The sequence below is a fragment of the Pseudomonas sp. S34 genome (assembly GCF_009866745.1).
Classification (GTDB): Bacteria; Pseudomonadota; Gammaproteobacteria; order Pseudomonadales; family Pseudomonadaceae; genus Aquipseudomonas; species Aquipseudomonas jessenii.
In genome coordinates this window covers 4,790,140-4,846,196 of sequence record NZ_CP019398.1, presented here as the reverse complement: position 1 = coordinate 4,846,196, position 56,057 = coordinate 4,790,140, and the positions used below count along the sequence as shown (strand labels likewise).

Sequence of the window (56,057 nt, the reverse complement as noted above, 5' to 3'; positions counted from 1 at the left end):
GATGAGACCCCTAGGAAACCGCGTTAGCCCGGACGCTGTGCGGTACATATTTACCGCACTCGGGCCATTGCCATGAGTTACAACGCAGCAAGCCTGCCGCAAACGTCCGCCGCCAGTTAAACTGCGCCTTTGCGACCCTATATGTCGCATTGCCGTAAACCCGGGAAAATCCGGGGTTTGCGCTATAAGAAGTTGTCGCTTGGCGGCAAGGCCGGGCCGAAAACTGTCCTTACAATCCTCACCAAGCTCGCCAGTTTCAGGCGAGTGTTTTCTCTTCAGGAGACTCCGATGTCCGTTGAGCACGCTGCGGTACAACGCGCCGATTTCGATCAGGTAATGGTTCCCAACTATGCGCCTGCCGCATTCATTCCTGTGCGTGGCGCCGGTTCCCGCGTTTGGGACCAGTCCGGTCGCGAGCTGATCGACTTCGCCGGCGGGATCGCCGTCAACGTATTGGGTCACGCGCATCCGGCGCTGGTCGGTGCCTTGACCGAGCAGGCGAACAAGCTGTGGCACGTGTCCAACGTGTTCACCAATGAGCCGGCCCTGCGCCTGGCACACAAGCTGGTCGACGCCACTTTTGCCGAGCGCGCCTTCTTCTGCAACTCCGGCGCCGAAGCCAACGAGGCCGCCTTCAAGCTGGCCCGTCGTGTCGCGTTCGACCGTTATGGCAGCGAGAAGTACGAGATCATCGCCGCGCTCAACAGCTTCCACGGCCGTACCCTGTTCACCGTGAACGTTGGTGGCCAGTCGAAGTATTCCGATGGCTTCGGTCCGAAGATCACCGGCATCACCCACGTGCCGTACAACGATCTGGCTGCGTTGAAAGCTGCCGTTTCCGACAAGACCTGCGCCGTGGTCCTGGAGCCTATTCAAGGTGAGGGCGGCGTACTGCCGGCCGAACTGGCCTACCTGCAAGGCGCCCGCGAACTGTGCAACGAGCACAACGCGCTGCTGGTGTTCGACGAAGTGCAAACCGGCATGGGCCGTACCGGCCACCTGTTCGCCTACCAGCATTACGGCGTGATCCCGGACATCCTGACCAGCGCCAAGAGCCTGGGCGGTGGTTTCCCGATCGCCGCCATGCTGACCACCGAAGACCTGGCCAAGCACCTGGTCGTCGGCACCCACGGCACCACTTACGGCGGCAACCCGCTGGCGTGTGCTGTCGCAGGCGCGGTGATCGACGTGATCAACACCCCAGAGGTGCTGGCTGGCGTCAATGCCAAGCACGACAAGTTCAAGGCACGTCTTGAGCAGATCGGCGAGAAATACGGCCTGTTCACCCAGGTCCGTGGCCTGGGTCTGTTGATCGGCTGTGTGCTGAGCGATGCCTGGAAAGGCAAGGCCAAGGACATCTTCAATGCCGCTGAACAAGAAGGCCTGATGATTCTGCAAGCCGGCCCGGACGTGGTGCGTTTCGCCCCGAGCCTGGTGGTGGAAGACGCGGATATCGATGCCGGTCTGGACCGCTTCGAACGTGCCGCGGCAAAACTGACGCAAGCCTGATAGACCCTTCGACGCCTGACCTTTCAGGCGTCGAACCCAATTTTTGTTCCGGGCCGGATCAAATGTGGGAGCGGGCTTGCTCGCGAAAGCGGTGTATCAGTCAACATTTTTGCTGTCTGACCCACCGCTTTCGCGAGCAAGCCCGCTCCCACAGTCTCCTGCGGAGATGGCCCGGGATTTTTTTCTGTAAGTTCTGAGATTAAGGAGTGACACCATGCTGGTGATGCGCCCCGCGCAAATGGCTGATCTGGGCGAGGTACAGCGTCTGGCTGCGGACAGTCCGATTGGTGTCACTTCCTTGCCGGATGACGTTGAGCGCCTGAGCGACAAGATCGCGGCAAGCGAAGCCTCGTTCGCCGCCGAAGTGAGCTTCAACGGTGAGGAAAGCTATTTCTTCGTCCTCGAAGACTCCACCACCGGCAAGCTGGTCGGTTGCTCGGCCATCGTGGCGTCGGCCGGTTACTCCGAGCCGTTCTACAGCTTCCGCAACGAAACCTTCGTGCACGCTTCCCGCGAGTTGAAGATTCACAACAAGATCCACGTGCTCTCCCAGTGCCACGACCTGACCGGCAACAGCTTGCTGACCAGCTTCTATGTGCAGCGCGAGCTGGTGGGGTCGCCTTGGTCGGAGCTCAACTCCCGTGGCCGTTTGCTGTTCGTGGCCAGCCATCCGGAGCGTTTTGCCGATTCCGTGGTGACCGAAATCGTCGGTTACAGCGATGAAAACGGCGACTCGCCGTTCTGGGATGCCATCGGTCGCAACTTTTTCGATCTCAACTACGCCGAAGCCGAGCGTCTGTGCGGGCTGAAAAGCCGTACGTTCCTTGCCGAACTGATGCCGCATTACCCGATCTACGTGCCACTGCTGCCGGACTCCGCTCAAGAAGCCATGGGCCAGGTGCACCCGCGCGCGCAGATCACCTTCGACATTCTGATGCGTGAAGGTTTCGAGACCGATCACTACATCGACATCTTCGACGGTGGCCCGACCCTGCATGCCCGTGTCTCGGGGATCCGTTCGATCGCCCAGAGCCGTGTGGTGCCGGTGAAGATCGGTGAGCCGGTCAAAGGCGTCGGTCGCCAGTACCTGGTTGCCAATGCCCAGTTGCAGGATTACCGCGCGGTCATGCTCGAGCTCGATTACGCGCCGGGAAAACCGGTGACCCTGGACCTGGAGGCGGCCGAAGCCCTGGGTGTCGGCGAGGGTGCCAGCGTGCGCCTGGTCGCGGTTTAACAGCGACCTGGCCTGATTGCTCGTTTAGAAAGCAGCGAAGTTTCACGGGTGGCGCAAGCGGCCCGTTTGAGGAGATAGCATGATCGTTCGTCCCGTACGCAGCAGCGATTTACCCGCTCTGATCGACCTGGCCCGCAGCACCGGCACCGGCCTGACCACCTTGCCGGCCAACGAAGAGCGGCTGGCCCATCGGGTCGGCTGGGCCGAGAAGACCTTTCGCGGCGAAGCCGGGCGGGGCGACGCGGACTACCTGTTCGTGCTCGAAGATGACGACGGGCGCGTGGTGGGTATTTCCGCCATTGCCGGCGCCGTTGGCCTGCGTGAGCCTTGGTACAACTTCCGGGTCGGTCTGACGGTCAGCGCCTCGCAAGAGTTGAACATCTATCGTGAAATCCCGACGCTGTTCCTGGCCAACGACCTGACCGGCAACTCCGAGCTGTGCTCGCTGTTCCTGCACGCCGATTTCCGCAGTGGCCTCAACGGTCGCATGCTGTCCAAGGCGCGGATGCTGTTCATCGCCGAATTCCCGCAACTGTTCGGCAACAAGATCATTGCCGAAATGCGCGGTGTTTCCGACGAGGCCGGGCGTTCGCCGTTCTGGGAAAGCCTGGGCCGGCACTTCTTCAAGATGGAATTCAGCCAGGCTGACTACCTGACCGGCGTGGGCAACAAGGCGTTCATCGCCGAACTGATGCCGAAATTCCCGCTGTACACCTGCTTCCTGTCGCCGGATGCGCGCAATGTGATCGGTCAGGTTCATCCGGACACCGAGCCGGCGCTGGCCATGCTCAAGAGCGAAGGTTTCAGCTACCAGGGCTACGTCGATATCTTCGACGCAGGCCCGGCGATCGAGTGCGAAACGGGCAAGATCCGCGCCGTGCGCGACAGCCAGGCGCTGGTGCTGGCCGTCGGCACACCGGGTGACGATGCCACGCCATTCATCATTCACAACCGCAAGCGCGAGGACTGCCGGATCACTGCCGCGCCTGCACGTCTGGCCGCCGGCACCCTGGTGGTCGACCCGTTGACCGCCAAACGTCTTCAACTCAACGCGGGCGATCAAGTGCGCGCCGTGGCGTTGTCCGCAGCTCGGGAGTCGAAATAATGAAGTCGCTTTACATCGCAGGTGAATGGCTGGCAGGTGGGGGCGAAGCCTTCGAGTCGCTGAACCCGGTGACGCAGCAGGTGCTGTGGTCCGGCGTCGGAGCCACCGCCGGTCAGGTCGAGTCGGCTGTGCAAGCGGCGCGTCAGGCGTTCCCGGACTGGGCGCGGCGCACCCTGGAAGAGCGTATCTCGGTGCTGGAGGCCTTTGCCGCCGCGCTGAAGAATCACGCTGACGAATTGGCTCATACCATCGGCGAAGAAACCGGCAAACCCCTGTGGGAAGCGGCGACCGAAGTCACCAGCATGGTCAACAAGATTGCCATCTCGGTGCAGAGCTACCGCGAACGTACCGGCGAGAAGAGCGGGCCGCTGGGCGATGCCACCGCTGTGCTGCGCCACAAACCCCACGGCGTGGTGGCAGTGTTCGGTCCTTACAACTTCCCGGGTCACCTGCCGAACGGCCATATCGTGCCGGCACTGTTGGCCGGTAACAGCGTGCTGTTCAAGCCTAGCGAACTGACACCGAAAGTCGCTGAGCTGACGGTCAAGTGCTGGATCGAGGCTGGCCTGCCAGCTGGCGTCTTGAACCTGCTGCAAGGCGCTCGCGAAACCGGCATCGCCCTGGCCGCGAACCCGGGCATCGACGGGCTGTTCTTCACCGGTTCCAGCCGCACCGGCAATCACCTGCACCAGCAATTCGCCGGTCGTCCGGACAAGATCCTGGCGCTGGAAATGGGCGGTAACAACCCGCTGGTGGTCGATCAGGTCGCCGACCTCGATGCCGCGGTGTACACCATCATTCAGTCGGCGTTCATTTCCGCCGGCCAGCGTTGCACCTGTGCCCGTCGCTTGCTGGTGCCGCAAGGTGCCTGGGGCGACTCGTTGCTGGCGCGCCTGGTGGCGGTCAGCTCGACCCTCTCAGTCGGAGCCTTCGATCAGCAGCCGGCGCCGTTCATGGGCTCGGTGGTTTCCCTTGGCGCTGCGAAAGCGTTGATGGATGCGCAAGAGCATCTGCTGGCCAATGGCGCCGTGGCGCTGCTGGAAATGACTCAGCCTCAGGCTCAATCGGCCTTGCTGACCCCGGGCATCCTGGACGTGAGCGCCGTTGCCGATCGTCCTGACGAAGAGCTGTTCGGCCCGTTGCTGCAGGTGATCCGCTACGCTGATTTTGAAGCGGCGATCGCTGAAGCCAACGACACCGCCTACGGTCTGGCCGCCGGCCTGCTGTCGGACTCCGAAGCACGCTACCAGCAGTTCTGGCTGGAAAGCCGCGCCGGTATCGTCAACTGGAACAAGCAACTGACCGGTGCCGCGAGCAGCGCGCCATTCGGCGGCGTAGGGGCCTCGGGTAACCACCGCGCCAGCGCTTACTACGCGGCGGATTACTGCGCGTACCCGGTGGCCTCGCTGGAAACGCCGAGCCTGGTGTTGCCAGCGGCCCTTACGCCTGGCGTGAAGATGGCGTGATGCCCATCGCGGGCAAGCCCGCTCCCACAGGTTCGGTGGCGTTCACATATCTTGTGTACGACGCAATCACTGTGGGATGAGCTTGCTCGCGATGGCCGCGACCCGGTCTAAAAGAACAGTTACTGAAGCCTATAACAACAGATTCTCGTGGAGCCTCGCTGATGAAATCCTATGAAGTCAATTTTGACGGTCTAGTGGGGCCGACCCATAACTACGGCGGCCTGTCCTACGGCAACGTCGCGTCCCAGAGCAACAGCCAGCAGTCGTCCAACCCCAAGGAAGCGGCGCTGCAAGGCCTGGCAAAGATGAAAGCGCTGATGGAAATGGGTTTCCAGCAAGGCGTACTGGCACCGCAAGAGCGCCCGGATGTGGCTGCACTGCGTCGCCTGGGCTTTGGCGGCACCGACGCTCAAGTGATCGAGCGCGCTGCCAAAGAGGCGATGCCGCTGCTGGTGGCCAGTTGCTCGGCGTCGAGCATGTGGGTGGCCAACGCCGCGACCGTCAGCCCGAGCGCCGACACCGCTGATGGCCGCGTGCATTTCACCGCCGCCAACCTCAACTGCAAATACCACCGCAGCATCGAACACCCGACCACCAGCCGCGTGCTGGGGGCGATGTTCGCTGACCAGAAACACTTCGCCCACCACGCCGCCTTGCCGGCCGTGGCGCAATTCGGTGACGAAGGCGCGGCCAACCACACGCGTTTCTGCCGTGAATACGGCGAAGCCGGTGTCGAGTTCTTCGTGTTCGGCCGCAGTGCGTTCGACACCCGCTACCCGGCACCGCAGAAGTACCCGGCGCGCCAGACCCTCGAAGCGTCCCAGGCCGTTGTCCGTTTGCATGGCTTGAGCGATGACGGCGTGGTCTACGCCCAGCAGAACCCGTCGGTGATCGATCAGGGCGTGTTCCACAACGACGTGATCGCCGTGGGTAATGGTGAAGTGTTGTTCTATCACGAGGACGCGTTCCTCGAGACCGAGAAGATGCTCGCTGAATTGCAGAGCAAACTCGCCAAAGTCGGTGGGAAATTTCAGTCTGTGTGTGTGCCACGTTCCGCCGTCAGCGTGGAAGACGCGGTTCGTTCCTACCTGTTCAACAGCCAACTGCTGTCGCGTCCTGACGGCTCCATGCTGTTGATCGTGCCGGAAGAATGCCGTGGCAACGAGCGTGTCTGGCAGTACTTGCAGGGTTTGACCAGCTCCGGTGGCCTGATCCGCGAAGTGAAAGTCTTCGATCTCAAGCAGAGCATGCAGAACGGCGGTGGCCCTGCTTGCCTTCGACTGCGTGTCGCGCTCAACGAAACCGAACTGGCGGCCGTCAACCCAGGGGTTATCATGACGGCACCGTTGTACGGCACACTGACCGAATGGGTCGAGAAGCACTACCGCGACCGCATGACCGAAAACGATCTGGCGGACCCGCAATTGCTGCTTGAGTGCCGGACGGCACTGGATGAACTGACGCAAATCCTTAAACTGGGCGCGGTTTATCCATTCCAGATCAATTGATCGACGGCGCGCCGCTTTCTATGGCAGCGCGCTGATTCATCTCAAACGAGAGCGTAAAGACATGAGCGATACCCTGCAGCTGATCCTTGAAGACACCGACGGCACGCAACTGGAAACGTCCTGCACCCGCGTCGCGGTCCTGTGGCAAGGTAAAGAGCTGTGGATCCAGCAGGACGGCCGTGGTCAGTTGCTGATCGGCGTGGACGTCGAGGAAGGCGATGCCGAATACGCCAACCTGCTGTTGCGCCCATTGGCGACTAATCTGGTAAGTCTGCAACTGGAGATGGAACCGGCTGAACTCGGCGACGACGAGGATCACGTTCACGGCCCGGATTGCAACCACGACCATTAAGGAAACCGCTCTATGCTCGCCCTCGGCAAACTGCTTGAACTGACCCTCGCCGGCCGCGAACCGGCGGAGAAGACTCAACTGACTGTCGAAGGCGTGCGCATGCGCTGGTTGAGCGAAGGTGCGCTGGAAGTCCGGCCACCTGAAGCGCGTGACAATGGCCTGGACCTGCTGCTGTCGGCGGGTATCCACGGCAACGAAACAGCGCCGATCGAATTGCTCGATCGCCTGTTGCACGACATTGCCCGCGGCGACTTGAAGCCGCGCGCACGTATTCTGTTCCTGTTCGGCAACCCGGAAGCGATTCGCAAGGGCGAGCGTTTCGTCGAGCAGGACGTCAATCGGCTGTTCAATGGCCGTCACGAACAAAGCAGCGGTTGCGAAGCCCTGCGCGCCTGTGAGCTGGAGCGTTTGGCTGCCAGCTTCTTCAGCCTGCCGGATCGCCAGCGCCTGCACTACGACCTGCACACGGCGATTCGTGGCTCGAAAATCGAGCAGTTCGCCTTGTACCCGTGGAAGGAAGACCGCCAGCATTCGCGTCAGCAACTGGCGCGCCTGCGTGCTGCCGGCATGGAAGCGGTGTTGCTGCAGAACAAGCCGTCCATTGTGTTCAGCTCCTATACCTACGACAAGCTGGGTGCCGAGGCCTTTACCCTGGAGTTGGGCAAGGCGCGGCCGTTCGGTCAGAACGACGGTGTCAACGTGTCGCTGCTGGAGAAGCGCCTCAAGCAGATCATCGAGGGCACCGAACCAGAACTGACTGAGGACGCGCTGGACGGTTTGCAGCTGTACAGCGTGGCGCGAGAAATCATCAAGCACAGCGACAGCTTCCGCCTGAACCTGCCGGCAGACATCGAGAACTTTTCGGAACTGGAAGTGGGTTACCTGCTGGCGGAAGATATCGCCAACACCCGCTGGATCATCGAGGAAGAGGGCGCCCGAATCATCTTCCCGAACCCCAGGGTGAAGAATGGTTTGCGTGCCGGCATCCTGGTTGTGCCGACTACCGACGAAAACCTGGCTTGAATTCAGCATAGAACCAATGTGGGAGCGGGCTTGCTCGCGAAAGCGGTGTAACAGTCACATCGATTCTGGATGTGCCACCGTTTTCGCGAGCAAGTCGAATCGTCGCACCGCCACTCCCACATTTGGTTTTGAGTGAGGCCATAGACCTCACTTAGCCTTTAGACAGCTACCGCACGCGGCTCACTGCGACGCAGCGAGCGGATCTTCATCAGCGTATCCGCGCAAGTCTTCGCCGCTTCCTGACCTTTATGCAGGAAATGCTCGAAGAAGAACTTCTGGTGTTCTTCACCGGCATGGAAGTGGTGCGGGGTCAGGGACACCGAGAACACCGGCACTTCGGTTTCCAGTTGAACCTGCATCAGGCCGCTGACCACCGACTGGGCGACGAACTCGTGACGGTAGATCCCGCCGTCCACCACCAGGGCTGCGGCGACGATGCCGGCATAACGACCGGTCTTGGCCAGCAACTTGGCGTGCAGGGGCATTTCAAAGGCGCCGCCGACTTCGAAGAAATCGATGTCGGATTCCTGATAACCCTGGGTAATCATTTCGGCGACGAAGCCTTTACGGCTCTGGTCGACAATGTCCTTGTGCCAGCAGGCCTGGATGAACGCTACGCGCTCGCCCTGATGGTGTTTGCTTTTGCTGTCGATTGCGGTGGGTTGCATGTTCTGACTCCTGTTTGTGTGAAAAACAGGGCGTTATGAATCGAAGGGGATCTGAGGGTACGCACGCTCGCACGAATGCCGGCGGACGGCCCTTTGTTGTCAATCCCGTTCTCTCTTCATCCGGACTATGACCGTCGGCCCCGGGATCACACCGGGTCTGCTGACCTTGCTGTCAGGCACCGCCGAAGCCGTGCTGTCACCAAGCGCTCGCGGGCTATGCGCATTGCGCGCAATTACCGCCGGTGGGGAGTTGCACCCCGCCCTGAGAACGTTTTTGCCGCCCAAATGTTTGGCGGCGCAGCGTTTTTATCACATATTTGCGGTATGCGCATGACCCCTTTTGGATGATTGTCATCGACTTTTCCGTTGGTTTAATCGGCCTTTTCCTACGCAAGGGTTGATTAATCGTCGCCATGCCCGCAGTAATTCTTTCCTGAAAGGGATTTCCCCCTGCTTACCGAGGCCAGATTCATGAGTGTTATCGATCTTCGCAGCGACACCGTCACCCAACCTTGCGCCGGCATGCTCGAGGCAATGACCAAGGCCGCCACCGGCGATGACGTGTATGGCGAAGATCCGACGGTCAATCACCTGGAAGCCGAACTGGCCAGACGCCTGGGTTTCGCCGCGGCACTGTTCGTGCCGACCGGCACCATGAGCAACCTGCTGGGGTTGATGGCCCATTGCGAGCGCGGTGACGAGTACATCGTCGGCCAGCAGGCCCACACTTATAAGTACGAAGGGGGTGGCGCAGCGGTGCTTGGCTCGATCCAGCCGCAACCGCTGGAGGTGCAGGCCGATGGTTCGCTGGACCTGGCGCAGGTCGCTGCAGCGATCAAGCCGGACGACTTCCATTTCGCCCGCACCCGTTTGCTGGCGCTGGAAAACACCATGCAAGGCAAGGTCCTGCCGCTGGAATACCTGGCGCGGGCGCGCAGTTTTACCCGCGAGCATGGCTTGCAACTGCACCTGGACGGCGCACGTCTGTACAACGCGGCAGTGAAGCTGGGTGTGGATGCCCGGGAAATCACCCAGTATTTCGATTCCGTCTCGGTGTGCCTGTCCAAAGGCCTGGGCGCACCGGTCGGTTCGGTGCTCTGCGGCTCGGCCGAGCTGATCGGCAAGGCCCGGCGCCTGCGCAAGATGGTCGGTGGCGGCATGCGTCAGGCCGGGGTTCTCGCGGCGGCGGGCCTGTATGCGCTGGATAACAACGTTCAGCGCCTGACCGATGACCATGCCAACGCGCAGTTGCTGGCCGAAGGCCTGCGCGGGGCGGGGTTCGAGGTCGAACCGGTGCAGACCAACATGGTTTATGTGCAGATGGGCGACCAGGCCGAGGCGCTCAAGGCGTTTGCCGCCGAGCGCGGGATCAAGCTCAGTGCCGCCGCACGTCTGCGCATGGTCACGCACATGGACGTCAGCCGTGCGCAAATCGAGCAGGTCGTCGCGACATTCGTCGACTTTTCGCGCAAGTGATAGCGTTAGCACTCCAATTGACCGTTTCTATCGTATAAACACGCTGTACCCCGCGCGCAGGGCCGATATAATGCGGCCCTTTGCCGTCGCTTCGTCTGTTGACGTTTCGAACAGGCCTTTGGCCGCAGCCTCCGTGGAAGAACCTAATGAAAAGCGCAGAAATCCGTGAAGCCTTCCTTCGCTTCTTCGAAGAGCAAGGCCACACCCGTGTAGCCTCCAGCTCTTTGATTCCGGGCAACGACCCAACCCTGCTGTTCACCAACGCGGGGATGAACCAGTTCAAGGACTGCTTCCTGGGCCAGGAAAAGCGCGCGTACACCCGCGCTGTCAGCAGCCAGAAATGCGTGCGCGCCGGCGGCAAGCACAACGACCTGGAAAACGTCGGTTATACCGCTCGTCACCACACCTTCTTCGAAATGCTGGGTAACTTCAGCTTCGGTGATTATTTCAAGCGTGATGCCATCAGCTACGCCTGGAACTTCCTGACTTCCGACAAGTGGTTGAACCTGCCGAAGGAAAAGCTCTGGGTCACCGTCTACGCCAGCGATGACGAGGCGTACGACATCTGGACCAAGGAAATCGGGGTTCCGGCCGAGCGCATGGTGCGCATCGGCGACAACAAGGGCGCGCCGTACGCCTCCGACAACTTCTGGACCATGGGCGATACCGGCCCGTGCGGTCCTTGCACCGAGATTTTCTACGATCACGGCGCCGACATCTGGGGTGGCCCGCCGGGCTCGCCGGAAGAAGACGGCGACCGTTACATCGAAATCTGGAACAACGTGTTCATGCAGTTCAACCGCACCGCCGATGGCGTGTTGCACCCGCTGCCAGCGCCGTCGGTCGACACCGGCATGGGCCTGGAGCGGATCAGTGCCGTGCTGCAGCACGTTCACTCGAACTATGAAATCGACTTGTTCCAGAGCCTGCTGAGCGCTTCGGCCAAGGCCATCGGCTGCACCAACGACGCCCAGGCTTCCCTGAAAGTCGTGGCTGACCACATCCGTTCCTGCGGCTTCCTGATCGCCGACGGCGTGCTGCCGTCCAACGAAGGCCGCGGCTACGTGCTGCGCCGGATCATCCGTCGCGCCTGCCGTCACGGTAACAAGCTGGGCGCCAAGGGCAGCTTCTTCTATCAGATCGTTGCGGCCCTGGTCGCCGAGATGGGCGAAGCCTTCCCGGAACTGAAATCCCAGCAGGCGCACATCGAACGCGTGCTGAAGGCCGAAGAAGAGCAATTCGCCAAGACCCTGGAGCAGGGCCTGAAGATCCTCGAGCAGGATCTGGCCGAGCTCAAGGGCGACGTGGTGCCGGGCGACGTGGTGTTCAAACTCTACGACACCTATGGCTTCCCGATGGACCTGACCGGCGACATCGCTCGCGAGCGCAGCCTGACCATCGACGAAGAAGGTTTCGAGCGTGAGATGGAAGCCCAGCGCGTTCGTGCCCGTTCCGCCAGTTCCTTCGGCATGGACTACAACAGCCTGGTCAAGGTTGATGTGGACACCGAATTCACCGGTTACACCGCTCACAGCGGTTCCGCCAAGATCGTTGCTCTCTATAAGGACGGGCAATCGGTCGACGTGTTGAGCGAAGGCGAAGAGGGCGTGGTCGTTCTCGATCAGACGCCGTTCTATGCGGAATCCGGTGGTCAGATTGGTGATTGCGGCTTCCTCCAGGCTGGCGCTGCGCGTTTCGACGTGCGCGACACCACCAAGACCGGCGGTGCGTTCCTGCACCACGGTGTGCTGGATTCGGGCAGCCTGATCGTTGGCTCGCCAGTTCAGGCGCAGGTGGATGCCGAGGTGCGTCACGCCACTTCGCTGAACCATTCCGCGACTCACTTGCTGCACGCAGCATTGCGTCAGGTGCTGGGCGATCACGTTCAGCAGAAAGGCTCGCTGGTCGACAGTCAGCGCCTGCGCTTCGACTTCAGCCACTTCGAAGCCATCAAGCCTGAACAACTGAAAGCGCTGGAAGACATCGTCAACGCCGAGATTCGCAAGAACTCCGAAGTTGAAACCGAAGAAACCGATATCGAAACCGCCAAGCAGAAAGGCGCCATGGCGCTGTTCGGTGAAAAATACGGCGACAACGTACGCGTACTGAGCATGGGCGATTTCTCCGTCGAGCTGTGCGGCGGTATCCACGCGAACCGTACCGGCGACATCGGCCTGCTGAAAATCATCAGCGAAGGCGGTGTGGCATCGGGCGTGCGTCGTATCGAGGCAGTCACCGGTGCGCAAGCGCTGGCTTACTTGAACGCGGCGGAAGAACAACTCAAGGAAGCGGCCAGTCTGGTCAAGGGCAGCCGCGATAACCTGATCGACAAGCTGTCGGCTGTGCTGGAGCGCAATCGTCTGCTGGAGAAGCAACTCGAGCAGTTGCAAGCCAAGGCTGCCAGTGCCGCGGGCGACGATCTGTCGGCCCAGGCTCTGGACGTCAAGGATGTGAAAGTGCTGGCCGTGCGTCTGGACGGTCAGGATGGCAAGGCGCTGCTGGCGCTGGTCGATCAACTGAAAAACAAACTCGGCCGCGCAGTGATCCTGCTCGGCAGTGTCCATGAGGAAAAGGTCGTTCTGGTTGCAGGCGTAACCAAAGACCTGACTGGCCAACTCAAAGCCGGTGATTTGATGAAGCAAGCCGCTGCGGCAGTGGGCGGGAAGGGTGGTGGTCGTCCAGACATGGCGCAAGGCGGCGGTACCGACGCTGGCGCACTGGATGCGGCACTGGCCCTGACCGTTCCGTTTGTAGAGCAGGGTCTATAAGGCAGTACTTGCGGCCCGCAGTCTAGTGGTGGGCCGCAACGCTGTTTGAGTGATTATTTGGGCGCCCTTCATGGGCAGAGGCGGCTTTGAAATGGCTTTGATCGTACAGAAATTTGGAGGCACCTCGGTCGGCACTGTCGAGAGAATCGAGCAGGTCGCCGACAAGGTTAAGAAATTCCGCGATGCCGGCGATGACCTGGTGGTTGTGCTGTCTGCAATGAGCGGCGAAACCAACCGTCTGATCGATCTGGCCAAGCAAATCAGTGGCGACGGCCAACCGGTTCCGCGCGAGCTGGACGTGATCGTTTCCACCGGTGAGCAGGTGACGATTGCCCTGTTGGCCATGGCGCTGATCAAGCGCGGCGTGCCGGCGGTGTCGTACACCGGCAACCAGGTGCGGATTCTGACGGATAGCGCGCACAATAAAGCGCGTATCTTGCAGATTGATGACCAGAAGATTCGCGGTGACCTGAAGGCAGGTCGTGTGGTGGTTGTCGCCGGTTTCCAGGGCGTCGACGAGCACGGCAACATCACCACCCTCGGTCGTGGCGGTTCCGACACCACCGGCGTGGCGCTGGCGGCAGCCCTGAAGGCTGACGAATGCCAGATCTACACCGACGTCGACGGCGTCTACACCACCGACCCGCGTGTGGTGTCCGTGGCTCAGCGCCTGGACAAGATCACCTTCGAAGAGATGCTGGAAATGGCCAGCCTCGGTTCTAAGGTGTTGCAGATCCGCGCGGTCGAGTTCGCCGGCAAGTACAACGTTCCGCTGCGCGTACTGCACAGCTTCAAGGAGGGTCCGGGCACCCTCATTACTATTGATGAAGAGGAAACCATGGAACAGCCGATCATTTCCGGTATCGCTTTCAACCGCGATGAAGCCAAGCTGACCATCCGTGGCGTGCCAGACATCCCGGGCGTTGCCTTCAAGATTCTCGGCCCGATCAGTGCCGCGAACATCGAAGTCGACATGATCGTGCAGAACGTCGCGCACGATAACACCACCGACTTCACCTTCACCGTGCACCGCAACGACTACCAGGCGGCGCAAGCCGTGCTGGAAAAAACCGCTGGCGAGCTGGGTGCACGTGAAGTCGTGGGCGACACCAAGATCGCCAAGGTGTCGATCGTCGGCGTTGGCATGCGCTCTCACGCAGGCGTGGCCAGCCGCATGTTCGAATCCCTGGCCAAGGAAAGCATCAACATCCAGATGATCTCGACTTCGGAAATCAAAGTCTCCGTAGTGATCGAAGAGAAGTATCTGGAACTGGCTGTGCGCGCTCTGCACACGGCTTTCGAACTGGACGCACCGGCCCGCCAGGGCGAGTGATGCGTTTGCCAAAAGGCGCGGTCTGACCGCGCCTTTTGTTTTTTTGAATGGCGTGACCCCCCGAGACTGTTCTTTTGCTCGCGCTAGTCAATACTCAGGCATGTAGGGCTGCGACCGCTCCGGTTGTGGGTCGAGTGCCTTTTTTTTGCAGACTGTTGTCCCTGAAATGAAATGCGTGAGGAGAAAGGTATGCTGATTCTGACTCGTCGGTGTGCAGAAAGCCTGATTATCGGTGATGGCGAAATCACCGTGACCGTGCTCGGCGTCAAAGGAAATCAAGTGCGCATCGGTGTTAATGCCCCCAAAGAGGTAGCTGTTCACCGGGAAGAAATTTACCTGCGTATCAAGAAAGAGAAGGACGAAGAACCAAGCCATTAATTTTTATCGTTTTTTATGTTTGCAAACGGGGAAGAAGCTGGTTAATATACGCCCCGTGTTGCGGAGAGCTGGCCGAGTGGCCGAAGGCGCTCCCCTGCTAAGGGAGTACACCTCAAAAGGGTGTCGGGGGTTCGAATCCCCCGTTCTCCGCCATTATTTGCGTAGTACGTTGTAATCTGGCTTTTTCGGTAAGTTGTTGAAATTACTAGAAAAAGTGTTTGACATAGAGATTAGACGGCCTATAATGCGCGGCAACAAATGCACTCGTAGCTCAGCTGGATAGAGTACTCGGCTACGAACCGAGCGGTCACAGGTTCGAATCCTGTCGAGTGCACCATTTAAGAGTTAGTTACAGCAATGTAAGTAACTTGGCTTCAACCAGTTGTGATCTGGTATAAAAACACAAATTGCACTCGTAGCTCAGCTGGATAGAGTACTCGGCTACGAACCGAGCGGTCACAGGTTCGAATCCTGTCGAGTGCACCATACAACAGAAAGCCCGCATTTAATGCGGGCTTTTTGCCGTCCGGGATTTGGCTTTTCCTTTCGTGCATCCCCTCTCGTCGAACTCCACCTGTGCACTGCGACCTCGCAGGGTGTCGTAGCGGTAGCTCGTGGCTGAATTTCGAATACTGATCCTGTCTGGCTTGCCGAGGGCGCTTTCGACGTCTTGCTGGCTCATGCCGGCGATCACTCGCTGATTGATGATTGCCTCCCGGCGCTCCCTGGCATTGATCAGGTTTCCACACTTGTCCTGCGCCTGACCGACCACGGTCGGCTCTCTGCTTCGGATTTTCATACCTGATGTTTCGCGGGGCTCGGCTGGCGGCATAAGCGCCATCGTGCTGCCAGGTGTAAAGGCGCGGGCGTCTTGAAGTGAAACATTCTCTCCCGCGGCACAACCCAGTGTGGTGAAGGTAATGCGCCCATTGGCAGCCTCACAGCGCTGAACGGTGGTGGCGACCGCCAAGGGCAGGGGGCTGAGCAGGGTGAAAACCAAAAAGAATTGAGCAACTGATGGCATCAGGCGTCCTCCGTGACGTTCCTTTTCAAGGGTAGCGGCTACAATTTTCGAAGGGGTGTGTGTTTTCTTTTCGGAATACGTCGTCGCATTTTCATGGATCAGGCCGATGCTCAGGTTTGTTGTGCAAGCGCTTGTTTCAGCCGAGATTTTTTAACGTTTAAAACCGTCAGGCGGTGTATCATTGCGCCCGTCAGCCCCGCCGGGGCTTGTGGAATACCTCCATGGACTTACCCAGTAGTTACTCAGTACCCCGTTTCACCAATCATGAATTGACTGATTGATCCTTCCGGCGTGCCCCGCTGCTGGGAGTGGAGTTCGCCTATGTCCGAAGTTGAAGTAAAGAAAACGCAGGAAAGCTTGCAGGATCGCCTGGCTCAGGTGGTTGAGTTGCTGCAGCGCCAGCGAGTTGTAGAAGACCTGACTCACCGCCAGGAAGGCCCGCATCATGACCGGGTCGAGAACCTGGTCCACCGGCAGAACCTCGTCGAGTTGCAACGCAAACTCGATGACCTGCACTCCGCCGACGTCGCCTACATCCTTGAAGCCTTGCCGCTGGACGACCGTCTGACGCTCTGGCAACTGGTCAAGGCCGATCGCGACGGCGACATCCTTCTTGAAGTATCCGATTCGGTCCGTGAATCACTGATCGCCGACATGGACGATCACGAGCTCCTGGCAGCCGCCAAGGACATGGATGCCGACGAACTCGCTGACCTGGCCTCCGAGCTGCCGCGAGACGTCGTCCATGAGCTCATGGAGACCCTCGACCAGCAACAACGCGAGCGCGTGCGTTCGGCTCTGTCCTATGACGAGGAGCAGGTCGGTGCGCTGATGGACTTCGAGATGGTGACCATCCGCGAGGATGTCAGCCTTGAAGTGGTCTTGCGTTACCTGCGCCGTCTCAAGGAGTTGCCGGGCCACACCGACAAGCTGTTCGTGGTCGATTACGACGGCGTGCTCAAGGGCGTGTTGCCGATCAAGCGCTTGCTGGTCAACGATCCGGACAAACAGGTTTCCGAGGTGATGGCCAGCGATCCGGTGAGTTTCCACCCGGACGAAGACGCCTACGATGCCGCCCAGGCATTCGAGCGTTATGACTTGATCTCCGCACCCGTGGTCGACAAGAACGGCAAGCTGATCGGCCGTCTGACCATCGATGAAATGGTCGACCTGATTCGTGAAGAGAGCGAAAGCGAAGTTCTCAACATGGCGGGTCTGCGTGAAGAAGAAGACATTTTTGCGTCGGTCTGGAAATCCCTGCGTAACCGTTGGGCCTGGCTGGCGATCAACCTGATTACCGCGTTCGTGGCTTCTCGGGTCATCGGTTTGTTTGAGGGCTCGATCGAGAAGCTCGTGGCGCTTGCGGCGTTGATGCCGATCGTTGCGGGCATTGGTGGCAACTCGGGTAACCAGACCATCACCATGATTGTTCGGGCCATGGCGCTGGACCAGGTGAGCACCGGCAATACCTCGCGCCTGATGCGCAAGGAATTGGCGGTAGCGCTGATCAACGGCGTGATCTGGGGCGGGGTGATCGGTGTGGTTGCCTACCTGCTCTATGGCAGTTGGTCTTTGGGCGTGGTGATGACCGCCGCGATGACGCTTAACTTGCTACTGGCGGCGTTGATGGGGGTTTTGATCCCGATGACCCTTGCGAAGATGGGGCGCGACCCGGCGATGGGGGCCAGCGTGATGATCACGGCCATGACCGACAGCGGCGGCTTCTTCATCTTCCTGGGGCTGGCGACAATCTTCCTGCTCTGAAGCGCCGTTCATTAAAACCCCGCCTTTGGCGTAATGCTGTAGGAGCGAGCTTGCTCGCGATGGTCGTTAACGATGCCGCGTGTTTACTGACTAAACGCGGCGCTCTTGAGTCCATCGCGAGCAAGCTCGCTCCTACAGCGTTATGTCTTTGGCGGGTTTTTTTGTGCCTGGATTTCAGGCAAAAAAAAAGCCAGCGATCAGGCTGGCTTGGGCTTACTGGCTGAATCAGGAAGCGTCGGCGGTCATTTCAGCGTCATGGGCGATCAGCGAAACCAGGGCGTTCTGCTGTCGATGGGAGAGCTGGCGGAAGCGCTGCAGCAACTCCCGTTCGTGCAAGGAAAGCTCCGGGCTGTCCAGGCGCATGCTCAACTCTTCTCCCAGTGCGCCTTCCTGAATAAGACTCTGTTCAAGGCGCGCAATGATTTCGGAGTTCATGCTGCGATGATGATTGCGAGCCACCTCGGCAATGCGTTCACGCATTCCGTCTGGCAGACGTACGACGAACTTGTCAGCCGTACGGCTGGAATAAATTGCCTGTTTCAATGGGCGCATATATTTAACCGGTTAGTTCAGGGGAGCGGTTTTCGGGATTGGCCGCAGGATGTCTGGTAGGACAAGCGCTCTGACCAAATGTTCAACCTGAATTCATAGAGGCGCGCATCATGCCTCAAAGCAGCCAGATCCTTGGCGCCAATTATGTGACAAATATTGAACTGGATAAAGGCGTTCTGCCAGCACCAATTATCAGAAATGCGGACTGGTTTGAAAAGTTCGACCAGGCCGTATCGCTTATCGCTTTCTCCACCCGACGAAAGGTTTCAGGCGGGCAGGAAAAAGTGAACTCGGACCCCGTTCCTTGTCTTTTATAGGATAGTGGCAAATTGCCGATTTACTAGGGGAAGTCGTATAGCGGGGGTGAATTCAGGATGGATGGCAGGCCCTTGCAGCGGGTCTGCCGTGTCAGGATCAACGCAGTACCGGATCAAACTTGATCTTGCGCCCAGCGATCAATGCGAGCACGAACAGCGCGCTGAATACGCCACAGGCGATCAGGGGGAGGGTGACGACCATGTCCTGGGTCAATGACAGATGGAAAATGCCGCTCAACAAGGCGAGGACGAAGAAACTCGCGGCTGATCTGGACATGCTGTGCTCCTGGTAAAGGTCATTCAAAATACCAAACGTTCGGCAGACGGAGCCGGCACCAGGATGTTTTCCTGGCCTATCTCCTGACTGACAAGGCTGTGCCGGTCGCTCGTCACTGCCAGCTGCGGCGCCTTCTGCAACTGAAGGTAGCGCGGCATACGTTGGGCAACCTGCGTAGCGCTGCTCTCGGGAACAAAATGAACGCCCGGTAAAATCGCCAGTGCGAATGCATACGAGAGTGAAAGGGCGCTCTTCATGGGACGGGCCTCGGTTGTTCTGTGAAAACAGCAGAAGCAGCTCGCATGCCAGAGTCTATCGACAATTAAATTCTTTAAAAACAATGAATTAAGTTATTTTTGGTAAAGCGCCATATTGCACTTTGCAATGATGGCTTTTTGCAGTGATGCAATTTGCATGGTAAACAAGTCCGCGCCCGGCCGAGGCGTCTGCCTACACTTAAAAAGCCTACGGACGACATGACAAAAGCCAGCCCGGCCGTTAACATGCACGCCGTCCATCGCACCGCGTATCGTCGCGGTCAACCTGTGTCTCAGTAGCTCAATTGGATAGAGCATCCCCCTCCTAAGGGGAAGGTTGGCAGTTCGAACCTGCCCTGGGACACCATATTTTTCAGCTCCCCCCGCCTGTTTCAATGCTTCCTTTTCACGACTTGTAGATAAAGTTCTGTAAATTCAGGCGCCTTGGATTTATCGAAGCCTTCAACTCTACCTTCGCGCCTTTGCGCCTCCTCTCCCACGTAGTCTGAATCTCCCATCCCGTCTGGGAGTGCGCGGGGGAGTAGGTACAGGTTGGTGCGGCAGGATTTACCGGGAACGACATCAGTCTTGCGGGCACTCAGTCCCGGGCCACCGACAAGGACGGCGAAACGGTGACGACCTACCCCCCTGAAAAAGTGTGGGGCAGACCGTCTTGTATCGACTTGAAATTCAATCCAGCTCTACCCAGGCGGACTCGGTCGGTGCTTCGTTGGTGAGCCCGTGTTTGAGCGCATACATCAACAAGTCTATGCGGTTGATGAGATTTAGCTTTTGATAGATGTTGCTGAGGTGGTTGTGCACGGTGTGCTCGCTGATCCCCAGGCGCCCGGCGATGCTCACATATTTGGCGGACGGTTCGCCCACGATGGCGCGAATCAGTTCTCTCTCGCGCAGAGTCAACCGCGCCTGTTTCGCCCGCTCCAGATTGCATTTCATGGGTGTATGTCCGGACGCGGCATAGCCGGAAAGGCCGCCAGCCCAGGCTCTATCCATTGCGATGTCGCTATGGTGGACCTTGAGGATGGCCTGGATGATCGATTCCGTCGGGTCTTCCGCCAGCACGATGCCGCGAGCGCCAGCCTCTATCGCCTGGGCAGCGGGGACGACTTCGTACAGGCCCTTGAGCAGCAGCACTTTCATTTCGGCGCTACGGGTGAGTCCCGCGACGACATCCAGAGGGTTCAGCGCATCCGGAAAGAAACTGAAAAAAATGACATCGGGCCGCAGCTGATCGGCAAGATCCAGCGCCTGGGTATAGGTGGTGGCCTGTCCTGTCACTTCCATCCGGGGCATTCTGGCATTGATCAGGTCGTGAAGGCCCTTGAGTATGAGGGGGCGACAATCGATCAACATCACACCAATTGGCTCTTTTTGGTCAGTCATGATCTTCCTGACCTCCTTGAAAAACCAATGATGGCCTCCACCCGCTGGCCTTCCCGGGTCAGCAACTTGCTCACCGGGGCGCAGCGATTGAAGGATGGATTCGAACGCCGGGAGGCCGTGATGATGCCCGCCCAGGCATTGGCAACCAGCGACCCCGGGGCCATTTCCATCAACAGCACTGGCACGTGGGGCGAACTTTTCCATAAGGCAGGCAAAGCCCGGGAGAGAAGTTCAATACAAATAATTATCAGTGGTTTACGCATGATGATGTGCTCCCTCCCGCCTCTCAACTGATTCTAGGTCAGCCCGGAGCGCTGCCAACCTGTCCATCCGTCAGTCCTCGATACAAGCCCGGTGCGGACAGACCTGAGCGATGTACTCAAGGAGGGGAGTAAACCTCGAAAATCAAGGTATTAGGCTCGCCATGGGTGGCCAATGGCCAAGGTCTGATCCGGATTGCGTTCGTCAATTAATCGACGAGTGGTGTTCACTTAGGAACGCTAATATCAGCTTAGTCAATTTATCGGCGATCCCTGTCTGGTCAGCCACCGGCATTTGCGGGTGTTCATGTATCGCTGGTGTTCATGTATCAGCACTTTTTTGTGCGCGAGGTCTCGTTTTCAGTAAGGCCTACACCTATTCAGAACGGACGTTGGGGAAGGTTCTCAAGGGAATGCCATGGCTGGCCGATAACACGGGCAGTCAGGGACTTGTTCGTCTCTTCCGGTCGACATGGGGCGCACTCTCTATGAGAAGGTGCTTGATGGCCTGGTGCCACCAGTTATCATCGGCGCGCCAAAACAGGGGCTGCGAAGCTGAGTCCGTCCGTGTATTTGCCTTTGGGTTCTTCTTCTTAAATTGCCTGGAAATCTTCGATGCTGTCGTATCACCAAAAGCGTTTTCTGATCGTCGATGATTTCTCGGACTTCCGCAGTTCGGTCAGGTCGATGCTGCGGGAACTGGGCGTCAAGGAAGTGGACACTGCCGATACCGGTGAGCAGGCGCTGAAAATGTGCTCGCAGAAGGCCTACGACTTCATCCTGCAGGACTTTCACCTGGGTGACGGCAAGAAGAACGGCCAGCAGGTGCTCGAAGACTTGATGGAAGAAAAGCTGATCAGCCATGAGGCGGTGTTCGTCATGGTCACCGCCGAAACCAGCCAGGCCATGGTGCTCAGTGCGTTGGAGCATGAGCCCGATGCCTACCTGACCAAACCCTTCAACCGTTCCAGCCTGGCCCAGCGCCTGGAGCGCCTGGAGCAGCGCAAGACTCTGCTCAAGCCGATCCTGCAGGCCCTCGATCGGGGCAAGCCGATGGAGGTGCTCAACGCCTGTATCGTCCTGTGCAAACAAGATATTCGTTACTCGCCGTTGTGCCTGCGCTATCGCGCCGATGCCCTGCGCGACCTGAATCAGAACGAAGCGCTGGAGCGCCTCTACGACGGCATCATCGCCGACCGCCCGTTGCCCTGGGCGTTTGCCGGGTTGGGCAAGTTGCTGTTCAAGCGCGGTCAGGTCGGGCAGGCCAAGGGCATTTATGAGAAAGCCCTGAAAGTCTTCCCGATGATGCCGTCGCTGTATGACGGCATGGCGGATGTATTGGTCGCCGAAGGGGATACCAAGGGGGCGCAGCGCATTCTGGAGGAGGCGATTCGCCTGTCGCCGCTGGCGGTGCGTCGCCAGGCGTTGCTGGGCAAGCTGGCGATGACCAACGAGGACTTCGACACGGCGGCCAAGGCCTATCGCCAGGCCGTGAGCCAGGGCGCCCAGTCGCGGTTCAAGGATGCCGAGAGCAACCTCGGCCTGGCCCATGCATTGATCAGCAAGGGCAGCGAACGGGGCCTGGACACGCGGACCCGTCTGGAAATCAACACCACATTGAGTGCCGTGGCCAAGGAAAACCCTTCCGATCCGGGCCTGCAAATCCGCGCTCGCCTGATGAAGGCCACCAGTCTGTTGCTCAACGACGCCGAGACGGCCGACAAGCTTACCGAGCAAGCCTTGCTGCGTCTGGACGGTATGGAGCAATTCATGAGCGCCGAAGCGGCGTTGCTGGTGGCCAAGCAACTGAAACTGCTTGGGCAGACTGAGGCCGGTACCGCAATGCTGAAAAACTGCGTGGAAATCTACGGCGACGATCCGGTGGTCATGAAGGACATCGCCAAGCAGACCGACGACCCGAGCATCCTCAATTCCGGCAACGCCGCCGCGGAACTCAACCGTCAGGGCGTGCGCGTGTACAAGACCGGCAACCTGGTGGAGGCCCGGCAGGTATTCCGCAGGGCCCTGGCGATGCAACCGAAGAACATCAGTATCGCCCTGAACATGGCGCAATCGTTGTTGCACGGCACCGATACCAGCGTTCCCTCGGCGGAGCTGGAAGAGTGCCGGGTCTGCCTGAAAATGGTCGGCCTGATGCCCGACACCGACGCGCGCTATCCGCGCTACCAGAAGCTGAAAAGCAAGGCGTTTGGCCAATGAACGACAACGAACCGGCACTGGATTTCTCCACGGTGATCGCCTCGACCGTGCACGACATGAAGAACTCGCTGGCCATGCTGATGCAGGCCCACAGCCAGTGGCTAGGGCGATTGCCGGAGTCGGCGCGGCAGGCGCCAGAGCAGGGCGTGATCGACTTCGAATTCGCCCACCTCAACGGCATGCTGGTGCAGTTGCTGGGGTTGTACAAACTCGGCGTCAACCAGATGCCGCTGCAACCGGCCTACCATGAACTGGACGACTTCATCGAAGCGCAGCTGGCCTGTCATCAGGAGGTGTTCGCCAGCCGCGGGATCATGGCCACCTATGAAGTGGACCCGCTGAGCCCGCTGGGTTTCTTCGACCGTGAGTTGATCGCGTCGGTATTGGCCAACTGCATCAACAACGCCATTCGCTTTGCACGGCATGCCGTTTTGATCAGCGTCAGCGACGAAGCCGGGCAACTGGTGTTGACCATCAATGACGATGGCGAGGGGTATCCGGCGCAGATGATCGAACGTCAGGCCGATTACGTGCAGGGTATCAATCAAAGCACCGGTAGCACCGGGCTGGGCCTGTACTTTGCCGGGCGAATTGCTGCGCTGCATCAGCGCAACGGCGTGGGTGGACGTACCGAAATCAGCAATGGCGGGCCGTTGGGCGGTGGGGTGTTCCGCCTTTACCTGCCCTGACAGGCAGCATTTTTTTCGACGCTGCTTGAAATTCCGAACACGTGGAGCCTATTTTGTACGGTCGCCGTTCGCGGCCCGCACAATAACAAGGATAGTGTCATGACCACCGTTGGCCTGAGTTCACTCGCGCAGCGATTGACGGGCATTGATGAAGTTGAATGTGTCACGCCGGATTTGAATGGCGTACCACGGGGCAAAGTGATGACCTCCGAGGGGTTTCTCGACGGTCGACGTTTGCAGATGGCGCGGGGCGTGCTGCTGCAATGCATCATGGGCGGATATCCGCCGGCACGGTTTTACGGCAGCGATGATGGCGACCTGGCGCTGATCCCGGACCCTGCACAAATCCATCGCTTGCCCTGGAGCCATCCACCGCGGGCCTTGGCCATTTGCGATGCGGATGAACTGGGCACCACCACCAGCTCCAAGCTGTCGACCCGTGGTCAGCTCAAGGCGGTGATTGCCCGTTACGCGGCCCGCGGCCTGGCGCCTGTGGTGGCGACCGAGCTCGAGTTTTTCGTCTTCGCACCCAACACCGATCCGACCCTGGCTTTTCAACCGCCACTGGGGCTGGACGGTCGCCGCGAGGATGGTCAGTCGGCGTTCAGCGTCAGTTCCAACAACGGCTTGCGGCCGTTCTTCAATGAAGTCTACGAGTGCATGGCTGCGTTGGGGTTGCCTCGCGATACGTTCATGCACGAAATGGGTGTCAGCCAGTTCGAGATCAATCTGCTGCACGGTGATCCGCTGTTGCTGGCCGACCAGACATTCCTGTTCAAGCACCTGCTCAAGGAAGTGGCCCTCAAGCACGGCCTGAGCGTGGTGTGCATGGCCAAGCCGTTGGCGCATACGCCGGGCAGTTCGATGCATATCCATCAGAGCGTGGTCGAGATCGATTCCGGGCGTAACGTGTTCAGCGACGAGGCGGGGCAGGAGACGGCCACCTTCCGCCACTTCATTGCCGGTCAGCAAACGTGCATGGCCGATTTCACTGCGTTGTTTGCGCCGAACGTGAACTCCTATCAGCGCTTGTGCCACCCTTACGCCTCACCGAATAATGCCTGTTGGTCCTACGACAACCGGGCGGCCGGCCTGCGCATTCCGGCCAGTTTGCCGGTGGCCCGTCGGGTCGAGAACCGCTTGCCGGGGGCCGATGCCAACCCGTATCTGGCGATTGCCGCAAGCCTGGCGGCGGGGTTGCATGGCATCGAGAAGACATTGGAGCCGAGCGCGCCGATCCAGGGTGAGTTCGAGGTGCCGGACAATCTTTCGTTGCCGTGTACCTTGCATGCGGCACTTGAGCGTCTGAAACGTAGCCAGTTGGCCAAGGAACTGTTCGGCGCGGAATTCATCGAAGGCTACATCGCTTCGAAGACCCTGGAACTGACCAGTTTCCATGATGAAATTACTCCCTGGGAAAGACGTGTTTTAGCAGCCCAGGCCTGACGTTCCCTCGACATCCGGCTATCGTTTAGCGATAGCCGATTCTCACTGCAAGGAGCCGCTCGGAACGCCGATGCGCCAAATCTGGAAATCCTTTCGAGCATTGTATTTCGCCTCGCTGATGATGTTGATCGGCTCGGGCCTGTTGAGTACTTACCTGGCGTTGCGCCTGGCTGCCGACCATGTCGACAGTCTGTGGGTCGGTGCGCTGATGGCTGCCAACTATTTCGGCCTGGTGCTGGGGGGCAAGATCGGTCACCGGTTGATTGCCCGGGTCGGGCATATCCGGGCCTATTCGGCGTGTGCCGGGATCGTTGGCGCGGCGGTGCTCGGCCATGGCCTGGTGGACTGGTTGCCGGCCTGGCTGTTTTTGCGGGTGATCGTCGGCCTCGGCATGATGTGCCAGTACATGGTGATCGAGAGCTGGCTCAATGAACAGGCCGATGCCAATCAGCGCGGCATGGTCTTCAGCGGCTACATGATCGCTTCGTACCTGGGGTTGGTGCTGGGGCAGTTGATTCTGGTCATGCACCCAGGGTTGGGGCTCGAATTGCTGATGTTGGTCGCCCTGTGCTTCGCGCTGTGCCTGGTACCCGTGGCCCTGACCCGGCGCATTCACCCGGCACCCTTGCACCCGGCACCGATGGAGCCACGGTTCTTTATCAAGCGCGTGCCGCAGTCACTGAGCACGGTGCTCGGAGCGGGCCTGATCGTCGGTTCTTTCTACGGTCTGGCGCCGCTGTATGCCTCGCAGCAAGGGTTGTCCACCGAGCAGGTCGGTCTGTTCATGGGTAGCTGCATTTTTGCCGGGCTGCTGGTGCAGTGGCCGTTGGGCTGGTTGTCCGACCGCTACGATCGGGCCGTGCTGATCCGCAGTTTCGCGTTCAGCCTGGCACTGGCTGCACTGCCGCTGGCGATCATGCCGCAGGTGCCGCTGGAGGTATTGTTCATCGCCGGGTTCCTCTGTTCGCTGGTGCAGTTCTGCCTGTATCCGTTGGCAGTGGCGTTCTCCAATGACCACGTCGAAGGTGATCGCCGGGTGTCCCTGACGGCGATGTTGCTGGTCACCTATGGCGTGGGTGCGAGTATCGGGCCGCTGGTGGCAGGTGTGCTGATGAAACTGTTCGGCAGCCAGATGCTCTATGCGTTCTTCAGTTTCTTTGCGTTGGTGCTGGTATGGCGGATTCGCCCGAAAGCAGTGACCAACCTGCATCAGGTCGACGATGCACCGCTGCATCACGTGGCCATGCCGGACAATATGACGAGTTCGCCACTGGTGGCCTGCCTCGACCCGCGTGTTGACGAGCAGGTGGTGCAGGATCAGATGCACAGTCCGGTGAGTACCGGGCCAGAGCCTGAATCAGAACCTGTCACCGAAACTGAATCCGATCAGCCGCCGCAAGACCCTGATACAGGGCGGGACCCTAACTTCAGCGAGGCCAGGCCTTAAAACCGGGGCACAAAAAAAACGGGCAGTCACCGCAAGGGACTGCCCGTTTTTTGTTGACGCGCTATCAGATGTCGTCTTTGTCGAAGCGACGCGCTTCGCGTTGCAACTGGTAGACGAAGCGTTCGACCTGACGCTGCACCAGCCCGCTCATGTTGTGGAAGCGAACGCCGGCGAAGGTGGTGGAAATCCTTTCTTCGAAGTGCAGATAACGCAACTCGACCGGCGCGGTCATCTTGCCGAAGGGCAGGTCGGCGTTGAAACGGTCGTAAACCTGACCCAGTTGCAGGCTGCCGGTGATGTCGCCGTCGAAGCGCAGTTTGCACCCGGTGGCGGAAATATCCAGCAGCTTGCCGCTGATGGGCGTCTTGAGCTTTTCGCCGTCGAGGTTGACGTTGACCAATTGGGCCAGCTTCAGCGCGGCGCGGAAGGCATTGCGGCGCTGGTGGTACACCACTTCATCGGGCAGGGGGCCGCGATAGCAGCGGCTGCCACCGGATTCGTCGATGTTCAACTGGCCGTTGCTTTCCCAGGCAATGCGTACGCCTTCGTGGAAGCCTTCGACCCTGAATGGTTCGCCCGCCAGCAGGTAACGCTCGCCGTCACGGGGAATCATTTCGTCCAGGGAAATCATGTTGCTGTCACGGTCCAGGTCCACCAGGTAGCTCTGGAAGCGCTGGCTGCGCTCGTGGAACGTGATGATCAGCGGGTCATGGCTTTCGAGCAGCTGGCGCAGGTTGCTGGAGATTTCCAAGGGCGTGGAGAGCACCTTGGGTGGCTGCGGAGCATCATCCACGGATAAGGCATTGGACACGGTTAATCAATCTCCAGACAAAATTTGACTACGACTGGCTAGCAGTTTGCCAGTATGTTGCGCGTCTTGATAGAGCGGGGGCATTGACCGGCTCATGCCTGGCTGAGCGGGCGCGGCTTGGCAAGCTTGGAGAATGTTCCGCTGGCATCGTAAAGCGCCGGGGTTTCACCGCCGTTAAGGATTTTCAGCTGGGTGGCTGTAGCGGCCTGCTGAGTGAGGATCGACTGGCCGTTGTTGGCATTGATGGCCTGGCACTGGGTCAGCAGATCGGTCAGCACGTCACTTTGCGCCAGCAACTGGTCACCAAGGCTCGACTGGCTGGCCAATTGCTCCAGGCCGGTACGGTTGCTCGGCAGGTTGAGGCTGGCGAGGATTTCACTGCGCTTGCGGCCATGCTGTTCGAGCAAAACAACCAATGCCTGTTTCTGCGCCAGGATGTTCTCGAGCAATGGCATGTCACGGCCATGCAATGCGAGGGATTCGGTTTGCAGTAACTCCAGCAGGTGTTGCGCTGGGGCAAAGTCGTCGGTGATCAGTTGCAGTAAATGAGTGTCGTGCATGGCTGGCCTTGGGTTTTAAGCGTCCAAAAGCCTGGCGCCGGCGGTGGCCTAGCGCTGGGCTTCGAAGTTGAGCAGTTTGCTGGCTACACGGTTGCTGTCGACTTTGTAGCTGCCATCGGCAATCGCTGCTTTCAATTCGGCCACGCGGGCTTTGTCGACGGCAGGCTGATCGCGCAGCTGTTCAGTGACCTTCTGCAACTGTTGAGCCTCATCGCTGAGATGAACCGATTCCCCGCTTTTTACGGTACCGGCCTGTTCGGCCGCGGACTCCAGCGGCGCGGATTTGCCGGCCTCGGCACTTTCCTTGCTGGCGCTGGTACGTGTACTGCCCGTCAGGGACGAGGAGCTGTTCAAACGGCTGAAATCGATGACCATGATAAAAAACCTCTGGGAATTTGGACGCTTGCCATGGTTTCGGCCATTCCCTGGAAAACTTTAGACTCATTTATCAATGAACCTTGCGCGCGTCAGCGCATGCCCTGCATGGAGCACAGTCTAGGGAACAGCCGCGGCAAGCGCCACATTCTGATGAACAGAGCGAATTACATGGACACTTCCACCTGCCCCGGCGCCATGACCTGCGCCTTGATGACTCGTTGGGAGTTGAGGTTTTTCACCCGGATCTGCTCGCTCAGACTGCCGTTTGACAGGGCTTCGCCCGGCATGCGCACGCTGAGGGTACCGCTGCGGGCGGTTATCACCACCTGATCACCCTTGCGGATGACTTCGGCCTGTTCGATATGCACCAGGGTAATCACCTGGTCGGCGACCATTGGTCGGGTCAGTCGCTGCCCGATCGCCTGATCGAGGGCGGTCAGGTAGCCCTGGCCGATGAGGCTGATATCGCGCTCGCGCAGGACCACATCCCCAGGCTCGACAATGGCGGCACGGCGCAGTGGCCGGGCGCTGGTCACGACATCGCGAAACAGGCGGACTTGAGCGGGTACGAACACCGTCCAGGGGGAAGCGCCCTCGCAGCGAACCTTGACCGTAACCCGTCCCAGCGGCTTGGGACTCTCGAGTGTTGCTGTCAATTCCCTGTCACACATGGGCATGTGCATGCGCGGATCGAGCTGGTTGACCTGGATCTCGTAGCGACCCTCCGTTTGACTGGTCGCCAGATAGTCTTCTACGGTGAATTCAAGAAAGCCCTGAGTGACGCCGATAAGCATGTCAGGCAAGGTAACCGCGTCAGCAAGGGCAGGGCTGCCAGCGTTGAACAGGCAAACAGCCGCCAGCACGCCGAGCAATTTGCGGTACGGTGTGGTCAGGCGTCGAAAAAATGTCGGTTTTGTGTTCATAACGATTAAAAAAGCAAGCGCCGTGCCGTTTAGTGATGAAGGCGCGTCGCAACAACACTTGGCGTTGGCGTAGGAGTCTGGCATGGCTGGTGTAATGGATTCGGTAAACCAGCGCACGCAACTGGTGGGGCAGAATCGCCTTGAACTGTTGTTGTTCCGTCTCGACGGCCAGCAACTGTACGGGATCAACGTGTTCAAGGTTCGGGAGGTGCTGCAATGCCCCAAACTGACGCTGATGCCCAAATCCAGTCCTGTCGTGTGCGGCGTGGCGAACATCCGGGGGGCGACCATTCCGATCCTTGATCTGGCGATGGCGACCGGTTCCGGCGCGTTGAAAGACAAGAACAACCCCTTCGTGATCATCACGGAGTACAACACCAAGACCCAGGGTTTCCTGGTCCGCTCGGTGGAACGCATCGTCAACATGAACTGGGAGGAGATCCATCCGCCGCCCAAGGGCACCGGGCGCGATCACTACCTGACGGCAGTGACGCGGGTCGACAATCAGTTGGTCGAAATCATCGATGTCGAGAAGGTGCTGGCGGAAGTGGCGCCGACGCCGGAAGCGATTTCCGTCGGCGTGGTGGATGTGGAAACCCAGCACAAGGCGCTTTCGTTGCGCGTGCTGACGGTCGACGACTCGTCGGTGGCGCGCAAGCAGGTCACGCGTTGCCTGCAAACGGTCGGCGTCGAAGTGGTGGCGTTGAACGACGGTCGGCAAGCGCTGGACTACCTGCGCAAACTGGTCGACGAGGGCAAGAAGCCGGAAGAAGAGTTCCTGATGATGATCTCCGACATCGAGATGCCGGAGATGGACGGGTACACACTGACGGCGGAAATCCGCAACGACCCGCGCATGCAAAAGCTTCATATCATCCTGCATACTTCGTTGTCGGGGGTTTTCAATCAGGCGATGGTCAAGAAGGTCGGTGCCGATGACTTCCTGGCCAAATTCCGTCCTGATGACCTGGCATCCCGGGTAGTCGACCGGATCAAGGCAGCAGATATCAGCTAGGGGCCTGGGCCCCTGGCAGTCAACACGATTTAAGAGGCGGCATCATTGTCTACGGGTAATTTGGATTTCGAACAGTTCCGGGTGTTCCTGGAAAAAGCCTGTGGCATTTTGCTCGGTGAAAACAAGCAGTACCTGGTCTCCAGCCGTCTCAACAAACTGATGGAACAGCAAGGCATCAAGTCTTTGGGGGAACTGGTTCAGCGCATGCAGACCCAGCCGCGCAGCGGTTTGCGCGAGCAGGTGGTGGATGCCATGACCACCAACGAAACCCTGTGGTTTCGTGACACCTACCCGTTTGAAGTCTTGAAGAACAAGGTACTGCCCGAAGCGATCAAGGCCAGTCCCGGTCAGCGCCTGCGCATCTGGTCGGCAGCATGCTCGTCGGGCCAGGAACCGTATTCGCTGTCGATGTCCATCGACGAGTTCGAGCGGGTCAACATGGGCCAGTTGAGGATGGGCGTACAGATTGTTGCCACCGACCTGTCCGGTACCATGCTGAACAACTGCAAGACCGGCGAGTACGACAGCCTGGCCATCGGCCGCGGCCTGTCGCCTGAGCGCCTGCAGCGTTATTTCGACCCGAAAGGGCCGGGGCGCTGGGCGATCAAGGCGCCGATCAAGAGCCGGGTGGAATTCCGTTCCTTCAACCTGCTGGACAGCTACGCGAGCCTCGGCAAGTTCGACATCGTGTTTTGCCGCAATGTGTTGATCTACTTCTCCGCCGAGGTGAAGAAGGACATCCTGTTGCGCATCCACAGCACGTTGAAGCCGGGCGGTTACCTGTTCCTCGGTGCTTCCGAAGCACTGAACGGTTTGCCGGATCATTACCAGATGGTCCAGTGCAGCCCGGGGATCATTTACCAGGCGAAGTGATTTTTTGGCAGTATCAAAAAAACGGGAGTCCAAGTGGCTCCCGTTTTTTATGCCTGATGTTTTTTGCTGACACTCCGCGATCCAGTGTGGGAGCGGGCTTGCTCGCGAATACGGTGTGCCAGTCAATGTTTATGTCGACTGATACTCCGCATTCGCGAGCAAGCCCGCTCCCACAGGAGCAGATGGTGTCCTTGCGCATGTTGGAAGCGGCAGAAAAGCGGCATCCGGCGGAAAACCGTTGCCGCTTTTCTGGCATTGCCGTGTTGCCATGGCCTGCAAGGCCCCGGTTTCCGGGGTTTTTTGAATTGGCATGGGGCTTGCTAAGTTGATCCTACGAAAAATCAGGTCACCCGAAGGTTTCCCGACATGAGCATCAGCTTCGATAAAGCGCTCGGTATCCACGAACAAGCCCTGGGCTTCCGAGCCCAGCGTGCCGAAGTCCTGGCCAACAACATCGCCAACGCCGATACCCCGAACTACAAGGCTCGGGACCTGGACTTCTCGAAAGTGCTCGCCGAGCAGAACGAGAAAACCAAAAGCGGCACTTTCGCCTTGAACATGACCAACAGCCGTCATATCGAGGCTGAAGGCCTGGGCAATGGCGACGAGTCGTTGCTGTATCGCACGCCGATGCAACCGTCGATTGACCAGAACACCGTGGACGCCCAGCTGGAGCAGTCGAACTACGCGGAAAACGCGATCGGCTTCCAGGCCAGCTTCACCCTGCTCAACAGCAAATTCAAAGGGCTGGTGTCAGCCCTGCGCGGAGAATAAGCCATGTCTCTATCCAGTGTTTTCAACATTGCCGGTAGCGGCATGAGTGCGCAGACCACGCGTTTGAACACCGTCGCTTCGAACATCGCCAACGCCGAAACGGTCTCGTCGAGCATCGACCAGACCTACCGTGCGCGTCACCCGGTATTCGCCACCATGTTCCAGGGCGGGCAGAGCGGCGGCAGCGATTCGCTGTTCCAGAGCCAGGACGCCGCCGGTCAGGGTGTTCAGGTGCTGGGTGTAGTCGAAGACCAGAGCAATCTTGACGCGCGCTACGAGCCGAACCATCCGGCGGCCGATGCCAAGGGTTACGTCTACTACCCGAACGTCAACGTGGTGGAGGAAATGGCCGACATGATTTCCGCAAGCCGTTCTTTCCAGACCAACGCCGAAATGATGAACACCGCCAAAACCATGATGCAGAAGGTCCTGACCCTCGGTCAGTGATAAGGGGCGACTCAGATGAGTGTTACCGATTCCACCAGTGGTTTGAGCCTCAACGATATCCTGGCCAACTCTTCGATCAAGACCACCACGACTGATGGCCTGGCATCGGCAACCGGCAGCGCCACGGGCAACAAGGCTCTGGGCAAGGATGCATTCCTGCAGTTGCTGGTGACCCAGCTGAAAAACCAGAACCCGCTGGAGCCGCAGGACAACGGCGCTTTCGTGGCCCAGTTGGCGCAGTTCAGCAGCCTGGAAGGCATTACCACGCTCAACGACACCGTGAGCGGTCTGGCCAGCAACTACAACTCGTCCCAGGCGTTGCAGGCTTCGTCGTTGGTGGGGCGTTCGGTCATTGCACCCGGTGACAAGGCTGTGGTCGACACGTCGAAGAGCCTCAGCGGTACGGTGGTGGTGCCATCGTCTGTGGCCGCCGCCACCCTGAAGATCACTGATGCGGACGGCAAGACCGTACGCACCATCGACCTAGGTGCTCAGAAAGCAGGCAACGCCAGCTTCATCTGGGACGGCAAGAATGACGCGGGCGAAACGGTAGCAGCAGGTACTTACACCTTCGGCGCTACCAGCACGATCGATGGGCAGTCCGTGGCGCTGATCACCAACCTGCCAGCGACCGTCAACAGCGTGACCATCAGCCAGACTGGCGGTGAGTTGATGCTCAATCTGGCCGGGCTGGGCACCATCGCTCTGTCCAAAGTACAAACCATTGGTATGTAAAGCCGACTAACCCGGCACAAAGGAGTGGATCATGTCTTTTAATATCGGCCTTAGCGGTCTCTTTGCATCCAACAAACAACTGGACGTGACCGGCAACAACATCGCCAACGTCGCGACCACCGGTTTCAAATCGTCCCGCGCAGAATTCGAAGACGTGTACTCGGCGACCCGTCTTGGCACCGGCAGCAAGACCGTCGGCAACGGCGTGCGCCTGGCCAACGTTTCCCAGCAGTTCGGCCAGGGTGACGTGAGCAACACTGGCAACGTGCTCGACATGGGTATCCAGGGCAATGGCTTCTTCGTCCTGAGCAACAACGGTTCGCTGACCTACACCCGTGCCGGTACGTTCAAGACCGACAAGGACGGCTATGTCACCAACAGCGACGGTACTGCCCGCCTGCAAGGTTACGGTGTGGATTCCAACGGCAAGATCGTCAATGGCGTGCTGACCGACCTGCGGATCGACACCTCCAACCTGGCGCCGAAATCCACCAGCACTGTTTCGTCGACGATCAACCTGAACTCTACGGCAGCGGAGATTGACCAGTCGGTCGCCACCAACAAATTCGATCCGTCCAAACAGGAAACTTTCACCAAGCAGTTCAGTACCCCGATTTTCGACACTCAGGGTAACCAGCACACCATGGATCAATACATGGTCAAGACTGGGGCGAACACTTGGGATACCTATACCCTGATCGACGGTCGCAACCCGGACGGTTCCTCGCCTACCGGTACGGGTGCAGTTGATCCAATTGCTTCGACAATGACATTTGATACATCCGGCAAACTGGTTTCGGTCAGCACTCCAGTGACGCCGCCGACGACCCCGCCAACATCGATCATCAGCAATGAACTGAAAATCAGCAACTGGACTCCGGGTACCGTCACCAATGGTGTCTGGGCAGCCAACGGCGCGGCAGCCGATCCGGCGGGCGTGACCATCGCCATGGGCAGCACCACCCAGTTCAACGCCGACACCGCGCGTTCGATTCCATCGCAGAATGGCTATGCCACTGGCCAGATCACCAACCTGACCATCGACGGCAGCGGCGTACTTCTGGCCAACTTCAGCAACAACCAGACCAAGCCCATCGGCCAGATTTCGTTGGCCAGTTTTACCAACGAACAAGGTCTGCAGCCGGTAGGTGGCACCAGCTGGAAAGAAACCTACACCTCGGGTATTCCGGGCTACGATGCGCCGGAGACTGGCACCCTGGGTTCGATCGTTTCCAACTCCCTGGAAGAGTCCAACGTCAACCTGACCAACGAACTGGTCGACCTGATCAAGGCGCAGAGCAACTACCAGGCGAACGCCAAGACCATCTCCACCCAGAGCACCATCATGCAGACCACCATTCAGATGACTTGATGCTGGACTGCGCTGCATGAAAAGCCCCTCATTAGAGGGGCTTTTTTGTGGACTGAGGTTTTGTGTTGGATGTGATGGCCGCCTCTTCGCGAGCAGGCTCGTTCCCACAGCTGATCGTATTTGTCAGGGAAAAAAACGCCCCCCTGTGGGAGCGAGCCTGCTCGCGATGGACTAAAGAGCGCCACGTTTAACCAGTTGGCACGCGTTATCGTTAGCGCCCATCGCGAGCAAGCTCGCTCCTACAGTTGATGGTGTTTATCCAGGAAAAGCCCGGCCCCCTGTAGGGGCGAGCAAGCTCGCTCCTGCAGGCAGACAAAAGAAAACCCCCGACAAGCCGAAGGCCTGTCGGGGGTTTTGTGTTACCGGCTCAGCTTATTGGCAAGCTTCGCAATCCGGCTCGTCGATGGCGCAAGCCTTTGGCACTGGAGCGGGACCTGCAGGAGCCGCCAGGACCGAGTCGTCACCATGGTTGCCGCCGCTGGAAACCGCGTTCAGCTTGCCGGTGTTGATGGTCGACTTCTCGGTGCTGGTCGCAGCCAGGGCACGGAGGTAGTAAGTGGTTTTCAGGCCACGGTACCAGGCCATGCGGTAGGTCACGTCCAGTTTCTTGCCCGAAGCGCCAGCGATGTACAGGTTCAGCGACTGAGCCTGGTCGATCCACTTCTGACGACGGCTGGCGGCGTCAACGATCCACTTGGTGTCCACTTCGAAAGCAGTCGCGTAGAGCTCTTTGAGTTCTTGCGGGATGCGCTCGATCTGCTGCACCGAACCGTCGTAGTACTTCAGGTCGTTGATCATGACCGAGTCCCACAGACCGCGAGCCTTCAGGTCGCGAACCAGGTACGGGTTGATCACGGTGAATTCGCCCGACAGGTTCGATTTCACATACAGGTTCTGGTAGGTCGGCTCGATCGACTGCGATACGCCAGTAATGTTGGCGATGGTTGCGGTCGGTGCGATGGCCATGATGTTGGAGTTACGGATACCTTTCTGCACGCGGGCGCGAACCGGTGCCCAGTCCAGGGATTCCTTCAGGTCGACATCGATGTACTTCTGGCCACGGGCTTCGATCAGGATTTGTTGCGAATCCAGCGGCAGGATGCCTTTGGACCACAGCGAACCCTGGAAGGTCTCGTAGGCGCCACGCTCATCAGCCAGGTCGCAGGAAGCCTGGATCGCGTAGTAGCTGACCGCTTCCATCGACTTGTCGGCGAACTCGACGGCAGCGTCGGAACCGTAAGGAATGTGCTGCAGGTACAGCGCATCCTGGAAGCCCATGATGCCCAAGCCGACCGGACGGTGTTTGAAGTTGGAGTTCTTCGCTTGCGGCACCGAGTAGTAGTTGATGTCGATAACGTTATCGAGCATGCGCACGGCAGTGTTCACGGTGCGTTCCAGCTTGGCGGTGTCCAGCTTGCCGTCGACGATGTGGTTCGGCAGGTTGATCGAGCCCAGGTTGCAAACGGCGATCTCGTCCTTGTTGGTGTTCAAGGTGATTTCGGTGCACAGGTTCGAGCTGTGGACCACGCCCACGTGCTGCTGCGGGCTGCGCAGGTTGCACGGGTCCTTGAAGGTCAGCCATGGGTGGCCGGTTTCGAACAGCATGGACAGCATCTTGCGCCACAGGTCTTTGGCCTGGATGGTCTTGAACAGCTTGACCTTGCCCGGGTACTCGGTCAGGGCTTCGTAGTACTCATAACGCTCTTCGAAGGCCTTGCCGGTCAGGTCGTGCAGATCCGGCACTTCGGATGGCGAGAACAGGGTCCACTTGCCGTCATCGAAGACACGCTTCATGAACAGGTCAGGGATCCAGTTGGCGGTGTTCATGTCGTGGGTACGACGGCGATCATCACCGGTGTTCTTGCGCAGTTCGATGAACTCTTCGATGTCCATGTGCCAGGTTTCCAGGTAGGCACATACAGCGCCTTTGCGCTTGCCACCCTGGTTAACGGCGACGGCGGTGTCGTTCACTACTTTGAGGAACGGTACAACGCCCTGGGACTTGCCGTTGGTGCCCTTGATGTACGAACCCAGTGCACGGACTGGCGTCCAGTCGTTGCCCAGGCCGCCGGCGAATTTGGACAGCATGGCGTTGTCGTGGATCGCGTGGTAGATGCCCGACAGGTCATCCGGCACGGTGGTCAGGTAGCAGCTCGACAGCTGTGGACGCAGGGTGCCGGCGTTGAACAGGGTCGGGGTCGACGACATGTAGTCGAAGGACGACAACAGGTTGTAGAACTCGATGGCACGGGCTTCGCGGTCTTTCTCTTCGATCGCCAGGCCCATGGCCACGCGCATGAAGAACACCTGCGGCAGTTCGAAACGGATACCGTCCTTGTGGATGAAGTAACGGTCGTACAGGGTTTGCAGGCCCAGGTAGGTGAACTGCTGGTCGCGCTCGTGGTTGATCGCCTTGCCGAGTTTTTCCAGGTCGAACTTGGCCAGCTCAGGGTTCAGCAGCTCGTATTCGATACCCTTGGCGATGTAGGCCGGCAGCGCTTTGGCGTACAGGTCGACCATCTCGTGGTGAGTGGCGCTCTCGGCCACACCGAGGAAGCCCAGGCCTTCGGCACGCAGGGTGTCCATCAGCAGGCGCGCGGTCACGAACGAGTAGTTTGGCTCGCGCTCAACCAGGGTGCGGGCAGTCATTACCAGGGCGGTGTTGACGTCGGTCAGGGCCACGCCGTCGTACAGGTTCTTCAGGGTTTCGCGCTGGATCAGGTCGCCGTCGACTTCTTCCAGGCCTTCGCACGCTTCGGTGACGATGGTGTTCAGGCGACCCATGTCCAGTGGCGCCAGGCTGCCGTCGGCGCGGGTGATGCGGATCGACGGGTGAGCGTTGACCGCTTCCTCGGCCGGGGCGTGGGCAGCGCGTTCTTTCGAACGACCGTCACGGTAGATTACGTAGTCGCGGGCGACTTTCTGCTCGCCGGCACGCATCAGGGCCAGTTCGACCTGGTCCTGGATTTCTTCGATGTGGATGGTGCCGCCCGATGGCATGCGACGCTTGAAGGTCGCGGTGACCTGTTCGGTCAGGCGGGCAACGGTGTCGTGGATTCGCGACGAGGCAGCGGCGGTGCCGCCTTCAACTGCGAGAAACGCTTTGGTGATGGCGACGGTGATTTTGTCATCGGTGTAGGGAACGACAGTGCCGTTACGCTTGATCACACGCAGTTGGCCTGGCGCGGTGGCGGACAGATCCGAATTCGAATCAGCGGCCTGCGGCAAGGTGCCCTGCGGGTTCTCGCGAGTTGTGTCGGTTTGCATGGGGGGGTGTCTCCACATTCTCTATGTTTGTTTGGGCACCATCACGGTGCCCACCGTTCCGTCCTGAAGCACTACAACCGGCGAGCGCCGGGCATAACAACTTCGGGACAGTAGGAAGGGGGCTATAGGGCGCCGCTTCCATGCCGAAGTCTTTGGTCTCACGCCTTGGGCCTGAGACCGGAGTCCTTTGAAGGTGACAGTTGGGACTGCAACACCCGTACCGTTTTCACCACTCGGGGCCGAAATACAGTAGCCATCCGCACGCGCGGTTTGGTCTTTCAAAAATACGTATGGTTCAACCGGACAGAGGCAATAAAAGCGCTTGAAATTGGTGTCTGGTTTGTGTTTGGTTTCTCGCGCAAAACCCTACATCTAGGGGTTTTTTAGCGCCGGGGTACAAGATAATGCGTTTTGGGGGGCGAATGCAACGTACTGCCTGTGGATAAACCTGTGCGTAAATTGTGTGTGAAAGAGGTAACCGGCGTGTAGGCCGCGACGCTGCTGGACCGGACCTTTTTTCAGCGATTTTCAACCATCGAAAACGCTCGGGCGGATTTTTAAGGGCGCGAACCCTATCACAAAAAACCCTGTTGTCCGAACGCATTTACCCGCTTGTGTTCTCGACGGGCGGCGTTTATACAATCGGCCCAGTGTGTATACATATTTATCCCCCCGAATCATTACAAAAAGAGGGGCGGATCCTTCCTTATTAGTGTTTTTGGCAAGCAGAGGTCACCCGTGGAGCAAGAAGCCTGGCAGGTATTGATTGTGGAGGACGACCAGCGACTGGCCGAACTGACCCGCGATTACCTGGAAGCCAATGGCCTGCGTGTTTCGATCGAAGGCAATGGTGCGCTCGCTGCGAATCGCATCATCAAGGAACAACCGGACCTGGTGATCCTCGACCTGATGCTCCCCGGTGAAGATGGCCTGAGCATTTGCCGCAAGGTCCGCGCCCGATATGACGGCCCGATCCTGATGCTCACTGCCCGCACCGATGACACCGACCAGATTCTCGGCCTGGACCTGGGGGCTGACGACTACGTCTGCAAACCGGTACGCCCGCGCCTGCTGCTGGCGCGCATCCAGGCGCTGCTGCGCCGTAGCGAAACGCCCGAAGTCGCCCCGGAAAAACAGCGGCGTCTACAGTTCGGCCCGCTGATCGTCGATAACGCCTTGCGTGAAGCCTGGCTGCAGGGCAACGGCATCGAGCTGACCAGCGCCGAATTCGACCTGCTCTGGCTACTGGTGGCCAATGCCGGGCGTATTCTCTCCCGGGAAGAGATCTTCACCGCGCTGCGGGGCATTGGCTATGACGGTCAGGACCGCTCCATCGATGTGCGCATCTCGCGCATCCGCCCGAAGATCGGCGATGACCCGGAGCATCCACGGCTGATCAAGACCGTGCGCAGCAAAGGCTATCTGTTCGTTCCCGAGGCTTGCGTAGATCCGTCCCTGTGAACTCGATCTTCCTGCGTATCTATGGCGGCATGTGCGCCGCGCTGATTCTGGTGGCGGTGCTCGGTGTGCTGGCGTTGCACCTGCTGAATGAGGTGCGCAGCGAGCAGTACCGCGAGCGCCTGGCCCACGGCACGTTCTCGCTGATGGCCGACAACCTGCAACCGATGAACCAGACCGAACGACATCGGGCCTTGCTGGTGTGGGAGCGGCTGCTGGGGATTCCGCTGGCGCTGAAAACCTTTGCCGAGACCGACCTCGACCTGACCCAGCGCACCCGTGTGTTGCGTGGTCAGGCACTGGTGGAACAGACCGGGCCGCACGCAGCGAAGGTCTACAAGCTGGTCAGCGACAAGGAACAGTTGATGCTCACCGGGGAAGTGCAGCAGATCAGCGAGCAACTGGCCCGGGCGACCATCTACCTGTTGACCGATGAACTGGTGCGCACCCCGGTCGCCGACCAGCCCTTGCGCCTGGCGCAATTGAAGGAAAGCAAGGGTTTCGGCTTCGATCTGCGCCTGGTCACGGTTGACGAGGCGGACATGGACGAAGACCAGAGCCGTCGGGTATCCGAGGGCGACACGGTGATGGCGCTGGGCAAGGGGGGGGATTCGATCCGGGTATTTGCCGGCATGGTGGGCACGCCGTGGGTCCTGGAAATCGGCCCTTTGTATCAGATGAATCCTTATCCGCCGGAGTGGTTGGTGTTGATCGCCGCGCTGGGCCTGACGCTGATCGGTTTGATCGTCTATCTGTTGGTGCGTCAGCTGGAGCGACGCTTGCGTGGCCTGGAAGCCGCCGCCACGCGCATTGCCAAAGGCAGCCTGGAAACCCGTGTGCCGGCGCGCGGCGCGGACTCGGTGGGACGGCTGGCCTCGGCGTTCAACGGCATGGCCGAACACTTGCAGCAGTTGCTGGCGATCCAGCGCGAACTGGTGCGTGCGGTGTCCCACGAATTGCGCACGCCGGTGGCACGCCTGCGCTTTGGCCTGGAGATGATCGGCTCGGCCACCACACCGCAAGCCCTGGAAAAATACTGCCAGGGCATGGACCACGACATCGAGGACCTCGACCGGCTGGTGGACGAGATGCTGACTTACGCGCGGTTGGAGCAGGGCTCGCCGGCACTGAACTTTCAGCGGATCGATCTGGATGCCTTGGTCGATCAGGTGATCGAAGAACTGGCGCCGTTGCGCGCCGACGTCACGGTGCAACGGGGCTTGTGTCTATCGGCTGCCGATAACGACGATGCCTGGGTCGAGGCTGAACCGCGCTATCTGCATCGGGCGATCCAGAACCTGGTGAGCAATGCCATGCGCCATGCGCAATCACGGGTAACCATCAGCTATCAAGTGGGGCAGCAGCGATGCCGAGTGGATATCGAGGATGACGGGCCGGGTGTGCCGGAGTCGGCGTGGGAGAAGATCTTTACGCCGTTCCTGCGTCTCGACGACAGCCGTACCCGCGCGTCTGGAGGCCATGGGTTAGGCCTGTCCATTGTACGGCGCATCATCCATTGGCATGGCGGGCGCGCGTTGATCGGCAAGAGCAAGAGCCTGGGCGGGGCGTGCTTTAGCCTGAGTTGGCCGAGGAATCAGGAGAAGCGCTGAGATTCTCGGTGAATGTTCAACCGCTTTCGCGAGCAAGCCCGCTCCCACACTGGATCGGTGGTGTTCACAAAGCCCAATGTGGGAGCGGGCTTGCTCGCGAAGGGGGCTCGCCATGCGCCAAAAAGCTTCAGGCCTTGATGCTGACCAGACTCAGCAACTGCCCGTCCTTGACCCCGAACTGCGCATCCAGCTCGGTGCCATTGCGCCATTCGCTGGACAGGTCAGTGAGCAATCGCAACCGCACCTCACCCGACTCACGCCACTCCAGCACTTCGGCGTGTTCGAAATAAAAGCGTTGCTGAACGATCGGATAGAGCGCCTTGAACAGGCTTTCCTTGACCGAGAACGTCAGGGTGACCAGCAACGCCCGTTGATCGTGATCACCGGCCGCCATGCGCTGTAGCTCCGGCGGATTGAGGATTTCCCCGGCCAGGCGTTCGGCCCGTTCGGCATTGAGCAGGTTTTCCAGGTCCATGCCCAGGCCGCGCCAATGGCTTTTGTTCGCCACGATCGCTGCGGCCCGACCAGTGCTGTGGGTGATCGAGCCAGTGATATGAGCAGGCCAGACCGGTGCCCGGTCTTCACCGATGGCCGGAATGAAACTCAAGCCTTCCAGTCGCTGTAACGCGGCCCGGGCACACACTCGCCCGGCGAGAAATTCCGCCTGCCGTTTGGCCACCGAGCGCTGGATGCTCGCCGGCGCTTCGACAGCGCTGCGCTGAAAGTCATCGCTGTCCAGTCGGGCGCTATCGAAATGAGTACTCAGCAGGACCGTATCGGGCAGCACAAACGGCAGCGGCCAATGGTCATCGAGGGGCGTGCAGCAGACGGGCAGGGCGGGGGTTGAGTTCATATCCGGCATTTTGCCGGGTTGGCTTGAGGCTGGGTAGTGCAAAGCTTCTGACGAGTTGGTAGTCGGCGCCGGCCTTGTCCATTACATAGTCGGATCTGCTGCTGAAACGTGTCGAAATATTCGGGGCGGGTCGGTTCAGCCCAGGTTCAGGGTGCGTTCAGGGGGAGTTCAGGGCGCGGTGCGTAACCTTGCCTCGTACCCAAAAAACAATCGGCACATGAGGAAACTCCCCAATGACTGGATTCAAAAAACTGCTTCTGGCATTCACGGTTCTGAGCGCAAGCACCGCGGCTTTCGCGTCCGACGACAACTTCGCCAGCCTTACTCTTGGACAGACCAGCGACAAGGTTAAAAAATCCCACGCCCTGAACGACAACCTCAATCACCCGAACGCCGATGGCGTAATCGGCAAGGACACCACCTGGGGTGTTCGTCTGGGCCAGCAAAACACCAAGGGCCGCTACTACGCCACTTACGACAATGTGTCGGGCTCGCACAACGGCATTAAACTGCGTCAGGAAAATCTCCTGGGCAGCTACGATCTGTTCTACCCGGTGGGCGCTAGCACCAAGCTGTTCGGTGGCGCCACGGCCGGTCTGACCAAAATGACTCAGGAGTCGCCAGGCTTCAGCCGCGACAGTGATATCGGCTACGCCATCGGTGGCCAGGTGGGTGTACTGCAACAGGTTTCGCAAAACACCTCGGTTGAACTGGGTTACCGTTACCTGCGTAGCAACGCCAGCACCGAGATGAGTGAGCGTGGCGGCAGCAAGCAGGGTTCGCTGGACCTGACCAGTAGCGCCCAGACTTACCTGTCCGCCAACTACGCTTTCTGACAAGCGTTTCGTGAACGGCCTGCGCCGGATCAGCCCGAGTGACTGATCCGGCGTTGCCATGTTAGCTCTTGAGGTGCGACGTTGCGCTTCTGGAGATGTTGATTTGCCCGGGAGAGCAATATGAAATTGCTGGTCGTCGAAGATGAAGCGCTGCTGCGTCATCACCTGCAAACCCGCCTGACGGAGAGCGGCCACGTGGTCGAGTCCGTGGCCAACGCCGAGGAGGCGCTTTACCAGACAGCGCAGTTCAACTTTGACTTGGCGGTGATCGACCTCGGTCTGCCGGGCATGAGCGGGCTCGACCTGATCCGGCAGTTGCGCTCAGGTGGCAAAACCTTCCCGATCCTGATCCTCACCGCGCGCGGTAACTGGCAGGACAAGGTCGAAGGCCTGGCCGCCGGCGCCGATGATTATCTGGTCAAGCCGTTTCAGTTCGAAGAACTGGAGGCCCGCCTGAATGCCTTGTTGCGACGCTCCAGCGGTTTCACCCAGTCGACCATCGTCGCTGGCCCGCTACTGCTGGATCTGAATCGCAAGCAGGCGTCCCTCGACGAACAGCCGCTGGCACTGACCGCGTATGAGTACCGCATTCTCGAATACCTGATGCGTCACCATCAGCAAGTGGTGCCCAAGGATCGCTTGATGGAACAGCTCTACCCGGATGACGACGAGCGTGATCCGAATGTGATCGAGGTGCTGGTCGGCCGTCTGCGCCGCAAACTGGAGGGGCCGGGCGGGTTCAAACCGATCGACACCGTGCGCGGCCTGGGCTACCTGTTCAACGAGCGTTGCACTTGATCCGTTCGCTGCGCATACGCTTGATGCTCGCCGCCACGCTGTTGGCGGTGTTGTTCATGCTGGCGTTGCTGCCTGCGATGCAGGGTGCCTTCAGCCTGGCGCTGCAGGACTCCATCGAGCAGCGTCTGGCATCCGACGTGACCACGCTGATCTCGGCTGCCCGGGTGGAGAACAACAGCCTGCAGATGCCAGCGCAATTGCCCGACGAGCGCTTCAACCTCACCGACAGCCGATTGCTCGGCTATATCTATGACCGTGAAGGGCAACTGGTCTGGCGTTCGAAGGCGACCCAGGAAGAACGCATCAACTACAAACCGCGCTACGACGGACGTGGCAGCGAGTTTGCGCGGATCCGCGAAGCCAATGGCCAGGAGTTCTTCGTCTACGACGTCGAGGTCAAGTTGCTCGGCGGCAAAAGTGCAGCCTTCAGCATCGTGGCGTTGCAGCCGGTTCGCGAGTACGAACTGACCCTCGAAGGCCTGCGGGAAAATCTCTATCTGGGTTTTGGCGCGGCACTGCTGGTGCTGCTGGCGTTGCTGTGGATCGGCCTGACCTGGGGCTTGCAGGCATTGCGGCGCTTGAGCCAGGAACTGGACCAGATCGAAGGTGGCACCCGCGAAAGCCTCAGTGAGGAACATCCCCGGGAATTGCTGCGCCTGACCGGTTCCCTCAACCGTTTGCTGCATAGTGAGCGTGAGCAGCGCAGTCGCTATCGTGATTCCCTCGACGACCTGGCTCATAGCCTGAAAACGCCCTTGGCGGTGCTGCAAGGCGTCAGTGAAGACATGGCCCAGCGTCCCGAGGATCGCGATCAGGCCTGGGTGCTGCAAGCCCAGATCGAACGCATGAGCCAGCAGATCAGCTACCAGTTGCAGCGCGCCAGCCTGCGCAAAAGCGGCCTGGTACGTCATCAGGTGCATTTGCGGCCGGTACTGAAAAGCTTGTGCGACACGCTGGACAAGGTTTACCGCGACAAGCGCGTACACGTCGCGTTCGATTTGCCCGACCCATGTTACGTACCGATCGAGCAGGGTGCTCTGCTGGAAATGATGGGCAATCTGCTGGAAAACGCCTATCGCCTGTGCCTGGGCGAAATACGCATCAGTGTGCGTGAAACCCTCAGCGGCACGCAGTTGTGTGTCGAGGACGACGGCCCTGGCGTACCACAGGATCAGCGCGCACGGATTCTCGAGCGCGGAGAACGGCTGGATCGCCAGCACCCGGGGCAGGGTATCGGCCTGGCGGTGGTCAAGGACATCATCGAAAGCTACAGCGCCAAGCTGACCCTGGGGGATTCACCGATGGGCGGAGCGGCGTTCCGGATTTATTTTCCGGCGGTGTGAAGGGGGTATTTGATAGCAGTCTTTTCGGGCTACAGGCATCAAGCGTTAAACGACCGGCAACAATATTTTGTTGGCGTTCAGCCGTTTGGTGGCAAGTAATAAGCCTCGCCTTATTAACGACATGCACACGCAGAGTCTGAGTTGGTTGCATGAGGGGATAGGGGCTGAAGCGTTACAAGCCATCAAAGGAGATAAAGATGGAAAGGAAGAAAGTTTGGCTGACGTTTGACGACGGTCCTCGGCAAGCACAGACCGAAACCGTGCTGGAAACACTGGCGCTGTTTGATATCAAGGCAACGTTTTTTATTGTTGGCAATCTTGTTGCCAGACATGGCGAGCGTATCAAGCGCATCCTGGGCGAAGGGCACCGGATCGGCAATCACACTTACGATCATCTAAGGCTGGTCGGCCAGGACAAAGACACCATCATCGATCAAGTCAAAATGACGGAACAGGCGCTGACTCCCTACCAGCAGCCGGACCTGATCATGAGGCCGCCTTATGGCGCTCACGACGCGATGGTCGATCGCACTGTCGCCGAGTTGGGGTATCGGCAGGTTCTCTGGAACGTGGATACCCTGGACTGGAGCAGCAACTACCAACCGGGGGGCTGGGTATCCCATGGTGTTGAGCAAATAAGGAAAAGAAAGAATTCCATTGTGCTGATGCACGACATTCATGCGACCACGGCCAATAATCTTGGCCGGTTCATCGGACAAGTAAACCTGCTGGGCGATGTGGACTTCGAGTCACCGGCCACACTGGCGATTGCGCCGGTCAGTCAGTTGAATATGTATGTGGTGGTAAGGGGCGATACATTGTCCACAATTGCCAGAGAGTTTTATGGTGATGCTGCCAAATACCTACTGATCTTTAATGCGAACAGGTCGGTGCTGGATCATCCAGATAAAATTTACCCTGGCCTGTCACTGATCATCCCGCCTTTAGGGTAAGCGTTCGCCAAATCTGGACGGGGTGTAACGCAGGTGCTGAAAATTCAGTTCTCCTGCGCCCGATAAGCCCCCGGCGTCAGCCCCGTCCATTTCTTGAACGCCCGGTGAAACGCCGACGGCTCGGAAAACCCCAACTGCTCGGCGATCTGTTGCAACGACAGGTCAGCGCGGCTCAGGTGATAAATCGCGATGTCCCGGCGCAACTGGTCCTTCAATTCCTGAAAGCTGGAACCCTCTTCCCGCAAATGCCGGCGCAAGGTCTGCGGGCTGATGTGCAGGTGGGCGGCCACGGCTTCCAGGTCGGGCCAGTGTGAACTGTCGCGACTGAACAAGCGCCGCAGTCGGCTGCTCAAGCTGTCGCCATCGTCCGGGCGCGAGAGCAGGTCGGCGGGGGAGCGTTCGAGGAAATGCTTGAGGGTGCGTTCATCCTGCAACAACGGCATGGCCAGGTAGCGGCTGTGAAACAACAGGCTGCTCTGGGGCCTGGAAAACTCAAGCGGACAGGAAAACAGCAGGTCGTACTCGGCGCCGTGTTCCGGCCGGGGGTAGCTGAGCGTGGCCTGTTCCAGGCGAATGCGCTGACCGATCAGCCAGCTGCCGAAACGGTGCCAGATCACCAACAGGCTTTCGCTGAGGAAATGATCCGGGTCCCAGAGCTGCGAGTCGTCCAGGCTCAGGCGCACCCATTCATCTTCGCGGCTCAGGGTCAAACGCGGCGCCCCGGGGAACAGGCTGTAAAACAACAAGCCGCGATGGAGTGCCTTATCCAGGCTGCGACAGTGAATCACGGCATGGCACATCATTGCGAAGCTGCCTGGCCTGCTTGGGGCTTGCCCGAACCCAAGGTACTCGTCGTCCAGTGCCAGCCATAACGCCTGGATCAGTTGGGTGAATTGCTCCGGAGCGATGCGTGCCCGGGGTTCGTCCAGCAACTCGGGGCTGATTCCCAGTTGCTGTAGCAGGCCCGAATAGTCGTAGCCGTGCCGACGCGCACCACCCAGGGCGGCGCGGGCGAAGTGACTGGCGATGGTGCGTTCGCGCATGGCAGCAGATCTGACCGTTGATCGACGGATGTTAGCTGCGCGCCGCGGGCGTGAACAGGGCGGATATCCGCCAAATTGCAGGACGACTTTCAGTGCAGGGGCGGAAATCCGCCACATGCTTGTACCCATTCGGTGACAGGGAATTCGCTGCAACCCCATATATAAAAAGGCTTGCAGGGATTTTACGGAAGGTGGCACGGGCCTTGCGATACAACGAGCAGATGCCTGCCGTTGCGCAGCTCGAAAAAACAAATCCCTCCAGTGCAGGAGGGTTCGCAATCGCGGTGTTGCGGGCAACAGCTGGATGTTGTCACCGGGCACCCTTGAGGAACTTTGCAATGACGACTCGTCAGCCACTGTACAAATCCCTGTATTTCCAGGTGATCGTTGCAATTGTCATCGGTATCGCGCTCGGTCACTACTATCCACAGCTCGGTGTGGCTGTTAAACCACTGGGTGACGGGTTCATCAAACTGATCAAAATGATCATCGCACCGATCATCTTCTGTACCGTTGTCAGCGGTATCGCCGGCATGCAGAACATGAAATCGGTCGGCAAGACAGGCGGCTACGCGCTGCTGTACTTCGAGATCGTTTCGACCATCGCCCTGCTGGTCGGTCTGGTCGTGGTCAACATCGTGCAGCCGGGCAATGGCATGCATATCGACGTTGCCACTCTCGATGCCTCAAAGGTTGCCGCTTATGTGGCGGCCGGTGCTGACCAAAGCGTCGTCGGCTTCCTGCTGAACGTGATCCCGAGCACCATCGTCGGCGCCTTCGCCACCGGCGACATCCTGCAGGTGCTGATGTTCTCGGTGATCTTCGGTTTCGCCTTGCATCGCCTGGGTGCCTACGGCAAGCCGCTGCTGGACTTCATCGATCGCTTCGCTCACGTGATGTTCAACATCATCAACATGATCATGAAGCTCGCGCCAATCGGTGCCTTCGGTGCCATGGCTTTTACCATCGGTGCCTACGGTGTCGGCTCGCTGGTGCAATTGGGTCAGTTGATGGCCTGCTTCTACATCACTTGCCTGCTGTTCATCCTGATCGTGCTGGGCGGCATTGCCCGCATGCACGGCTTCAGCGTTGTGAAAATGATCCGCTACATCCGTGAAGAACTGCTGATCGTGCTCGGTACTTCTTCTTCGGAATCGGTGCTGCCACGCATGCTGATCAAGATGGAGCGTCTGGGCGCGCAGAAATCTGTCGTGGGTCTGGTGATCCCGACCGGTTACTCGTTCAACCTCGACGGTACCGCCATCTACCTGACCATGGCTGCGGTGTTCATTGCCCAGGCAACCGACACCCCAATGGACATCACGCACCAGATCACCCTGCTGGTGGTGTTGCTGCTGTCGTCCAAGGGCGCTGCGGGCGTGACCGGTAGCGGTTTCATCGTACTGGCTGCCACCCTGTCCGCCGTGGGCCACCTGCCGGTTGCCGGCTTGGCGCTGATCCTCGGTATCGACCGCTTCATGTCCGAAGCCCGTGCCCTGACCAACCTGGTTGGTAACGCCGTTGCCACCATCGTTGTGGCCAAGTGGGTCAAGGAACTGGACACCGACGTGCTGCAAGCCGAACTGGCTTCTGGCGGTCGTGGCATTGCCGACGAGCCTAAAGACGATGTTTTGGGCCACGTCGAAGAGGTAGCCCCGGCTACCGCCAAGTAAGCCTGGTCCTGATGAAAAACCCGCTTCGGCGGGTTTTTTCATGCCCGGTATTTGAGCGTAACGGTCACTGCACGTGGCGTATAAGGTGATTGCTGCAAAGCGATCGGCTGCCTAGGCTGTGGACATCGTCAAGGGAGAACGCTCATGCTCGGTCCACTGGCATCACTCAAGGTTCTGGATTTCTCGACACTGCTACCGGGGCCGTTCGCCTCGTTGCTGCTGGCGGACATGGGCGCCGAAGTGCTGCGCATCGAATCGCCGACCCGCATGGATTTGCTGCGGGTGTTGCCGCCCCACGATCAAGGCGTGTCAGCCAGTCATGCCTATCTCAATCGCAACAAGCGCAGCCTCGCCCTGGACCTCAAACAACCTGAGGCGCTGGAGGTGATCCGGTCGTTGCTGCAGGACTACGACATTGTGCTCGAGCAGTTCCGCCCCGGTGTCATGGAGCGTCTGGGCCTGGGTTACGAAGCCCTGAAGGCGATCAATCCGAGACTGATTTATGTGTCGATCACCGGCTATGGCCAGACGGGCCCCTACAAGGACCGCGCTGGTCATGACATCAACTACCTGGCCCTGTCCGGGCTGGCGAGTTACACCGGCCGAGCCGACACTGGGCCGTTGCCGTTGGGCATGCAGGTGGCGGATGTCGCCGGTGGTTCGCTGCACGGGGTGATTGGCTTGCTGGCGGCAGTCATCGCCCGACAGCAAACCGGGCAGGGCCAGCACCTGGATGTCAGCATGACCGACTGCGCGTTCAGCCTGCATGCGATGGCCGGTGCCGGGTATCTGGCCTGCGGCGTCGAGCCGGGACCGGAAAACCAGGTGCTCAATGGCGGCAGCTTCTACGATTACTACCGCTCCAGGGATGGGCGCTGGCTATCTGTGGGCAGTCTGGAACCGGCATTCATGAAGCAGTTGTGCGCGGCGTTGGGGCTGGAGGAGCTGGCCGGCCTCGGCCTGTCACCGCAACTGGCGCATCAGCAACAGCTTAAGGACGCGCTGAAGGTCGAATTCGAAAAGCATGACTTTGCCGAGTTGCGGGCGCTGTTCGCAGAGCTGGATGCGTGTGTCGAGCCAGTGTTGAGCCTGGGAGAAGCGCTCAGTCATCCGCAGTTGCAGGCGCGGGAGTTGGTGGCCGACGTACCTCGTGGCGATGGCTCGACCCAGGCGCAGATGGCTTGTCCGCTGAAGTTTTCGCAAGGTTTGCCTGAGCCCCGGCATATTGGCGCGGCGCTGGGGCAGCATACGGATCAGGTGTTGGGAGAGTTGGGGTTCAGTGCTGAGCGGATCGAGCAGTTGCGGTGGGCCAAGGTGATTCTTTAGTGCCTGTCAGGCCGCCATCGCGAGCACAAACACCGAAAATCCAACTACTCGACCCGCATCTCGCCACTGAACACCAACGTATTGCGGCACCGCCGACACAAATACCGCCGTCCCTGCCGAACCAGGCTGTGGCGCTGTGCCGAAAACGGGAAGTCGCTGTCGACGCACGGGCACTTGTAGATGTAGCGGGTCACGCTGCGGCGTTTGACGTCATAGGTGTGGCAGCGGTTGGGTGGCAGTTCGTACACGCCGCGCATGATCAGTTGCCACTCTTCACCATGGGGCTGGATGCGGTCGCCGAACAGTTGGTGGGCGATCAGGTGCGCGACTTCATGGGCCACGGTCTGCTTGAGGAAATCTTCGGTGTTTTCCCGGTACAGCTGCGGGTTGAAGCGCAGCAGGTTCTCGTGCAAATGCGCGACACCGGCTTTTTGCCCGCGCAGCTTGAGGCTCACCACGGGGCGCTTGAAAGGTCGTTTGAAAAAGGATTCGGCTAGTTGGAAACAGTCTTCGACGCGGGTATTGAGTTGCTCGGGCATGCTTGATGGATCTCCAGAGCGGTCGAGTATGCCGCAACCCTCGGACCTTGCGAATCACCAGGTTGCCGAATGGTCGTGTGCGTTCTCGTTGCTGAAGAATGAAAAGACCGCCTTGCGGCGGCCTTTGTCGGCAGTTCTGATTTTCAGTGATGAGCGGCTAGCTGGTGTAGACCGGGCCCACGCCGAGTCCCCAGACAATTACTGTGAACGCCATGATGGCGACCAGCACCACCAGGCCTACGGCGAGCACCGAACTTGAAAACAGGAAGCCCTCGTCAGATGGAATGTTCATGAATGTCGGCAAGCCCACATACAGCAAGTACACCGTGTAGCAGATCGCTGCGGTACCGACGATCATCCCCAGCCACAGGTGCGGGTACAAAGCGGCGAGGCCGCCGATGAACAGCGGTGTAGCGGTGTAGGTGGCAAACGCAATGCAGCGGGCCAGGCTTGGGTTGGCGTCATAGGTGCGGGCCATCCAGTGGATGAAGGCGCCCATTACGGCCACACCACCGAGCATCGCCAGGTACGACATGACCGTCATCCATATCGCGCTTTCTACGGTCAGCATTACGGGAGGTCGATTGCCGATGACCCAGCCGACCTGTGTGGTGCCAATAAAGGCAGACACGGCGGGGATCGCCGCCAGGATCAGCGTATGGGTCAGGTACATGTGGCTGATGCTTTCCTCCTGGTCGCCACGGATTTCTTTCCATTCTTGGTCAGGGTGGGTGAAGAGCCCCACTACGTGATGGATCATGCCAGTCACTCCTCTTGTTTTTACCGTCGCCCCCCAGTGGAGCGCCTACGGGCCAATGCGGCCAAGCAAGTCATAGGTCTGAATTTGTATGTGACCTTATGTCGCAGTATAGGGAGGAGTTTCCCCAGAGGGAGTAAGGGCTTTAGAGCAAATCGCGCTGTAAACGCAGTTGTTAATCGCCGCAGGGTCTGTGGCGAACAGCCCTTTTGGCGAGGCACTTCGCCCCTGAGGCGTTTTTGCGTAAAATGCCGGCCTTTCGTCACACCTCACGGATTTCGCGTCATGGGCACTCTCACGGTCAACCAGAACAAACTGCAAAAGCGCCTTCGCCGACTGGCCGGTGAGGCAGTTGCCGATTTCAACATGATTGAAGACGGCGACAAGGTCATGGTCTGCCTGTCCGGTGGCAAGGACAGCTACACCATGCTCGATGTGCTGATGCACTTGCAGAAGGTCGCGCCGATCAAGTTCGAGATCGTGGCCGTGAACATGGACCAGAAGCAGCCGGGTTTCCCGGAGCACGTGCTGCCGGCCTACCTCAAGGAACTGGGGATCGAGTACCACATCGTCGAGAAAGACACTTACTCGGTGGTCAAGGAACTGATCCCGGAAGGCAAGACCACCTGCTCGCTGTGCTCGCGCCTGCGTCGTGGCACGCTCTACACCTTCGCCGATGAAATCGGCGCGACCAAGATGGCCCTCGGTCACCATCGCGACGACATCGTCGAAACGTTCTTCCTGAACATGTTCTTCAACGGTTCGCTCAAGGCCATGCCACCAAAACTGCGCGCCGACGATGGTCGTAATGTGGTGATCCGCCCGCTGGCCTACTGCAACGAAAAAGACATCCAGGCCTACTCGGACTTCAAGCAATTCCCGATCATTCCGTGCAACCTCTGCGGTTCCCAGGAGAACCTGCAGCGTCAGGTGGTCAAGGAAATGCTGCTGGACTGGGAACGCAAGACCCCGGGCCGTACCGAGAGCATTTTCCGTAGCCTACAGAACGTGATCCCGTCCCAACTGGCGGATCGCAACCTGTTCGACTTCACCAGCCTCAAGATCGACGAAAGCGCCGCATCGCGCTTCGTCAACGTGGTCAACCTCTGACCAAACTGTGGGAGCGGGCTTGCTCGCGAAAGCGGTGTGTCTTCAGCATTGATGTTGGCTGACACTACGTCTTCGCGAGCAAGCCCGCTCCCACAGGTTTTTCGTTTACCTCAGGAGAGGGCATGCGCGACTACAAGTGGCTGAATGAGTACTGCTTGAACCGCTTCGGTTCGGCGGCTGAACTGGAAGCCCATCTGCCCGTTCCCAAGACTCCCGCGCAACTGCGCAAGATCAGCGACGATCGCTACCTCTCGATGATGGCGCTACGGGTGTTCCGCGCCGGGCTCAAGCACAGCCTGGTGGATGCCAAGTGGCCGGCCTTCGAAGAGGTGTTCTTCAGGTTCGACCCGGAAAAAGTCGTGCTGATGAGCGCCGAGCACCTTGAGCGCCTGATGCAGGACACGCGGATCATCCGTCACCTGGGCAAGCTCAAGAGCGTGCCGCGCAATGCGCAGTTCATACTGGACGTGGCCCATGAAAAGGGCAGCTTCGGCGCGCTCATCGCCGACTGGCCGGTGACCGATATCGTCGGGCTCTGGACCTTCCTGAAAAAACGTGGACATCAGTTGGGCGGGCTGTCAGCCCCGCGCTTCTTGCGGATGATCGGCAAGGACACCTTTGTACCGAGCTATGACGTGGTGGCGGCGCTGAATGCGCAGGACATCATCGACAAGGTGCCGAGCAGTCTGCGCGACCTGGCGTTGGTGCAGGACGTGTTCAACCAGTGGCATGAGGAAAGCGGCGGGCGGCCGATGAGCCAGATTTCGATGATGCTGGCTTATACCGTCAACCATTAAGACCGCGTCGCCCCATTCGCGAGCAAGCCCGCTCCCACATTTGATCGCATTTCAAATGTGGGAGCGGGCTTGCTCGCGAAGGCGTCAGGTCAGGCGATAGAAATCTCGCCCTCGCCAGCCAGCTTGCGATTCAACTGATACCGCCAGCGCACATACAACAGCGCCGAGCAAAACACCGCCAGACTCGCGCCCATCTCCAGCAAGCCGAAGACTTGCCGGTTCGGGTCATAGGCAGCCAATGCGCCCTTGATGAAGTACAGGTTCACCACAAAGCACATCCACGAATGCCCGCGAGGGCTGCCGACGATCATCCCCGGTGCCAGAATCAGCAGTGGCACCAGTTCGATCAACAGGATCACCCAGGGGCGTGCCCCATGCAGATCGGCAATCGCCAGGTAGTAAACACACAGCAGTCCCACCAGGCCGAAAAAGCACAGCAGGCTGATGGCGCGCATCGCCTTGACGCGTGGTTCGAGCCATTCGAGGGCGGGCAGGATCTTCGGCTTCTTGGCCACCTCAGCTCTCCAGTTTCTGTGCGGTCTTGGCCAGGCGCAGACCCAGCGCGCGGCACAACGCCACTTCATGGGCGTCCAGACCGCTTTTGCCGTCGGCGCCGGCGTGGTGGCTGGCGCCGTATGGCGTACCGCCGCCCTGGGTTTCCAGCAGTGCCGACTCGCTGTAGGGCAGGCCGGTGATCAGCATGCCGTGGTGCAGCAACGGCAGCATCATCGACAGCAGCGTGGTCTCCTGGCCGCCGTGCAGGCTCGCGGTGGAGGTGAACACACCCGCCGGTTTTCCCACCAGGGCGCCGGTCAGCCACAGGTTGCTGGTGCCGTCGAGGAAATACTTCAGTGGTGCCGCCATGTTGCCGAAGCGGGTCGGACTGCCGAGTGCCAGGCCGGCACAGTTCTTCAGGTCGTCGAGGCTGGCATACAGCGCGCCTTCGTCGGGAATCTCCGGCGAAACGGCTTCGCACTCGCTGGAAATCGCCGGCACCGTGCGCAGGCGGGCCTCAAGCCCGGCCTGTTCGACACCACGGGCGATCTGCCGGGCCATTTCGTTGGTCGAGCCGCTGCGGCTGTAGTACAGAACCAGAATGTACGGTGCACTCATGGCAACAGTTCCAGGATCTGCTCCGGTGGGCGGCCGATGATGGCCTTGTTGCCGACTTCGAGAATCGGTCGTTCCATCAGTTTCGGGTGGGCGGCGATGGCAGAGATCAATTGCGCTTCGCTCAGGCTGCTGTCGGCCAGGTCAAGGGTCTTGTACTCGTCCTCGCCGGTGCGCAGCAGTTGCCGGGCGCTGATCCCGAGTTTGCCCAGCAGGCTCTGGATCTGCGCGGCGTCCAGCGGGGTTTCCAGGTAGCGGACCACGGTCGGGGTCAGGCCACGGGCTTCAAGCAGTTCGAGCGCACCGCGGGATTTCGAGCAGCGCGGATTGTGATAAAGCGTCAGATCGGTCATGAGCGGGTCGCATCTTGCGTAAGGTGGCGGCTATTCTAACTGTGCAGCGCGCAATCCAGAACCGTAAGAGGCGATGGGTCGCAGGTGCATTCAATTTTTGACAAGGAACACGACATGACAAGGCGACTGGCAGCAGCATTGGCGATCATCGGGGCGTTGATGCTGGGGGGCTGCGGTAATGACTATGGCATCGACCAGGACGGCCACAAGATCGCCGCCGACCGACTGGACGGCAAATGGCTGGTCCTCAACTACTGGGCAGAATGGTGCGGGCCTTGCCGTACCGAGATACCGGAGTTGAATGCTTTGGCTGAGCAGCTCAAGGACAAGAAAATCGGTGTGTTCGGGGTCAACTTCGACAATGTCCAGGGGCAAGAGCTGAAGGACGCGAGCGAGAAGCTTGGGATCAGGTTCACCGTGCTGGCCCAGGACCCTTCCGAACTGTTCGAGCTGCCGCGCAGCGAAGCATTGCCGGTGACCTACATCGTCGATAACAAGGGCAAGGTGCGTGAGCAGTTGATGGGTGAACAGACGGCGGCGGGGGTGATGGCGAAGCTTGAGGCGTTGCAGGCGAAGAATTGATCAGATGATCGTATTCATTGTGGTCAGGGGCTTTTTGTGGGGAGGGGGCTTGCACCCTCCCCACAGGTTTCACCGTGCTGAAAGGGCGATCAACCCTCCTCGAGCCACCAACGCAACGGCTTGCCTTCGGCTGGCCAGAAGCGTATCTGCTCGATCGGGGAGACGTCCCAGCGCTGGACGTTTTCCAGGGCCTGAAGGAAGCGTTTTTCCTGTTCCATCAGTGCCGGCGCGCACAATTTGCGGGTGCTGCCGATTTTGCCGAAGGTCAGTTTGTCGCCATCGAGGGTGTACGGCGCGAACCAGTGGTTGCAGCCGCCATTGCCGTAGGCCCGGCCATCTTCGTCGAGGGTGACGGTCAGGTGGCTGTAGTCCATCAACGGCCGCTCGCCGATCCACTCCAGAATGTAGCTGCGGTTCTGTTGCAGTTGCACCGGCTCGGCGGCACAGCCCAGCAGGCCGGCACCGACCATGGCGGTCAGAGCGAGGCCTTTCATCACGCAGGCTCCTGGCATTTCGGGCACAGGTGTTTCTCGCCAACGCTGGTCCAGCCCAGCTCGGCGATCCGCGCGGTGGCGGCAGGCTTTTCGGCCTTGTTGCCCAGCTTGGCATCGACGGCAAACTCGAAGCTCAGCTCTTTGGCACAGCTGTCACAGTTCACTTGCCAGGTGTGGATGGCCAGTTCGCCGAACACCGGGCCACTGGCTACCGCGACCCATTGGCCGGGCGGGTTGATCAGGTGGCGAACCGTTTCGACGGTCAGGCGCATGGACAAGTCCTTGGCACCCTTGAGGGTCACAACCAGCACGTCATTGTTGCGAATCGAACCACCGTTGCCGGTGACTTGATAGCGCCCCGGCACCAGGGCGCGGCATTCAGTGAGGGTGTGTTGCGGGTTCATCAGGCTGTAGCGGAAATCGTGTTCGACCATGGGTCCTCCAAATATGCGCGATATGCTAGCACGGGCTTGTACGCCGCATCGCGCAGGTAGATGACCTTCGATCCGTTTCAGTCTCCCGTCACCAGGTTTTCCGGGGTGCCCGCCGTCCAGGCTGCAATGTTGTGTAATGTTGTGGCGGCAATCGCGTCCAGCGCTTCGCGGGTCAGGAAGGCCTGGTGTGCGGTGACGATCACGTTGGGGAAGGTCAGCAGCCGTGCCAGCACATCGTCTTGCAGCGGCAGGTCGGAGCGGTCCTCGAAGAACAACTGCGCTTCCTCCTCATACACATCCAGCCCCAGGTAACCCAGGCGACCGTCTTTCAGGGCATCGATCAGTGCCGGGGTGTC

Annotated in this window: 56 protein-coding genes, 4 tRNA genes and 1 riboswitch (1 of these 61 running past the window's edge); of the genes, 38 read left to right on the top strand and 22 right to left on the bottom strand. The window is 59.5% G+C overall.

From position 1 onward, the window contains the following. Positions 1-288 precede the first annotated feature (288 nt). The 7 genes from PspS34_RS21595 (at position 289) to astE (ending at position 8,197) form a co-directional block, all read left to right on the top strand. Positions 289-1,509, top strand: coding sequence for an aspartate aminotransferase family protein (locus PspS34_RS21595; protein ID WP_057713610.1), 1,221 nt, complete (start codon positions 289-291; stop codon positions 1,507-1,509). Positions 1,510-1,723: 214 nt separating this feature from the next. Then, positions 1,724-2,743 (top strand): arginine/ornithine succinyltransferase subunit alpha, encoded by a 1,020-nt coding sequence (aruF, locus tag PspS34_RS21590; protein ID WP_150812126.1) that lies wholly within the window; start codon positions 1,724-1,726, stop codon positions 2,741-2,743. 79 nt (positions 2,744-2,822) lie between these two features. Beyond that, positions 2,823-3,848 carry an arginine N-succinyltransferase gene (astA, locus tag PspS34_RS21585; protein WP_150812127.1) on the top strand — a complete coding sequence of 342 codons (1,026 nt, stop codon included), beginning with the start codon at positions 2,823-2,825 and terminating at the stop codon, positions 3,846-3,848. Further along, on the top strand, positions 3,845-5,314 hold the full coding sequence (astD, locus tag PspS34_RS21580) for a succinylglutamate-semialdehyde dehydrogenase (RefSeq protein WP_174245554.1): 1,470 nt from the start codon (positions 3,845-3,847) through the stop codon (positions 5,312-5,314). Before astA ends, astD begins: the two co-directional genes overlap by 4 nt. 161 nt (positions 5,315-5,475) lie before the next feature. After that, a complete protein-coding gene (gene astB, locus PspS34_RS21575; RefSeq protein WP_154860378.1) occupies positions 5,476-6,822 on the top strand; it encodes an N-succinylarginine dihydrolase in 1,347 nt (448 codons plus the stop codon). A 61-nt stretch (positions 6,823-6,883) separates the two neighbouring features. Next, positions 6,884-7,174 carry a hypothetical protein gene (locus PspS34_RS21570; RefSeq protein ID WP_046042326.1) on the top strand — a complete coding sequence of 97 codons (291 nt, stop codon included), beginning with the start codon at positions 6,884-6,886 and terminating at the stop codon, positions 7,172-7,174. Positions 7,175-7,186: 12 nt separating this feature from the next. Beyond that, positions 7,187-8,197: a succinylglutamate desuccinylase gene (gene astE, locus PspS34_RS21565; RefSeq protein ID WP_150812129.1), complete on the top strand. Its 1,011-nt coding sequence runs from the start codon at positions 7,187-7,189 to the stop codon at positions 8,195-8,197. A 158-nt stretch (positions 8,198-8,355) separates the two neighbouring features. On the opposite strand, the gene PspS34_RS21560 is transcribed toward astE, so the two are convergent. Then, positions 8,356-8,865: a 6,7-dimethyl-8-ribityllumazine synthase gene (locus PspS34_RS21560; protein ID WP_150812130.1), complete on the bottom strand. Its 510-nt coding sequence runs from the start codon at positions 8,863-8,865 to the stop codon at positions 8,356-8,358. A gap of 103 nt (positions 8,866-8,968) precedes the next feature. Next, a riboswitch (FMN riboswitch) is annotated at positions 8,969-9,139 on the bottom strand. Positions 9,140-9,336: 197 nt separating this feature from the next. Between PspS34_RS21560 and ltaE the strand changes: the two genes are divergently transcribed. The 7 genes from ltaE to PspS34_RS21525 all read left to right on the top strand — a co-directional run bounded on the left by ltaE (position 9,337) and on the right by PspS34_RS21525 (position 15,306). Continuing rightward, on the top strand, positions 9,337-10,341 hold the full coding sequence (gene ltaE / locus PspS34_RS21555) for a low-specificity L-threonine aldolase (protein ID WP_154860377.1): 1,005 nt from the start codon (positions 9,337-9,339) through the stop codon (positions 10,339-10,341). Positions 10,342-10,487: 146 nt separating this feature from the next. Continuing rightward, positions 10,488-13,109, top strand: coding sequence for an alanine--tRNA ligase (gene alaS, locus PspS34_RS21550; protein ID WP_057713617.1), 2,622 nt, complete (start codon positions 10,488-10,490; stop codon positions 13,107-13,109). A 91-nt stretch (positions 13,110-13,200) separates the two neighbouring features. Continuing rightward, complete coding sequence (locus PspS34_RS21545; protein ID WP_007971040.1) at positions 13,201-14,442, top strand: aspartate kinase; 1,242 nt, start codon at positions 13,201-13,203, stop codon at positions 14,440-14,442. Positions 14,443-14,631: 189 nt separating this feature from the next. Next, entirely contained in the window at positions 14,632-14,820 is a 189-nt protein-coding gene (gene csrA / locus PspS34_RS21540) for a carbon storage regulator CsrA (RefSeq protein WP_002554426.1), read from the top strand. Positions 14,821-14,882: 62 nt separating this feature from the next. Then, positions 14,883-14,973, top strand: a tRNA-Ser gene (locus tag PspS34_RS21535). A 107-nt stretch (positions 14,974-15,080) separates the two neighbouring features. Beyond that, positions 15,081-15,157, top strand: a tRNA-Arg gene (locus PspS34_RS21530). Between the two features lie 72 nt (positions 15,158-15,229). Further along, a tRNA-Arg gene (locus PspS34_RS21525) sits at positions 15,230-15,306 on the top strand. A gap of 19 nt (positions 15,307-15,325) precedes the next feature. Here the strand turns inward: PspS34_RS21525 and PspS34_RS21520 are convergent. Then, positions 15,326-15,844, bottom strand: a complete 519-nt coding sequence (locus PspS34_RS21520; RefSeq protein ID WP_154860376.1) for a cell envelope protein SmpA — start codon at positions 15,842-15,844, stop codon at positions 15,326-15,328. Between the two features lie 321 nt (positions 15,845-16,165). Between PspS34_RS21520 and mgtE the strand changes: the two genes are divergently transcribed. Next, entirely contained in the window at positions 16,166-17,608 is a 1,443-nt protein-coding gene (mgtE, locus tag PspS34_RS21515; RefSeq protein ID WP_007971042.1) for a magnesium transporter, read from the top strand. Positions 17,609-17,833: 225 nt separating this feature from the next. Here mgtE and PspS34_RS21510 read toward each other — a convergent pair whose 3' ends face one another. Next, positions 17,834-18,160, bottom strand: a complete 327-nt coding sequence (locus PspS34_RS21510; protein WP_008066583.1) for an Arc family DNA-binding protein — start codon at positions 18,158-18,160, stop codon at positions 17,834-17,836. A gap of 110 nt (positions 18,161-18,270) precedes the next feature. Here PspS34_RS21510 and PspS34_RS21505 point away from each other — a divergent pair, with 110 nt between their 5' ends. Continuing rightward, positions 18,271-18,477, top strand: a complete 207-nt coding sequence (locus PspS34_RS21505) for a hypothetical protein (RefSeq protein ID WP_150812133.1) — start codon at positions 18,271-18,273, stop codon at positions 18,475-18,477. Positions 18,478-18,574: 97 nt separating this feature from the next. Here the strand turns inward: PspS34_RS21505 and PspS34_RS21500 are convergent, their stop codons facing one another. After that, positions 18,575-18,754 (bottom strand): PA3371 family protein, encoded by a 180-nt coding sequence (locus tag PspS34_RS21500; RefSeq protein WP_007992795.1) that lies wholly within the window; start codon positions 18,752-18,754, stop codon positions 18,575-18,577. Positions 18,755-18,777: 23 nt separating this feature from the next. Beyond that, the gene (locus PspS34_RS21495; protein ID WP_150812134.1) at positions 18,778-19,011 is read right to left on the bottom strand and encodes a hypothetical protein; all 234 of its coding nucleotides are present in this window, start codon (positions 19,009-19,011) and stop codon (positions 18,778-18,780) included. Positions 19,012-19,301: 290 nt separating this feature from the next. Here PspS34_RS21495 and PspS34_RS21490 point away from each other — a divergent pair. Then, a tRNA-Arg gene (locus PspS34_RS21490) sits at positions 19,302-19,378 on the top strand. Positions 19,379-19,701: 323 nt separating this feature from the next. On the opposite strand, the gene PspS34_RS21485 is transcribed toward PspS34_RS21490, so the two are convergent. Next, a complete protein-coding gene (locus PspS34_RS21485; RefSeq protein ID WP_154860375.1) occupies positions 19,702-20,415 on the bottom strand; it encodes a response regulator transcription factor in 714 nt (237 codons plus the stop codon). Next, complete coding sequence (locus tag PspS34_RS21480; protein ID WP_154860374.1) at positions 20,412-20,678, bottom strand: hypothetical protein; 267 nt, start codon at positions 20,676-20,678, stop codon at positions 20,412-20,414. The genes PspS34_RS21485 and PspS34_RS21480 overlap by 4 nt, the downstream gene beginning before the upstream one ends. Before the next feature lie 612 nt (positions 20,679-21,290). On the opposite strand from PspS34_RS21480, the gene PspS34_RS21475 reads away from it, so the two are divergent. The 4 genes from PspS34_RS21475 (at position 21,291) to PspS34_RS21460 (ending at position 26,477) form a co-directional block, all read left to right on the top strand. Next, entirely contained in the window at positions 21,291-22,895 is a 1,605-nt protein-coding gene (locus tag PspS34_RS21475) for a tetratricopeptide repeat-containing response regulator (RefSeq protein ID WP_154860373.1), read from the top strand. Further along, positions 22,892-23,584: a HAMP domain-containing sensor histidine kinase gene (locus PspS34_RS21470; protein WP_150812138.1), complete on the top strand. Its 693-nt coding sequence runs from the start codon at positions 22,892-22,894 to the stop codon at positions 23,582-23,584. The genes PspS34_RS21475 and PspS34_RS21470 overlap by 4 nt, the downstream gene beginning before the upstream one ends. A gap of 201 nt (positions 23,585-23,785) precedes the next feature. Then, a complete protein-coding gene (locus PspS34_RS21465; protein WP_174245553.1) occupies positions 23,786-25,030 on the top strand; it encodes a glutamine synthetase family protein in 1,245 nt (414 codons plus the stop codon). A gap of 70 nt (positions 25,031-25,100) precedes the next feature. Then, positions 25,101-26,477 (top strand): MFS transporter, encoded by a 1,377-nt coding sequence (locus tag PspS34_RS21460; protein ID WP_154860372.1) that lies wholly within the window; start codon positions 25,101-25,103, stop codon positions 26,475-26,477. Positions 26,478-26,541: 64 nt separating this feature from the next. Here PspS34_RS21460 and PspS34_RS21455 read toward each other — a convergent pair whose 3' ends face one another. The 4 genes from PspS34_RS21455 to flgA form a co-directional block, all read right to left on the bottom strand. Further along, positions 26,542-27,288: a flagellar brake protein gene (locus PspS34_RS21455; protein WP_154860371.1), complete on the bottom strand. Its 747-nt coding sequence runs from the start codon at positions 27,286-27,288 to the stop codon at positions 26,542-26,544. A 92-nt stretch (positions 27,289-27,380) separates the two neighbouring features. Further along, positions 27,381-27,848, bottom strand: a complete 468-nt coding sequence (locus PspS34_RS21450) for a flagellar protein FlgN (protein WP_150812141.1) — start codon at positions 27,846-27,848, stop codon at positions 27,381-27,383. Between the two features lie 48 nt (positions 27,849-27,896). Further along, entirely contained in the window at positions 27,897-28,223 is a 327-nt protein-coding gene (gene flgM / locus PspS34_RS21445; RefSeq protein WP_057713629.1) for a flagellar biosynthesis anti-sigma factor FlgM, read from the bottom strand. 167 nt (positions 28,224-28,390) lie between these two features. Next, entirely contained in the window at positions 28,391-29,149 is a 759-nt protein-coding gene (gene flgA / locus PspS34_RS21440; RefSeq protein ID WP_154860370.1) for a flagellar basal body P-ring formation chaperone FlgA, read from the bottom strand. An 82-nt stretch (positions 29,150-29,231) separates the two neighbouring features. Between flgA and PspS34_RS21435 the strand changes: the two genes are divergently transcribed. The 6 genes from PspS34_RS21435 to flgE all read left to right on the top strand — a co-directional run bounded on the left by PspS34_RS21435 (position 29,232) and on the right by flgE (position 34,365). After that, positions 29,232-30,164, top strand: coding sequence for a chemotaxis protein CheV (locus PspS34_RS21435; RefSeq protein ID WP_007980130.1), 933 nt, complete (start codon positions 29,232-29,234; stop codon positions 30,162-30,164). 45 nt (positions 30,165-30,209) lie between these two features. Beyond that, positions 30,210-31,037 (top strand): protein-glutamate O-methyltransferase CheR, encoded by an 828-nt coding sequence (gene cheR, locus PspS34_RS21430; protein ID WP_007980127.1) that lies wholly within the window; start codon positions 30,210-30,212, stop codon positions 31,035-31,037. A gap of 366 nt (positions 31,038-31,403) precedes the next feature. Beyond that, the gene (gene flgB / locus PspS34_RS21425) at positions 31,404-31,811 is read left to right on the top strand and encodes a flagellar basal body rod protein FlgB (RefSeq protein ID WP_008051530.1); all 408 of its coding nucleotides are present in this window, start codon (positions 31,404-31,406) and stop codon (positions 31,809-31,811) included. A gap of 3 nt (positions 31,812-31,814) precedes the next feature. Continuing rightward, entirely contained in the window at positions 31,815-32,258 is a 444-nt protein-coding gene (flgC, locus tag PspS34_RS21420) for a flagellar basal body rod protein FlgC (RefSeq protein ID WP_057713632.1), read from the top strand. A 15-nt stretch (positions 32,259-32,273) separates the two neighbouring features. Then, positions 32,274-32,993 carry a flagellar hook assembly protein FlgD gene (gene flgD / locus PspS34_RS21415; protein ID WP_150812144.1) on the top strand — a complete coding sequence of 240 codons (720 nt, stop codon included), beginning with the start codon at positions 32,274-32,276 and terminating at the stop codon, positions 32,991-32,993. 31 nt (positions 32,994-33,024) lie between these two features. Continuing rightward, positions 33,025-34,365: a flagellar hook protein FlgE gene (flgE, locus tag PspS34_RS21410; RefSeq protein WP_150812145.1), complete on the top strand. Its 1,341-nt coding sequence runs from the start codon at positions 33,025-33,027 to the stop codon at positions 34,363-34,365. 372 nt (positions 34,366-34,737) lie between these two features. Here flgE and PspS34_RS21405 read toward each other — a convergent pair whose 3' ends face one another. Beyond that, on the bottom strand, positions 34,738-37,632 hold the full coding sequence (locus PspS34_RS21405; protein ID WP_150812146.1) for a ribonucleoside-diphosphate reductase subunit alpha: 2,895 nt from the start codon (positions 37,630-37,632) through the stop codon (positions 34,738-34,740). 738 nt (positions 37,633-38,370) lie between these two features. Between PspS34_RS21405 and PspS34_RS21400 the strand changes: the two genes are divergently transcribed. Further along, positions 38,371-39,093 (top strand): winged helix-turn-helix domain-containing protein, encoded by a 723-nt coding sequence (locus PspS34_RS21400; RefSeq protein ID WP_008051517.1) that lies wholly within the window; start codon positions 38,371-38,373, stop codon positions 39,091-39,093. Beyond that, positions 39,090-40,700 carry an ATP-binding protein gene (locus tag PspS34_RS21395; RefSeq protein WP_150812147.1) on the top strand — a complete coding sequence of 537 codons (1,611 nt, stop codon included), beginning with the start codon at positions 39,090-39,092 and terminating at the stop codon, positions 40,698-40,700. Before PspS34_RS21400 ends, PspS34_RS21395 begins: the two co-directional genes overlap by 4 nt. Positions 40,701-40,827: 127 nt before the next feature. Here the strand turns inward: PspS34_RS21395 and PspS34_RS21390 are convergent, their stop codons facing one another. Further along, on the bottom strand, positions 40,828-41,553 hold the full coding sequence (locus tag PspS34_RS21390; protein WP_202982161.1) for a 4'-phosphopantetheinyl transferase superfamily protein: 726 nt from the start codon (positions 41,551-41,553) through the stop codon (positions 40,828-40,830). 233 nt (positions 41,554-41,786) lie between these two features. Here PspS34_RS21390 and PspS34_RS21385 point away from each other — a divergent pair, with 233 nt between their 5' ends. The 4 genes from PspS34_RS21385 (at position 41,787) to PspS34_RS28380 (ending at position 45,483) form a co-directional block, all read left to right on the top strand. After that, complete coding sequence (locus PspS34_RS21385) at positions 41,787-42,389, top strand: hypothetical protein (RefSeq protein ID WP_154860368.1); 603 nt, start codon at positions 41,787-41,789, stop codon at positions 42,387-42,389. 120 nt (positions 42,390-42,509) lie between these two features. After that, positions 42,510-43,187, top strand: coding sequence for a response regulator transcription factor (locus PspS34_RS21380; RefSeq protein ID WP_046043028.1), 678 nt, complete (start codon positions 42,510-42,512; stop codon positions 43,185-43,187). After that, positions 43,184-44,530, top strand: coding sequence for an ATP-binding protein (locus PspS34_RS21375; protein ID WP_150812149.1), 1,347 nt, complete (start codon positions 43,184-43,186; stop codon positions 44,528-44,530). The genes PspS34_RS21380 and PspS34_RS21375 overlap by 4 nt, the downstream gene beginning before the upstream one ends. A gap of 197 nt (positions 44,531-44,727) precedes the next feature. Next, positions 44,728-45,483 (top strand): polysaccharide deacetylase family protein, encoded by a 756-nt coding sequence (locus tag PspS34_RS28380; protein WP_154860367.1) that lies wholly within the window; start codon positions 44,728-44,730, stop codon positions 45,481-45,483. Positions 45,484-45,527: 44 nt separating this feature from the next. Here the strand turns inward: PspS34_RS28380 and PspS34_RS21365 are convergent, their stop codons facing one another. After that, positions 45,528-46,526, bottom strand: a complete 999-nt coding sequence (locus tag PspS34_RS21365) for an AraC family transcriptional regulator (protein WP_154860366.1) — start codon at positions 46,524-46,526, stop codon at positions 45,528-45,530. Between the two features lie 338 nt (positions 46,527-46,864). On the opposite strand from PspS34_RS21365, the gene PspS34_RS21360 reads away from it, so the two are divergent. Further along, positions 46,865-48,199, top strand: coding sequence for a dicarboxylate/amino acid:cation symporter (locus PspS34_RS21360; RefSeq protein WP_150812151.1), 1,335 nt, complete (start codon positions 46,865-46,867; stop codon positions 48,197-48,199). Between the two features lie 144 nt (positions 48,200-48,343). Further along, positions 48,344-49,525: a CaiB/BaiF CoA-transferase family protein gene (locus PspS34_RS21355; RefSeq protein WP_154860365.1), complete on the top strand. Its 1,182-nt coding sequence runs from the start codon at positions 48,344-48,346 to the stop codon at positions 49,523-49,525. 44 nt (positions 49,526-49,569) lie between these two features. On the opposite strand, the gene PspS34_RS21350 is transcribed toward PspS34_RS21355, so the two are convergent. Further along, positions 49,570-50,064, bottom strand: coding sequence for a SprT family zinc-dependent metalloprotease (locus tag PspS34_RS21350; protein WP_057713644.1), 495 nt, complete (start codon positions 50,062-50,064; stop codon positions 49,570-49,572). Between the two features lie 157 nt (positions 50,065-50,221). Then, positions 50,222-50,824 carry a Yip1 family protein gene (locus PspS34_RS21345; RefSeq protein WP_007988750.1) on the bottom strand — a complete coding sequence of 201 codons (603 nt, stop codon included), beginning with the start codon at positions 50,822-50,824 and terminating at the stop codon, positions 50,222-50,224. Between the two features lie 282 nt (positions 50,825-51,106). Between PspS34_RS21345 and ttcA the strand changes: the two genes are divergently transcribed. Beyond that, positions 51,107-51,931, top strand: coding sequence for a tRNA 2-thiocytidine(32) synthetase TtcA (gene ttcA / locus PspS34_RS21340; protein ID WP_008051493.1), 825 nt, complete (start codon positions 51,107-51,109; stop codon positions 51,929-51,931). Between the two features lie 122 nt (positions 51,932-52,053). Beyond that, entirely contained in the window at positions 52,054-52,728 is a 675-nt protein-coding gene (locus PspS34_RS21335; RefSeq protein WP_057713645.1) for a DNA-3-methyladenine glycosylase I, read from the top strand. An 89-nt stretch (positions 52,729-52,817) separates the two neighbouring features. Here the strand turns inward: PspS34_RS21335 and PspS34_RS21330 are convergent, their stop codons facing one another. The 3 genes from PspS34_RS21330 to arsC are packed head-to-tail and all read right to left on the bottom strand — an operon-like array spanning position 52,818 to position 54,191. Further along, positions 52,818-53,243 carry a DUF2069 domain-containing protein gene (locus tag PspS34_RS21330; RefSeq protein ID WP_102669951.1) on the bottom strand — a complete coding sequence of 142 codons (426 nt, stop codon included), beginning with the start codon at positions 53,241-53,243 and terminating at the stop codon, positions 52,818-52,820. A gap of 1 nt (position 53,244) precedes the next feature. Beyond that, positions 53,245-53,841, bottom strand: coding sequence for an NAD(P)H:quinone oxidoreductase (wrbA, locus tag PspS34_RS21325; protein ID WP_057713647.1), 597 nt, complete (start codon positions 53,839-53,841; stop codon positions 53,245-53,247). Next, on the bottom strand, positions 53,838-54,191 hold the full coding sequence (gene arsC, locus PspS34_RS21320; protein ID WP_102669950.1) for an arsenate reductase (glutaredoxin): 354 nt from the start codon (positions 54,189-54,191) through the stop codon (positions 53,838-53,840). The genes wrbA and arsC overlap by 4 nt, the downstream gene beginning before the upstream one ends. Before the next feature lie 114 nt (positions 54,192-54,305). On the opposite strand from arsC, the gene PspS34_RS21315 reads away from it, so the two are divergent. Beyond that, the gene (locus PspS34_RS21315) at positions 54,306-54,773 is read left to right on the top strand and encodes a TlpA disulfide reductase family protein (RefSeq protein WP_154860364.1); all 468 of its coding nucleotides are present in this window, start codon (positions 54,306-54,308) and stop codon (positions 54,771-54,773) included. A gap of 89 nt (positions 54,774-54,862) precedes the next feature. On the opposite strand, the gene PspS34_RS21310 is transcribed toward PspS34_RS21315, so the two are convergent. The 3 genes from PspS34_RS21310 to PspS34_RS21300 form a co-directional block, all read right to left on the bottom strand. Then, positions 54,863-55,267: an META domain-containing protein gene (locus PspS34_RS21310; RefSeq protein WP_057713650.1), complete on the bottom strand. Its 405-nt coding sequence runs from the start codon at positions 55,265-55,267 to the stop codon at positions 54,863-54,865. Then, positions 55,267-55,701, bottom strand: a complete 435-nt coding sequence (locus PspS34_RS21305) for a hypothetical protein (protein WP_056728017.1) — start codon at positions 55,699-55,701, stop codon at positions 55,267-55,269. Before PspS34_RS21305 ends, PspS34_RS21310 begins: the two co-directional genes overlap by 1 nt. A gap of 77 nt (positions 55,702-55,778) precedes the next feature. Further along, positions 55,779-56,057, bottom strand: partial view of a 2-hydroxyacid dehydrogenase gene (locus PspS34_RS21300; protein ID WP_154860363.1) — the end only. 714 nt of this gene lie beyond the right edge of the window; 279 of the gene's 993 nt are visible here — the last part of the coding sequence; its start codon lies beyond the right edge, outside the window; the stop codon is at positions 55,779-55,781.

Bases quoted from the DNA above. Each gene is read 5' to 3' on its own strand.
- PspS34_RS21595 (WP_057713610.1), top strand. From the start codon at position 289: ATGTCCGTTGAGCACGCTGCGGTACAACGCGCCGATTTCGATCAGGTA.
- aruF (WP_150812126.1), top strand. From the start codon at position 1,724: ATGCTGGTGATGCGCCCCGCGCAAATGGCTGATCTGGGCGAGGTACAG.
- astA (WP_150812127.1), top strand. From the start codon at position 2,823: ATGATCGTTCGTCCCGTACGCAGCAGCGATTTACCCGCTCTGATCGAC.
- astB (WP_154860378.1), top strand. From the start codon at position 5,476: ATGAAATCCTATGAAGTCAATTTTGACGGTCTAGTGGGGCCGACCCAT.
- PspS34_RS21570 (WP_046042326.1), top strand. From the start codon at position 6,884: ATGAGCGATACCCTGCAGCTGATCCTTGAAGACACCGACGGCACGCAA.
- astE (WP_150812129.1), top strand. From the start codon at position 7,187: ATGCTCGCCCTCGGCAAACTGCTTGAACTGACCCTCGCCGGCCGCGAA.
- PspS34_RS21560 (WP_150812130.1), bottom strand. From the start codon at position 8,865: ATGCAACCCACCGCAATCGACAGCAAAAGCAAACACCATCAGGGCGAG.
- ltaE (WP_154860377.1), top strand. From the start codon at position 9,337: ATGAGTGTTATCGATCTTCGCAGCGACACCGTCACCCAACCTTGCGCC.
- alaS (WP_057713617.1), top strand. From the start codon at position 10,488: ATGAAAAGCGCAGAAATCCGTGAAGCCTTCCTTCGCTTCTTCGAAGAG.
- PspS34_RS21545 (WP_007971040.1), top strand. From the start codon at position 13,201: ATGGCTTTGATCGTACAGAAATTTGGAGGCACCTCGGTCGGCACTGTC.
- csrA (WP_002554426.1), top strand. From the start codon at position 14,632: ATGCTGATTCTGACTCGTCGGTGTGCAGAAAGCCTGATTATCGGTGAT.
- PspS34_RS21520 (WP_154860376.1), bottom strand. From the start codon at position 15,844: ATGCCATCAGTTGCTCAATTCTTTTTGGTTTTCACCCTGCTCAGCCCC.
- mgtE (WP_007971042.1), top strand. From the start codon at position 16,166: ATGTCCGAAGTTGAAGTAAAGAAAACGCAGGAAAGCTTGCAGGATCGC.
- PspS34_RS21510 (WP_008066583.1), bottom strand. From the start codon at position 18,160: ATGCGCCCATTGAAACAGGCAATTTATTCCAGCCGTACGGCTGACAAG.
- PspS34_RS21505 (WP_150812133.1), top strand. From the start codon at position 18,271: ATGCCTCAAAGCAGCCAGATCCTTGGCGCCAATTATGTGACAAATATT.
- PspS34_RS21500 (WP_007992795.1), bottom strand. From the start codon at position 18,754: ATGTCCAGATCAGCCGCGAGTTTCTTCGTCCTCGCCTTGTTGAGCGGC.
- PspS34_RS21495 (WP_150812134.1), bottom strand. From the start codon at position 19,011: ATGAAGAGCGCCCTTTCACTCTCGTATGCATTCGCACTGGCGATTTTA.
- PspS34_RS21485 (WP_154860375.1), bottom strand. From the start codon at position 20,415: ATGACTGACCAAAAAGAGCCAATTGGTGTGATGTTGATCGATTGTCGC.
- PspS34_RS21480 (WP_154860374.1), bottom strand. From the start codon at position 20,678: ATGCGTAAACCACTGATAATTATTTGTATTGAACTTCTCTCCCGGGCT.
- PspS34_RS21475 (WP_154860373.1), top strand. From the start codon at position 21,291: ATGCTGTCGTATCACCAAAAGCGTTTTCTGATCGTCGATGATTTCTCG.
- PspS34_RS21470 (WP_150812138.1), top strand. From the start codon at position 22,892: ATGAACGACAACGAACCGGCACTGGATTTCTCCACGGTGATCGCCTCG.
- PspS34_RS21465 (WP_174245553.1), top strand. From the start codon at position 23,786: ATGACCTCCGAGGGGTTTCTCGACGGTCGACGTTTGCAGATGGCGCGG.
- PspS34_RS21460 (WP_154860372.1), top strand. From the start codon at position 25,101: ATGCGCCAAATCTGGAAATCCTTTCGAGCATTGTATTTCGCCTCGCTG.
- PspS34_RS21450 (WP_150812141.1), bottom strand. From the start codon at position 27,848: ATGCACGACACTCATTTACTGCAACTGATCACCGACGACTTTGCCCCA.
- flgM (WP_057713629.1), bottom strand. From the start codon at position 28,223: ATGGTCATCGATTTCAGCCGTTTGAACAGCTCCTCGTCCCTGACGGGC.
- flgA (WP_154860370.1), bottom strand. From the start codon at position 29,149: ATGAACACAAAACCGACATTTTTTCGACGCCTGACCACACCGTACCGC.
- PspS34_RS21435 (WP_007980130.1), top strand. From the start codon at position 29,232: ATGGCTGGTGTAATGGATTCGGTAAACCAGCGCACGCAACTGGTGGGG.
- flgB (WP_008051530.1), top strand. From the start codon at position 31,404: ATGAGCATCAGCTTCGATAAAGCGCTCGGTATCCACGAACAAGCCCTG.
- flgC (WP_057713632.1), top strand. From the start codon at position 31,815: ATGTCTCTATCCAGTGTTTTCAACATTGCCGGTAGCGGCATGAGTGCG.
- flgD (WP_150812144.1), top strand. From the start codon at position 32,274: ATGAGTGTTACCGATTCCACCAGTGGTTTGAGCCTCAACGATATCCTG.
- flgE (WP_150812145.1), top strand. From the start codon at position 33,025: ATGTCTTTTAATATCGGCCTTAGCGGTCTCTTTGCATCCAACAAACAA.
- PspS34_RS21405 (WP_150812146.1), bottom strand. From the start codon at position 37,632: ATGCAAACCGACACAACTCGCGAGAACCCGCAGGGCACCTTGCCGCAG.
- PspS34_RS21390 (WP_202982161.1), bottom strand. From the start codon at position 41,553: ATGAACTCAACCCCCGCCCTGCCCGTCTGCTGCACGCCCCTCGATGAC.
- PspS34_RS21385 (WP_154860368.1), top strand. From the start codon at position 41,787: ATGACTGGATTCAAAAAACTGCTTCTGGCATTCACGGTTCTGAGCGCA.
- PspS34_RS21380 (WP_046043028.1), top strand. From the start codon at position 42,510: ATGAAATTGCTGGTCGTCGAAGATGAAGCGCTGCTGCGTCATCACCTG.
- PspS34_RS28380 (WP_154860367.1), top strand. From the start codon at position 44,728: ATGGAAAGGAAGAAAGTTTGGCTGACGTTTGACGACGGTCCTCGGCAA.
- PspS34_RS21365 (WP_154860366.1), bottom strand. From the start codon at position 46,526: ATGCGCGAACGCACCATCGCCAGTCACTTCGCCCGCGCCGCCCTGGGT.
- PspS34_RS21360 (WP_150812151.1), top strand. From the start codon at position 46,865: ATGACGACTCGTCAGCCACTGTACAAATCCCTGTATTTCCAGGTGATC.
- PspS34_RS21355 (WP_154860365.1), top strand. From the start codon at position 48,344: ATGCTCGGTCCACTGGCATCACTCAAGGTTCTGGATTTCTCGACACTG.
- PspS34_RS21350 (WP_057713644.1), bottom strand. From the start codon at position 50,064: ATGCCCGAGCAACTCAATACCCGCGTCGAAGACTGTTTCCAACTAGCC.
- PspS34_RS21345 (WP_007988750.1), bottom strand. From the start codon at position 50,824: ATGATCCATCACGTAGTGGGGCTCTTCACCCACCCTGACCAAGAATGG.
- ttcA (WP_008051493.1), top strand. From the start codon at position 51,107: ATGGGCACTCTCACGGTCAACCAGAACAAACTGCAAAAGCGCCTTCGC.
- PspS34_RS21335 (WP_057713645.1), top strand. From the start codon at position 52,054: ATGCGCGACTACAAGTGGCTGAATGAGTACTGCTTGAACCGCTTCGGT.
- wrbA (WP_057713647.1), bottom strand. From the start codon at position 53,841: ATGAGTGCACCGTACATTCTGGTTCTGTACTACAGCCGCAGCGGCTCG.
- arsC (WP_102669950.1), bottom strand. From the start codon at position 54,191: ATGACCGATCTGACGCTTTATCACAATCCGCGCTGCTCGAAATCCCGC.
- PspS34_RS21315 (WP_154860364.1), top strand. From the start codon at position 54,306: ATGACAAGGCGACTGGCAGCAGCATTGGCGATCATCGGGGCGTTGATG.
- PspS34_RS21310 (WP_057713650.1), bottom strand. From the start codon at position 55,267: ATGAAAGGCCTCGCTCTGACCGCCATGGTCGGTGCCGGCCTGCTGGGC.
- PspS34_RS21305 (WP_056728017.1), bottom strand. From the start codon at position 55,701: ATGGTCGAACACGATTTCCGCTACAGCCTGATGAACCCGCAACACACC.